Annotated in this window: 51 protein-coding genes and 1 tRNA gene (2 of these 52 cut by a window edge); 22 read left to right on the top strand and 30 right to left on the bottom strand. The window is 68.7% G+C overall.

Annotated elements, in window-relative coordinates:
* Positions 1-317, top strand: partial view of a WD40 repeat domain-containing protein gene (locus tag STRCI_RS20825; RefSeq protein ID WP_269660460.1) — the 3' end only. The gene continues 3,640 nt to the left of window position 1, outside the view; only the last 317 of its 3,957 coding nucleotides appear in the window; its start codon lies beyond the left edge, outside the window; it ends in the stop codon at positions 315-317.
* Between the two features lie 199 nt (positions 318-516).
* Here the strand turns inward: STRCI_RS20825 and STRCI_RS20820 are convergent.
* The 9 genes from STRCI_RS20820 to dnaA form a co-directional block, all read right to left on the bottom strand.
* Positions 517-590: transfer RNA gene (locus STRCI_RS20820), tRNA-Ile, on the bottom strand.
* Between the two features lie 88 nt (positions 591-678).
* Positions 679-1,413 (bottom strand): DUF3566 domain-containing protein, encoded by a 735-nt coding sequence (locus tag STRCI_RS20815; protein ID WP_269660459.1) that lies wholly within the window; start codon positions 1,411-1,413, stop codon positions 679-681.
* Between the two features lie 17 nt (positions 1,414-1,430).
* Positions 1,431-4,025 carry a DNA gyrase subunit A gene (gene gyrA / locus STRCI_RS20810; RefSeq protein ID WP_269660458.1) on the bottom strand — a complete coding sequence of 865 codons (2,595 nt, stop codon included), beginning with the start codon at positions 4,023-4,025 and terminating at the stop codon, positions 1,431-1,433.
* Between the two features lie 42 nt (positions 4,026-4,067).
* A complete protein-coding gene (gyrB, locus tag STRCI_RS20805; protein ID WP_269660457.1) occupies positions 4,068-6,113 on the bottom strand; it encodes a DNA topoisomerase (ATP-hydrolyzing) subunit B in 2,046 nt (681 codons plus the stop codon).
* Positions 6,114-6,500: 387 nt separating this feature from the next.
* Positions 6,501-7,031 carry a DciA family protein gene (locus STRCI_RS20800; protein ID WP_015659247.1) on the bottom strand — a complete coding sequence of 177 codons (531 nt, stop codon included), beginning with the start codon at positions 7,029-7,031 and terminating at the stop codon, positions 6,501-6,503.
* A complete protein-coding gene (gene recF, locus STRCI_RS20795; RefSeq protein WP_269660456.1) occupies positions 7,028-8,149 on the bottom strand; it encodes a DNA replication/repair protein RecF in 1,122 nt (373 codons plus the stop codon). The genes STRCI_RS20800 and recF overlap by 4 nt, the downstream gene beginning before the upstream one ends.
* 35 nt (positions 8,150-8,184) lie before the next feature.
* Positions 8,185-9,060: a phosphogluconate dehydrogenase (NAD(+)-dependent, decarboxylating) gene (gene gnd / locus STRCI_RS20790; protein ID WP_269660455.1), complete on the bottom strand. Its 876-nt coding sequence runs from the start codon at positions 9,058-9,060 to the stop codon at positions 8,185-8,187.
* 129 nt (positions 9,061-9,189) lie between these two features.
* Entirely contained in the window at positions 9,190-10,320 is a 1,131-nt protein-coding gene (dnaN, locus tag STRCI_RS20785; protein ID WP_269660454.1) for a DNA polymerase III subunit beta, read from the bottom strand.
* A gap of 892 nt (positions 10,321-11,212) precedes the next feature.
* A complete protein-coding gene (dnaA, locus tag STRCI_RS20780; RefSeq protein ID WP_269660453.1) occupies positions 11,213-13,141 on the bottom strand; it encodes a chromosomal replication initiator protein DnaA in 1,929 nt (642 codons plus the stop codon).
* 387 nt (positions 13,142-13,528) lie between these two features.
* Here dnaA and rpmH point away from each other — a divergent pair, with 387 nt between their 5' ends.
* The 9 genes from rpmH (at position 13,529) to STRCI_RS20735 (ending at position 20,439) form a co-directional block, all read left to right on the top strand.
* On the top strand, positions 13,529-13,666 hold the full coding sequence (gene rpmH, locus STRCI_RS20775; RefSeq protein WP_015659252.1) for a 50S ribosomal protein L34: 138 nt from the start codon (positions 13,529-13,531) through the stop codon (positions 13,664-13,666).
* 21 nt (positions 13,667-13,687) lie between these two features.
* Positions 13,688-14,059, top strand: a complete 372-nt coding sequence (gene rnpA / locus STRCI_RS20770; protein WP_269660452.1) for a ribonuclease P protein component — start codon at positions 13,688-13,690, stop codon at positions 14,057-14,059.
* Positions 14,056-14,409 (top strand): membrane protein insertion efficiency factor YidD, encoded by a 354-nt coding sequence (yidD, locus tag STRCI_RS20765; RefSeq protein WP_269660451.1) that lies wholly within the window; start codon positions 14,056-14,058, stop codon positions 14,407-14,409. The genes rnpA and yidD overlap by 4 nt, the downstream gene beginning before the upstream one ends.
* Before the next feature lie 3 nt (positions 14,410-14,412).
* Positions 14,413-15,693, top strand: a complete 1,281-nt coding sequence (yidC, locus tag STRCI_RS20760; RefSeq protein WP_269660450.1) for a membrane protein insertase YidC — start codon at positions 14,413-14,415, stop codon at positions 15,691-15,693.
* 15 nt (positions 15,694-15,708) lie between these two features.
* The gene (locus tag STRCI_RS20755; RefSeq protein WP_015659255.1) at positions 15,709-16,221 is read left to right on the top strand and encodes a Jag family protein; all 513 of its coding nucleotides are present in this window, start codon (positions 15,709-15,711) and stop codon (positions 16,219-16,221) included.
* A gap of 127 nt (positions 16,222-16,348) precedes the next feature.
* Positions 16,349-17,065, top strand: coding sequence for a 16S rRNA (guanine(527)-N(7))-methyltransferase RsmG (gene rsmG, locus STRCI_RS20750; RefSeq protein WP_269660449.1), 717 nt, complete (start codon positions 16,349-16,351; stop codon positions 17,063-17,065).
* Between the two features lie 265 nt (positions 17,066-17,330).
* Entirely contained in the window at positions 17,331-18,404 is a 1,074-nt protein-coding gene (locus tag STRCI_RS20745; protein ID WP_269660448.1) for a ParA family protein, read from the top strand.
* Positions 18,401-19,501, top strand: coding sequence for a ParB/RepB/Spo0J family partition protein (locus STRCI_RS20740; protein ID WP_269660447.1), 1,101 nt, complete (start codon positions 18,401-18,403; stop codon positions 19,499-19,501). Before STRCI_RS20745 ends, STRCI_RS20740 begins: the two co-directional genes overlap by 4 nt.
* Positions 19,502-19,821: 320 nt before the next feature.
* Positions 19,822-20,439 (top strand): GNAT family N-acetyltransferase, encoded by a 618-nt coding sequence (locus STRCI_RS20735; RefSeq protein ID WP_269660446.1) that lies wholly within the window; start codon positions 19,822-19,824, stop codon positions 20,437-20,439.
* A gap of 88 nt (positions 20,440-20,527) precedes the next feature.
* Here the strand turns inward: STRCI_RS20735 and trxA are convergent, their stop codons facing one another.
* The 7 genes from trxA to STRCI_RS20700 all read right to left on the bottom strand — a co-directional run bounded on the left by trxA (position 20,528) and on the right by STRCI_RS20700 (position 30,343).
* Positions 20,528-20,860 carry a thioredoxin gene (gene trxA, locus STRCI_RS20730; protein WP_062707865.1) on the bottom strand — a complete coding sequence of 111 codons (333 nt, stop codon included), beginning with the start codon at positions 20,858-20,860 and terminating at the stop codon, positions 20,528-20,530.
* 42 nt (positions 20,861-20,902) lie between these two features.
* Complete coding sequence (gene trxB / locus STRCI_RS20725) at positions 20,903-21,871, bottom strand: thioredoxin-disulfide reductase (RefSeq protein WP_269660445.1); 969 nt, start codon at positions 21,869-21,871, stop codon at positions 20,903-20,905.
* A 182-nt stretch (positions 21,872-22,053) separates the two neighbouring features.
* The gene (locus tag STRCI_RS20720) at positions 22,054-22,992 is read right to left on the bottom strand and encodes an anti-sigma factor (protein WP_269660444.1); all 939 of its coding nucleotides are present in this window, start codon (positions 22,990-22,992) and stop codon (positions 22,054-22,056) included.
* Positions 22,989-23,729, bottom strand: coding sequence for an RNA polymerase sigma factor SigM (gene sigM / locus STRCI_RS20715; protein WP_269660443.1), 741 nt, complete (start codon positions 23,727-23,729; stop codon positions 22,989-22,991). Before sigM ends, STRCI_RS20720 begins: the two co-directional genes overlap by 4 nt.
* 107 nt (positions 23,730-23,836) lie before the next feature.
* Positions 23,837-25,537 carry a protein kinase family protein gene (locus tag STRCI_RS20710; RefSeq protein WP_269660442.1) on the bottom strand — a complete coding sequence of 567 codons (1,701 nt, stop codon included), beginning with the start codon at positions 25,535-25,537 and terminating at the stop codon, positions 23,837-23,839.
* 118 nt (positions 25,538-25,655) lie between these two features.
* Positions 25,656-27,926 carry a murein biosynthesis integral membrane protein MurJ gene (murJ, locus tag STRCI_RS20705; RefSeq protein ID WP_269660441.1) on the bottom strand — a complete coding sequence of 757 codons (2,271 nt, stop codon included), beginning with the start codon at positions 27,924-27,926 and terminating at the stop codon, positions 25,656-25,658.
* A gap of 44 nt (positions 27,927-27,970) precedes the next feature.
* Positions 27,971-30,343 carry a DUF6049 family protein gene (locus STRCI_RS20700; RefSeq protein WP_269660440.1) on the bottom strand — a complete coding sequence of 791 codons (2,373 nt, stop codon included), beginning with the start codon at positions 30,341-30,343 and terminating at the stop codon, positions 27,971-27,973.
* Between the two features lie 212 nt (positions 30,344-30,555).
* On the opposite strand from STRCI_RS20700, the gene STRCI_RS20695 reads away from it, so the two are divergent.
* On the top strand, positions 30,556-32,001 hold the full coding sequence (locus STRCI_RS20695) for a CCA tRNA nucleotidyltransferase (protein WP_269660439.1): 1,446 nt from the start codon (positions 30,556-30,558) through the stop codon (positions 31,999-32,001).
* A 102-nt stretch (positions 32,002-32,103) separates the two neighbouring features.
* Here the strand turns inward: STRCI_RS20695 and STRCI_RS20690 are convergent, their stop codons facing one another.
* From STRCI_RS20690 to STRCI_RS20675, 4 genes are all read right to left on the bottom strand, one after another.
* A complete protein-coding gene (locus STRCI_RS20690; RefSeq protein ID WP_269660438.1) occupies positions 32,104-32,568 on the bottom strand; it encodes an LppU/SCO3897 family protein in 465 nt (154 codons plus the stop codon).
* Positions 32,569-32,695: 127 nt separating this feature from the next.
* Complete coding sequence (locus tag STRCI_RS20685) at positions 32,696-33,958, bottom strand: MFS transporter (RefSeq protein WP_269660437.1); 1,263 nt, start codon at positions 33,956-33,958, stop codon at positions 32,696-32,698.
* Between the two features lie 88 nt (positions 33,959-34,046).
* On the bottom strand, positions 34,047-35,129 hold the full coding sequence (locus STRCI_RS20680; RefSeq protein ID WP_269660436.1) for an inositol-3-phosphate synthase: 1,083 nt from the start codon (positions 35,127-35,129) through the stop codon (positions 34,047-34,049).
* Positions 35,130-35,173: 44 nt separating this feature from the next.
* Positions 35,174-35,857: a PadR family transcriptional regulator gene (locus tag STRCI_RS20675; RefSeq protein ID WP_269660435.1), complete on the bottom strand. Its 684-nt coding sequence runs from the start codon at positions 35,855-35,857 to the stop codon at positions 35,174-35,176.
* 355 nt (positions 35,858-36,212) lie between these two features.
* Between STRCI_RS20675 and STRCI_RS20670 the strand changes: the two genes are divergently transcribed.
* Both STRCI_RS20670 and STRCI_RS20665 read left to right on the top strand, forming a co-directional pair.
* Positions 36,213-38,909, top strand: coding sequence for a transglycosylase domain-containing protein (locus STRCI_RS20670; RefSeq protein ID WP_269660434.1), 2,697 nt, complete (start codon positions 36,213-36,215; stop codon positions 38,907-38,909).
* A 145-nt stretch (positions 38,910-39,054) separates the two neighbouring features.
* Positions 39,055-40,563, top strand: coding sequence for a glycosyltransferase family 87 protein (locus STRCI_RS20665; protein WP_269664602.1), 1,509 nt, complete (start codon positions 39,055-39,057; stop codon positions 40,561-40,563).
* Positions 40,564-40,665: 102 nt separating this feature from the next.
* Here STRCI_RS20665 and STRCI_RS20660 read toward each other — a convergent pair whose 3' ends face one another.
* The 3 genes from STRCI_RS20660 to STRCI_RS20650 form a co-directional block, all read right to left on the bottom strand.
* Complete coding sequence (locus STRCI_RS20660) at positions 40,666-41,697, bottom strand: alanine racemase (RefSeq protein WP_269660433.1); 1,032 nt, start codon at positions 41,695-41,697, stop codon at positions 40,666-40,668.
* A 74-nt stretch (positions 41,698-41,771) separates the two neighbouring features.
* On the bottom strand, positions 41,772-42,893 hold the full coding sequence (gene femX / locus STRCI_RS20655) for a peptidoglycan bridge formation glycyltransferase FemX (RefSeq protein ID WP_269660432.1): 1,122 nt from the start codon (positions 42,891-42,893) through the stop codon (positions 41,772-41,774).
* Positions 42,894-43,071: 178 nt separating this feature from the next.
* Positions 43,072-43,386, bottom strand: coding sequence for a hypothetical protein (locus tag STRCI_RS20650; protein ID WP_269660431.1), 315 nt, complete (start codon positions 43,384-43,386; stop codon positions 43,072-43,074).
* 265 nt (positions 43,387-43,651) lie between these two features.
* Between STRCI_RS20650 and rpsF the strand changes: the two genes are divergently transcribed.
* The 4 genes from rpsF (at position 43,652) to rplI (ending at position 45,375) form a co-directional block, all read left to right on the top strand.
* On the top strand, positions 43,652-43,942 hold the full coding sequence (rpsF, locus tag STRCI_RS20645) for a 30S ribosomal protein S6 (RefSeq protein WP_005482942.1): 291 nt from the start codon (positions 43,652-43,654) through the stop codon (positions 43,940-43,942).
* Between the two features lie 77 nt (positions 43,943-44,019).
* Positions 44,020-44,616: a single-stranded DNA-binding protein gene (locus STRCI_RS20640; protein WP_269660430.1), complete on the top strand. Its 597-nt coding sequence runs from the start codon at positions 44,020-44,022 to the stop codon at positions 44,614-44,616.
* A gap of 57 nt (positions 44,617-44,673) precedes the next feature.
* Positions 44,674-44,910 carry a 30S ribosomal protein S18 gene (rpsR, locus tag STRCI_RS20635; protein ID WP_003949403.1) on the top strand — a complete coding sequence of 79 codons (237 nt, stop codon included), beginning with the start codon at positions 44,674-44,676 and terminating at the stop codon, positions 44,908-44,910.
* Between the two features lie 18 nt (positions 44,911-44,928).
* Positions 44,929-45,375: a 50S ribosomal protein L9 gene (gene rplI, locus STRCI_RS20630; RefSeq protein ID WP_015659278.1), complete on the top strand. Its 447-nt coding sequence runs from the start codon at positions 44,929-44,931 to the stop codon at positions 45,373-45,375.
* 166 nt (positions 45,376-45,541) lie between these two features.
* On the opposite strand, the gene STRCI_RS20625 is transcribed toward rplI, so the two are convergent.
* The gene (locus STRCI_RS20625) at positions 45,542-46,879 is read right to left on the bottom strand and encodes an MATE family efflux transporter (protein WP_269660429.1); all 1,338 of its coding nucleotides are present in this window, start codon (positions 46,877-46,879) and stop codon (positions 45,542-45,544) included.
* A 459-nt stretch (positions 46,880-47,338) separates the two neighbouring features.
* Between STRCI_RS20625 and dnaB the strand changes: the two genes are divergently transcribed.
* Positions 47,339-48,817, top strand: a complete 1,479-nt coding sequence (dnaB, locus tag STRCI_RS20620; protein ID WP_269660428.1) for a replicative DNA helicase — start codon at positions 47,339-47,341, stop codon at positions 48,815-48,817.
* A 39-nt stretch (positions 48,818-48,856) separates the two neighbouring features.
* Here the strand turns inward: dnaB and STRCI_RS20615 are convergent, their stop codons facing one another.
* Positions 48,857-49,423: a dihydrofolate reductase family protein gene (locus STRCI_RS20615; protein ID WP_269660427.1), complete on the bottom strand. Its 567-nt coding sequence runs from the start codon at positions 49,421-49,423 to the stop codon at positions 48,857-48,859.
* A 219-nt stretch (positions 49,424-49,642) separates the two neighbouring features.
* Here STRCI_RS20615 and STRCI_RS20610 point away from each other — a divergent pair, with 219 nt between their 5' ends.
* Complete coding sequence (locus STRCI_RS20610; RefSeq protein WP_269660426.1) at positions 49,643-51,028, top strand: serine hydrolase domain-containing protein; 1,386 nt, start codon at positions 49,643-49,645, stop codon at positions 51,026-51,028.
* A gap of 74 nt (positions 51,029-51,102) precedes the next feature.
* Here the strand turns inward: STRCI_RS20610 and STRCI_RS20605 are convergent, their stop codons facing one another.
* Positions 51,103-51,555: a GNAT family N-acetyltransferase gene (locus STRCI_RS20605; RefSeq protein WP_269660425.1), complete on the bottom strand. Its 453-nt coding sequence runs from the start codon at positions 51,553-51,555 to the stop codon at positions 51,103-51,105.
* Positions 51,556-51,593: 38 nt separating this feature from the next.
* A complete protein-coding gene (locus STRCI_RS20600; RefSeq protein WP_269660424.1) occupies positions 51,594-52,067 on the bottom strand; it encodes a MarR family winged helix-turn-helix transcriptional regulator in 474 nt (157 codons plus the stop codon).
* Positions 52,068-52,206: 139 nt separating this feature from the next.
* On the opposite strand from STRCI_RS20600, the gene STRCI_RS20595 reads away from it, so the two are divergent.
* On the top strand, positions 52,207-53,415 hold the full coding sequence (locus STRCI_RS20595; protein WP_269660423.1) for an MFS transporter: 1,209 nt from the start codon (positions 52,207-52,209) through the stop codon (positions 53,413-53,415).
* 55 nt (positions 53,416-53,470) lie between these two features.
* Here STRCI_RS20595 and STRCI_RS20590 read toward each other — a convergent pair whose 3' ends face one another.
* Positions 53,471-54,337, bottom strand: a complete 867-nt coding sequence (locus STRCI_RS20590) for a GNAT family N-acetyltransferase (protein WP_269660422.1) — start codon at positions 54,335-54,337, stop codon at positions 53,471-53,473.
* Positions 54,338-54,531: 194 nt separating this feature from the next.
* Between STRCI_RS20590 and STRCI_RS20585 the strand changes: the two genes are divergently transcribed.
* Both STRCI_RS20585 and STRCI_RS20580 read left to right on the top strand, forming a co-directional pair.
* Positions 54,532-55,164, top strand: coding sequence for an HAD family hydrolase (locus STRCI_RS20585; RefSeq protein WP_269660421.1), 633 nt, complete (start codon positions 54,532-54,534; stop codon positions 55,162-55,164).
* Between the two features lie 365 nt (positions 55,165-55,529).
* Positions 55,530-56,732, top strand: coding sequence for a globin domain-containing protein (locus STRCI_RS20580; protein ID WP_269660420.1), 1,203 nt, complete (start codon positions 55,530-55,532; stop codon positions 56,730-56,732).
* Positions 56,733-56,734: 2 nt separating this feature from the next.
* Here STRCI_RS20580 and STRCI_RS20575 read toward each other — a convergent pair whose 3' ends face one another.
* Positions 56,735-57,217, bottom strand: a complete 483-nt coding sequence (locus tag STRCI_RS20575) for an NUDIX domain-containing protein (RefSeq protein ID WP_269660419.1) — start codon at positions 57,215-57,217, stop codon at positions 56,735-56,737.
* A 62-nt stretch (positions 57,218-57,279) separates the two neighbouring features.
* On the bottom strand, positions 57,280-57,671 hold the 3' end of the coding sequence (locus STRCI_RS20570; protein WP_269660418.1) for a LysR family transcriptional regulator. The gene runs 514 nt beyond the window's last position; only the last 392 of its 906 coding nucleotides appear in the window; the start codon falls outside the window, past its right edge; it ends in the stop codon at positions 57,280-57,282.

Raw genomic sequence — 57,671 nt, 5'->3', positions numbered from 1 at the left:
TCAGCCGGAACGGCCGCACCCTCGCCAGCGGCGGCAACGACAACACGGTCCGCCTGTGGGACGTCACCACGCCCGCCGACGCCGCCCCCATCGGCCAGTCGATGAGCCCCAACGCCAGGACGGGCAACTTCCTGGCCTTCAGCCCCCGGAGCCAGCTGCTGGGCGTCTCCAGCGGCACCGACACGGTCCGCCTGTGGGACCTCGACGTCGACCGCGCCGTCCGCCACATCTGCGCCACCACCCGGGGCGTCCTGACCGAGGAGAAGTGGGACGAGTACCTGCCCCGCCTCTCCTACGACCCCCCGTGCGAGGCCTGACGGGAACGTGATCCCGCTCACAACGCCCACCCGGTCCCGAACGGCCGCCTCCCGCCGTTCAACCAGCCTTGTTACTGTTGGCCACAGCCCGATCGCTGGTGCATCCCCCGTCGCCAGCGATCGGGCGCTTTCTTGTCCTCCATGTCATCCGGTCACACAAAAGACCCCCGGCCCATGTGGACCGGGGGTCTTATCGCTGTGGGGCTAACAGGATTTGAACCTGTGGCCTCATCCTTATCAGGGATGCGCTCTAACCAACTGAGCTATAGCCCCGCCGCGCTCTGCGGTGTATTTCCCGCGCGCTGACTCCTGAAGATTAGCGCACGTGGTGCGCAGTCCCAAAATCGGTTGTCGGGGACCCTCACTCGTCCTCGGCCAGTGTCAGTTCGACACCGCCCACGAAGCCCGCGGAGAGGTTGTAGATGAACGCGCCGAGGGTGGCGAGCGCCGTCGCGAGGACGACGTCGATGACCGCGATGATCGAGGTGAACATCAGGACGTTCGGCAGCGACAGGAAGGACTGGAGGTCGAAGCCGTTGGACTCGTTGGAGCCGGTGGCCTCGGAGATGGTGCCGCCGACCGTCGAGAAGACACCCATGGCGTCCATGACCATCCACAGCACCGCCGACGCGACGATCGTGCAGATGCCGAGCGCGATGGAGAGCAGGAAGCTGACCTTCATCACCGACCACGGGTCGGCCTTGGCCACCCGCAGCCGCGCCTTGCGGGTGCGCGGCGTCGTCCGGGCACCCGTGCGCGGCCGGCGGACCGCGCCGGTCGCGCCGGGGGCCTGAGCGGCCGCCGGGTAGGCCTGCGGCGGGTGGTAGGGCCCGGAGGAGGGCTGCGGCTGCCGCTCGCCGGGCAGCGGCGACGCCGTCGGCACCGCCTGCGCCGGCTGCTGCCGGTCCGCCGGGGCCGGGCCGGCCGCGTACTGCTGGGCCTGCGGGCCTCGGGTGTCCGTCACAGTTCCCCCCTGGGATCCATGCGTGTCGGGCGAAGACGAGTCACTGGTCTGCGCGGCGGAGCCACGGCCGCCGCCGTCCGTGTCCGTACCCCTGGAGGTACCGGCCGATCCGGCGCCCGTGGCTCCGCTCACGTGACTCACTCCTCGTGCTACTCGGCCGAGGGCGCCTCACCCTCGTCCGTGCCGCTGGCCGCGGCCATGTCGGCGGTCTCGTCGACGGCGTCGGTGCCGTCGACCTCCTCCGCCTCGCGCCCCGCCTCGGCGTTACGTGCGATGCCGACCACGGCATCGCGCTTGCCCAGGTTGATCAGTTGGACGCCCATGGTGTCACGGCCCGTCTCCCTGACCTCGTTGACGCGCGTGCGGATCACACCGCCGCCGAGCGTGATGGCGAGGATCTCATCGGTCTCCTCGACCACCAGCGCACCGACGAGCGATCCACGGTCCTCAACGATCTTGGCGGCCTTGATACCGAGGCCGCCGCGTCCCTGAACGCGGTACTCGTCGACAGGGGTCCGCTTCGCGTACCCACCGTCTGTAGCAGTGAACACGAACGTACCGGGTCGAACAACATTCATCGAGAGCAGCTCGTCGCCCTCGCGGAAACTCATGCCCTTCACACCCGAGGTGGCACGGCCCATCGGGCGCAGCGCGTCGTCCGTGGCCGTGAACCTGATCGACTGCGCCTTCCTGCTGATCAGCAGCAGATCGTCCTCGGCCGAGACCAGCTCGGCACCGATCAGTTCGTCGTCGGAGCCGTCCTCGCGCTCGCGCAGGTTGATCGCGATGACACCGCCGGAGCGCGGCGAATCGTAATCCTTCAACGACGTCTTCTTCACCAGACCGGCCTTCGTGGCCAGCACCAGGTAGGGCGCCGCGTCGTAGTCCCGGATGGCGAGGATCTCGGCGATCGCCTCGTCCGGCTGGAAGGCCAGCAGGTTGGCGACGTGCTGGCCGCGCGCGTCCCGGCCGACGTCGGGCAGCTCATAGGCCTTCGCGCGGTAGACCCGGCCCTTGTTGGTGAAGAACAGCAGCCAGTGGTGGGTGGTGGAGACGAAGAAGTGGTCGACGATGTCGTCTTCCTTCAGCTTCGTGCCGCGTACGCCCTTGCCGCCGCGCTTCTGGGAGCGGTAGTCGTCCGTCTTGGTGCGCTTGACGTAGCCGCCGCGCGTGATGGTGACGACGATGTCCTCTTCGGCGATCAGGTCCTCGATGGACATGTCGCCGTCGAAGGGCACCAGCATCGTCTTGCGGTCGTCGCCGTACTTCTCGACGATCGCGGCGAGTTCCTCGCTGACGATGCCGCGCTGGCGGACCGGGGAGGCGAGGATCTGGTTGTACTCGTTGATCTTCGCCTGGAGTTCGTCGTGCTCCTGGACGATCTTCTGGCGCTCCAGGGCCGCCAGTCGCCGCAGCTGCATCTCCAGGATGGCGTTGGCCTGGATCTCGTCGATCCGCAGGAGCTCCATCAGGCCCGTACGCGCGATCTCGACCGTGTCACTGGCCCGGATCAGCGCGATGACCTCGTCGATGGCGTCCAGGGCCTTGAGCAGACCGCGCAGGATGTGCGCCCGCTCCTCGGCCTTGCGCAGCCGGAAGCGCGTACGGCGGACGATGACCTCGATCTGGTGCGTCACCCAGTGCCGGATGAACGCGTCCAGCGAGAGCGTGCGCGGCACGCCGTCGACCAGGGCCAGCATGTTGGCGCCGAAGTTGGTCTGCAGGTCGGTGTGCTTGTAGAGGTTGTTCAGCACGACCTTGGCGACCGCGTCCCGCTTCAGGACGATCACCAGACGCTGGCCGGTACGGCTCGACGTCTCGTCCCGGACGTCCGCGATGCCGCCGACCTTGCCGTCCTTCACCAGGTCGGCGATCTTCTGCGCGAGGTTGTCCGGGTTGACCTGGTACGGCAGTTCGGTGACCACCAGGCACTGCCGGCCCTGGATCTCCTCGACCTCGACGACCGCCCGCATGGTGATCGAGCCGCGGCCCGTGCGGTACGCCTCCTCGATGCCCTTGCGGCCCACGACCAGCGCGCCGGTCGGGAAGTCCGGGCCCTTGATGCGCTCGATGAGGGCGTCCAGCAGCTCCTCGTGCGTGGCCTCCGGGTTCTCCAGGTACCACTGGGCGCCCGACGCGACCTCGCGCAGGTTGTGCGGCGGGATGTTGGTGGCCATGCCGACCGCGATACCGGCCGAGCCGTTGATCAGCAGGTTCGGGAAGCGGGCCGGCAGGACGGTCGGCTCCTGGGAGCGGCCGTCGTAGTTGTCCGTGAAGTCGACGGTCTCCTCGTCGATGTCACGGACCATCTCCATCGACAGCGGCGCCATCTTGCACTCGGTGTAGCGCATCGCGGCCGCCGGGTCGTTGCCCGGGGAGCCGAAGTTGCCGTTGGAGTCCACCAGCGGCATCCGCATCGACCACGGCTGCGCGAGGCGGACCAGCGCGTCGTAGATCGAGGAGTCGCCGTGCGGGTGGTAGTTGCCCATGACGTCGCCGACCACGCGGGCGCACTTGTAGAAGCCGCGCTCGGGGCGATAGCCGCCGTCGTACATCGCGTACAGCACACGGCGGTGGACGGGCTTGAGGCCGTCCCGGACGTCCGGCAGCGCACGCGAGACGATGACGGACATCGCGTAGTCGAGGTACGAGCGCTGCATCTCCGTCTCGAGCCCGACGGGCTCGATACGCATCACGATTTCGCCGCCCTCTTCAGGGGTGACAGAAGTGTTCTCGTCGGCCATTGCTGGTGAAGATCCTTCCTGGTGCGGTCAGCTGAGACCGACTCAGATGTCGAGGAAGCGGACGTCCTTGGCGTTGCGCTGGATGAACGCGCGGCGGGCCTCGACGTCCTCGCCCATCAGGACCGAGAACAGGTCGTCGGCCTGTGCGGCGTCGTCGAGGGTGACCTGGCCGAGAACGCGGTGCTCGACGTCCATGGTGGTCACGCGCAGCTCTTCGGCGTTCATCTCACCGAGACCCTTGAAGCGCTGGATGGAGTCCTCACGGACCCGCTTGCCGCGCTGGCGGCCCATCTCCAGCAGCGCGTCGCGCTCGCGGTCGGAGTACGCGTACTCCACATCGTCCCGGCCCCACTTGATCTTGTAGAGCGGAGGACGCGACAGGAACACGTGACCGGCCTCGACCAGCGGCCGCATGAAGCGGAACAGGAAGGTCAGCAGCAGGGTGTTGATGTGCTGGCCGTCGACGTCGGCGTCCGCCATCAGGATGATCTTGTGATAGCGGAGCTTCTCGATGTCGAAGTCCTCGTGCACACCCGTGCCGAACGCGGAGATCAGCGCCTGGATCTCCTGGTTCTGGAGGATCTTGTCGATCCGCGCCTTCTCGACGTTGAGGATCTTGCCTCGGATCGGGAGGATCGCCTGGTACTGCGGGTTGCGGCCGGACTTGGCCGAACCGCCGGCGGAGTCACCCTCGACGATGAAGATCTCGCACTTGGTCGGGTCGTTGGACTGGCAGTCGCTCAGCTTGCCCGGCAGCGACGCCGACTCCAGCAGGCCCTTGCGACGCGTCAGATCGCGGGCCTTGCGGGCCGCCACGCGCGCGGTGGCCGCCTGGATGCCCTTGCGGATGATGTCCGCGGCCTCGTTCGGGTTACGGTCCAGCCAGTCCGCGAGGTGCTCGTAGACGACCTTCTGCACGAAGGTCTTGACCTCGGTGTTGCCCAGCTTGGTCTTGGTCTGGCCCTCGAACTGCGGCTCGCTCAGCTTCACCGAGATGATCGCGGTCAGACCCTCGCGGATGTCGTCACCCGTGAGGTTGTCGTCCTTCTCGCGCAGCAGCTTCTTGTCGCGCGCGTACTTGTTGATCAGGCTCGTCAGAGCCGCGCGGAAACCCTCTTCGTGGGTGCCGCCCTCATGGGTGTGGATGATGTTGGCGAACGAGTAGACGCCCTCGTTGTAGCCGCTGTTCCACTGCATCGCGACCTCGAGGGACAGGAGCTTGTCCTTGTCCTCCGCCTCCAGGTCGATGACGGTGGGGTGCACCACGTCCCCCTTGCGGGAGTTGAGGTACTTCACGAAGTCGACGATGCCGCCCTCGTAGTGGTACGAGACCGTCTTGACGTCGTGCTTCTCGTCCTCGCCCGCCTCGTCCGCACCGGCCGTGGCCTTCGCCGACTCACGCTCGTCGGTGAGGTTGATGCGCAGGCCCTTGTTGAGGAACGCCATCTCCTGGAAGCGCCGCGAGAGCGTCTCGAAGGAGTAGTCGGTGGTCTCGAAGATGTCCGGGTCGGCCCAGAAGGAGACCGAGGTGCCGTGCTCCTCGGTGGCCTCGTGCTTGGCCAGCGGGGCGGTCGGGACGCCGAGCTTGTAGTCCTGCGTCCAGCGGTGGCCGTCGGTCCTGACCTCGACGGCGACCTTCGTCGACAGGGCGTTCACCACGGAGACGCCGACGCCGTGCAGACCGCCGGAGACCGCGTAGCCGCCGCCGCCGAACTTGCCGCCCGCGTGCAGCACGGTCAGCACGACCTCAAGGGCCGGCTTGCCCTCGGACGGCACGATGCCCACCGGGATGCCACGGCCGTTGTCGACGACCCGGACACCGCCGTCGGCGAGGATCGTCACGTCGATCGTGTCCGCGTGCCCCGCCAGCGCCTCGTCGACGGAGTTGTCGACGACCTCCTGCACGAGGTGGTGCAGGCCGCGCTCGCCGGTCGAACCGATGTACATACCGGGTCGCTTGCGAACCGCGTCCAGACCCTCGAGGACGGTGATGGCACTCGCGTCGTACGCCGTGGCACCTGCCTCGGGTACGCCTGCCACGGCGTCGGTGGACGGGATGTTCTCGTTGGGGTTGCCGGAATCGGCCACGAAGCGCCCTTTCTGGCACAGCACGAGCCAGGCTCGTCGGCAGGTTGCCGGAGCGGCTGCGGCATGTTGCGTTGGTAAGCCTTGATCAGCGTTGCTCAGCGTTTCCCGGGCGGTCCCCACGTTTGGGGCGGGATTGGCTTCCAGTCTACCGGTAGCGCCGACAGTGATGGGGGTTTGCCGGTACCTGAGTCCTCATGTGCCGCCCTCAACCGGTCTCTTCCGGGTCCCCATATACGGAGCGGGGCTCCAAGAGGCTCACAGCGGCACTCAGCGCTTCGGGGTGTCAACCCTTTGCTACTTGGGAGTCAGGTAGCCCGCGCGAGGGCACGCACAACCGCGCACAGGCGTGCGAACGGGACGCCTCCCGCCCAGCTCACGTGATGTACGTCACCCGTAGGTATCGCCGGGGCCGGTGCTGCCCGGGGCCCTCAAGGGGCCGTAGCGGCGCTCGGGGCCACCGGGACCCAGCACCTTGATCGCCCGGACCGTGCCGTGCCCGAGATCCTCGTTCAGCCGCGCCACCAGCTGCGGCGCGAGCAGCCGCAGATTGGTCGCCCAAGCCGTCGAGTCGCAGCGTACGACCAGCACCCGCTCGTCCTCGTCGTACGTCACCGGCACACAGTGCTTCGCCAGATCCGGGCCCACGATCTGCGGCCAGCGGCCCATCACACCGCCCACCGCGGCCGGCGTCTCCCAGCCGCGCTCGGTGATCAGCCGGTTGATGGCGGCGCCGAGCGCCATGGGGTCACGGCCGTCGGCGCGCGCACCGGAGCGCAGACCGCCACCGCGGCGCGCCTGCTTCTTCTGCTGCTGCGCGTCCCCACGCGCGCGTGCCTGCTCCTTGGCCGCCCTGAGCGCCACGCGCGCCAGGTCGACACCGGACGGCTCGGGGGACTTCTTCGGCTCCTCGGCGGTCATACGCGCTCCACCGTCCCCTCGGACACGGCGTACCGCGCCCCCGCCAGCACATGCGGCACATCGTCGTCGACCGCCGCCGTCACCAGCACCTGCTCCCCGGGCGCGACCAGCTCGGCCAGCCGCTCCCGGCGCCGGGTGTCCAGCTCGGCGAACACATCGTCGAGCACCAGCACCGGCTCATTGCCCTCGGCACGCAGCAGGTCGTACGAGGCGAGCCGCAGCGCCAGCGCGTACGACCAGGACTCGCCGTGTGAGGCGTACCCCTTGGCGGGCAACTGCCCGAGCTTGAGCAGCAGATCGTCCCGATGCGGCCCTACGAGGGTGACGCCCCGCTCGATCTCCTGCTTCCGGGCATCCTCCAGCGCGGCCGTCAGCTGCCCGTACAGATCCTCGCGCGTGTGCGCCTCACCGGGCGCGGACGGCTTGTACTCCAGCGCCAGCGGGCCGCCGCCGGGTGCGAGTTGCTCGTAGGCCTTGTCCGCCAGCGGCTGGAGCGTGGCGATCAGGTCCAGGCGCTGGGCGAGCAGTTCGGCGCCCGCGCGCGCGAGGTGCTGGTCCCAGACGTCGAGAGTGGACAGGTCCATCGAGCGGCCACCGTGCCTACGGGCCAGCGCGGCCGTCTTCAGCAGGGTGTTGCGCTGCTTGAGGACCCGGTCGTAGTCGGAGCGCACGCCCGCCATGCGCGGGGAGCGCGCGGTGATCAGCTCGTCCAGGAACCGGCGGCGCTCGCCGGGGTCGCCCTTGACCAGGGCCAGGTCCTCCGGCGCGAACAGCACCGTCCGCACGATCCCCAGGATGTCCCGCGGTCTGACCTGCGAGGACCTGTTGATCCGGGCGCGGTTGGACTTGCCCGGGTTCAGTTCCAGCTCCACCAGCTGCTGCCGCTCGCCCTGGCGGACCTGCGCCCGGATCACCGCGCGGTCGGCGCCCATGCGCACCAGCGGGGCGTCGGAGGCGACGCGATGGCTGCCAAGGGTGGCGAGATAGCCGACGGCCTCGACGAGATTGGTCTTGCCCTGGCCATTGGGGCCCACGAAGGCGGTGACGCCCGGGTCGAGCGGAACTTCGACCCGGGCGTACGAGCGGAAGTCGGCCAGCGACAGATGCGTGACGTGCATGGTTGTTTCGCCGACCTCCCCCAGTGTCCGGGTGCTTACTTCTTCTCGACCGCGTGACCGCCGAACTGGTTCCGCAGCGCCGCGATCATCTTCATCTGCGGAGAGTCGTCCTGACGGGACGCGAACCGCGCGAACAGCGACGCCGTGATCGCCGGGAGCGGTACGGCGTTGTCGATGGCGGCTTCCACAGTCCAGCGGCCCTCGCCGGAGTCCTGTGCATAACCGCGCAGCTTGTCCAGGTGCTCGTCCTCGTCGAGGGCGTTGACCGCCAGGTCCAGCAGCCAGGAACGGATGACCGTGCCCTCCTGCCAGGAGCGGAAGACCTCCCGGACGTCCGTCACCGAGTCGACCTTCTCCAGCAGCTCCCAGCCCTCGGCGTAGGCCTGCATCATGGCGTACTCGATGCCGTTGTGGACCATCTTCGCGAAGTGCCCCGCGCCGACCTTGCCCGCGTGCACCGAGCCGAAGTCGCCCTCGGGCTTGAGCGCGTCGAAGACCGGCTGCACCTTGGCGACGTTCTCCGCGTCGCCGCCGTACATCAGCGCGTAGCCGTTCTCCAGGCCCCAGACGCCGCCGGAGACACCGCAGTCCACGAAGCCGATGCCCTTGGCGGCCAGCTCCTCGGCGTGCTTCTCGTCGTCCGTCCAGCGCGAGTTCCCGCCGTCCACGACGACGTCACCGGGCTCCAGCAGCTCGGCGAGCTCGTCGACGGTCGACTGGGTGGCGGCACCGGCCGGGACCATCACCCAGACCACGCGCGGGCCCTTGAGCTTGCCCACAAGCTCTTCCAGGCTGTGGACATCCGCGAGGTCCGGGTTGCGGTCGTATCCGACGACGGTGTGGCCCGCGCGGCGGATCCGCTCGCGCATGTTGCCACCCATCTTGCCGAGGCCGACGAGACCGAGCTCCATCAGTTGTTCCTTAAGTTGCTGTGGCGTGAGTGGCACCGTGGTACCTACGTCCGAGCCTAAACCCGGACGGTCACGCACACCTGTGGGCATACGCGCTCAAACGTATGCCCCGACCTGCGGTGTTGCCGCTCAGCCGCTGAGGCGGACCGGCATGATCAGGTACTTGTAGGCTTCGTCCGCCTCGGCGTCCAGCGCGGGCTTGCCGCTCAGCAGCGCCGGCTTGGTGGACGTGGTGAACGACAGCTGGGCCACCGGGGAGTCGATCGCGCTCAGGCCGTCCAGCAGGAAGGTCGGGTTGAAGGCGATCGAGATGTCGTCGCCCTCCAGCTGCGCGTCCACACGCTCCACAGCCTGTGCGTCGTCGCTGGAACCGGCCTCCAGGATCAGCACACCCTGCTCGAAGCTCAGCCGCACCGGCGTGTTCCGCTCCGCCACCAGCGCCACACGCTTCACGGCCTCCACGAAGGGCGCCGTCTCGATCACCGCGACCGAGTTGAACTCGGTCGGGAAGAGCGTCCGGTACTTCGGCAGATCACCTTCGAGCAGCCGGGTCGTCGTACGCCGCCCCGCGCCCTCGAAACCGATCAGACCCTCACCGGCACCGGACCCGGACAGCGCCAGCGTCACGCTGTCACCGCTGGTCAGCGCCTTGGCGGTGTCCAGCAGCGTCTTCGCGGGCACCAGGGCCACCGCGGAGGCCTCCGGGTTCTCCGGCTTCCACAGGAACTCACGGACCGCGAAGCGGTACCGGTCGGTGGAGGCCAGGGTGACCCGGTCGCCCTCGATCTCGATGCGCACACCCGTGAGCACCGGCAGGGTGTCGTCCCGGCCCGCGGCGATCGCGACCTGGGAGGCGGCGGAGGCGAAGACCTCACCGGGAACCGTGCCGGTCGCCGAAGGCATCTGCGGCAGCGCCGGGTACTCCTCCACAGGCAGGGTGTGGAGTGTGAATCGCGAGGAACCGCAGACCACGCTCGCCCGTACACCGTCTGTGGAAATCTCCACCGGCCGGTTGGGCAGCGCGCGGCAGATGTCGGCGAGCAGCCGGCCGGAGACGAGGACCGTGCCCTCCTCCTCGACCTCGGCGTCCACCGAGACCCGCGCGGAGACCTCGTAGTCGAAGCCGGACAGGCTCAGCTGACCGTCCTCGGCCTTCAGCAGCAGGCCGGCGAGGACAGGCGCCGGCGGGCGGGCCGGGAGGCTGCGCGCCGCCCAGGCCACGGCCTCCGCGAGTACGTCGCGTTCCACCCGGATCTTCACTGTTGCCGCCTCCTGCTGTTGCCGGCGCTTCTCGCCCTGCCTGGCTTCGTCGTCTGTCTCGGTGTCGTCTGTCCCTGTGAGGGGAAGGCCACCGGGGAACAGTCTGACGCACGGCACTGACAGTAGGTGCCGCTCGGGGTCAAGTCGTGACGAGGGGCAGCCGGGAGCCGGACGGCGAGTTGTGCACAGGGCCCCCTTCGAAACGAAATCCCAGCTCTCTCTAGTTGGGAGTAGTAGTAGGGGCTGTGGAAACCGTGGATAACCTCGTTTGCCCAGCTCAGGGCGGGAATTTTATCCACCGGCCCTGTGGGCGGAGGCAGTGGACAACCTGGTGTTTCTGTGGAGAACAGAAAGTTCTGCACACTCCATGCACAGGCTGAGGTGAGTTGTCCCCAGCGGCGTCCCCAGCTTTACCCATGTTTCCCACAGCCCAAGCCGGCACCTTTGTGTGACGCCTTTCACTCGACTCGGTGAGAAGGCGCGTCACGTTGCCGAACAGTGGACAGTGATGTGGAGAAGCTGGGGATCGCTGGGGACAACTCCCCCCAGCCTGTGGGTTGTCGGTGGACAACTTTCTGCACAGCCTGTGGATCAGTTCGTTGTCCACAACCTGTGGAGATCCTTCGTCCACGAATCCACAGGCGGCTGAGCTGGGCTGATGGTCTTTCAACAGCACAGCCTGTGGACACTATCTGGACAACTCGGCAGTCCCCAGGATGTGGACGGAAGAAAGTCCCCGAATCTGTGGAGAGTGGCCGTAACCCGGCGAGTAATCGAACACCGGGCGGCGTCGGCCGGCGCCGCGGCGATGCCCCACAACCGCCCCCGCATGACGAAGGGCGCCCCCGGATCGACTCCGGAGGGCGCCCTGGACGCCGTGCAGAAGCGGCTGTCAGCCGTTCTTGATGCGGTTGGTGAGCTCGGTGACCTGGTTGTAGATGGAGCGCCGCTCGGCCATCAGATTGCGGATCTTGCGGTCGGCGTGCATGACCGTGGTGTGGTCGCGGCCGCCGAAGAGGGCGCCGATCTTCGGCAGGGAGAGGTCCGTCAGCTCACGGCAGAGGTACATGGCGATCTGGCGGGCCGTCACCAGCGCCCGCCCGCGCGAGGTGCCGCACAGGTCCTCGACGGTGAGGCCGAAGTAGTCGGCGGTGGCGCTCATGATGGCCGTGGAGGTGATCTCCGGGGCCGAGTCGTCGCCGCCCGGGATCAGGTCCTTGAGGACGATCTCCGTCAGGCCCAGGTCCACCGGCTGCCGGTTGAGCGAGGCGAACGCCGTCACCCGGATCAGCGCGCCCTCCAGCTCGCGGATGTTGCGCGAGATCCGGGAGGCGATGAACTCCAGCACCTCCGGCGGGGCGTTGAGCTGCTCCTGCACCGCCTTCTTGCGCAGGATCGCGATCCGCGTCTCCAGCTCGGGCGGCTGGACGTCGGTGATCAGTCCCCACTCGAACCGGTTGCGCAGCCGGTCCTCCAGCGTGACCAGCTGCTTGGGCGGCCGGTCGCTGGAGAGCACGATCTGCTTGTTGGCGTTGTGGAGGGTGTTGAAGGTGTGGAAGAACTCCTCCTGCGTCGACTCCTTGTCCGCGAGGAACTGGATGTCGTCGACGAGCAGGATGTCCATCTCGCGGTACCGCTTGCGGAAGCTGTCGCCCTTGCCGTCGCGGATGGAGTTGATGAACTCGTTGGTGAACTCCTCCGAGCTCACGTAGCGCACGCGCGTGCCGGGGTAGAGGCTCCGCGCGTAGTGCCCGATCGCGTGCAGCAGGTGCGTCTTGCCGAGTCCGGACTCCCCATAGATGAAGAGGGGGTTGTACGCCTTCGCGGGCGCCTCGGCGACGGCGACCGCGGCCGCGTGGGCGAAACGGTTCGACGCTCCGATCACGAAGGTGTCGAAGAGGTACTTCGGGTTCAGGCGCGCGGTCGGTTCGCCCGGTCCGGTGGCGGGCGCGGGCTGCGCGGCCAGGGGGCCGGGGGCGCCGCTGGAGGAGGGCAGCGAGGGGGCGGCCGGTCCGCCGCGGTGGGCGGGGCCGGGGCCGCCGGGGCCCGGGCCGGTGGCGGACTCGGGCAGCTCTCGGCGGGCGTCGCGCTGGTCGTAGTCGGAGCGGCCCTGGTCGTAGTCGCCGCGCGGCTTGTCGTAGTCCGGGCGCGGGCTGTCGTAGTCGCCGCGCTGGCCGTCGTAAGAGGGGCGGTCCATGGCTTGCGGGCGGTAGTCCTGCGGCGGCTGGCCGTAGGTGTCCTGGCCGTAGGTGTCCTGGGGGCTCGCGTAGGGGTCGCGCTCGGGGAAGCCGAGGCGCTGCTGCTGCCAGCTGTACTCGTCCTGCTGCGGGCGCGGCCAGGCGCCGGGTTCGGGGCGCTGGTACTCGCCGGGGTAGGCGGGCCGGGCGGTGGGGAGCTGGTCGCCCTGGTCGGGCCGGGAGGGGTAGGCGTCGCCGTCGGCGCCGCGGTGGCGGCCGTAGCTCTCGTACTGGCCGGAGGGGAGTTCGGGCTCCTCGTAGCGCGGCTGGGGGCGGGAGGCGGGTGCCGGCGGGGCCGGGGGCTCGCCGGCGGAGTCGTCGACGGTGATCGCGATCCGGATCGGGCGGCCGCATTCGCGGCTCAGGGTCTCGCTGACGATCGGGGCGAGCCGGCCTTCCAGTACGCCCTTCGCAAACTCGTTCGGTACGGCGAGCAGGGCGGTGTCCGCGACGAGCGCCAGCGGCTGGCAGCGGCGGATCCAGTGCTCGTCCTTCGCCTCGACACCCTGGCCGCGGCCCTCGCCGAGGAGCTGCTCGAGTACTCGTGGCCACACTGCGGCAAGATCGGCAGGTACGTCAGCCACAGGGCACGCTCTCTCACGGGTCCCACGAACGTGTGATGGTGGGACGGGTCGGGATTCAAATCGGGTGGGACGGGCGAATCGGAGTTCAGCCACGGTAGTCAGGGCGACGGGTGCGGTTCAAGTTGTTGTCCCCAGGCTGTGGATAGTGTCTCCCGGTGACCCCTGGTTTGACCGGATGGCGTAGCCCCGCGTACCGTAACCAGGTCGAGTTGTCGATGGCTGCTGCCGCCTGCCTCCGATGGGCACAAGATCACGTCCCCGCCACGGCGGGGGTGAACCGGTGATCGGGAAGCGGTGCACTCGGGCGTAACTGCGAGCTACTCGTGGGCGCACGGTGACAGCCAGGACGGCACCCGCCACCACCGATTTGATTTCTGGAGCCCCCGAGTGAGCAAGCGCACCTTCCAGCCGAACAACCGTCGTCGCGCGAAGACCCACGGCTTCCGCCTGCGGATGCGCACCCGTGCCGGCCGCGCGATTCTCGCGAACCGTCGTGCCAAGGGTCGCGCGAGCCTGTCCGCCTGATCCCGGTCAGGTCATGCCGTCGTGCTGCCCACCGAGAACCGGCTGAGGCGGCGCGAGGACTTCGCGACCGCGGTACGACGAGGACGCCGGGCCGGACGCCCGACTCTCGTCGTCCACCTTCGTAGCGGTGCCACGGACCCGCACGCGCCTGGGGAGAGCGCTCCCCCGACGCGTGCGGGTTTCGTTGTCAGCAAGGCTGTCGGTGGTGCGGTCGTGCGCAACAAGGTGAAGCGCAAGCTTCGCCATCTGGTGCGCGATCGAGTCGACGTCTTTCCCCCCGGTAGCCTGGTAGTCGTACGAGCGCTGCCCGGTGCGGGTGACGCCGACCATGCACAGCTGGCCCGAGACCTGGATGCCGCTCTGCAGCGGCTGCTGGGAGGGGGCGCGCGATGAAGTACCCGCTGCTGGCTCTGATCAAGATCTACCAGTGGACCATCAGCCCGTTGCTCGGGCCGGTGTGCAAGTACTACCCATCGTGTTCCCACTACGGCTACACAGCCATCGACCGGCACGGTGCGATCAAGGGCACGGCGCTCACGGCCTGGCGCATCCTGCGCTGCAATCCGTGGTCGCTGGGCGGTGTGGATCATGTCCCGCCGCGCAAGCGCCCGCGATGGCACGAGCTGCTGCGGGGCGCATGGCGCGCACGCAAGGGCGGGCCCTCCGCCGCCGAATCGGCCACCGAAGGCACTGTGTCTTCGAGCCCGGCCGCAGAGACCCCGTCCCATGCCCAAGGAGCATGATTAGTGGACACGATTGCCAGCCTCTTCAGCTTCATCACGACACCAGTCTCCTGGGTCATCGTCCAGTTCCACACGGTGTACGGCGCCATCTTCGGCGATGACACCGGGTGGGCCTGGGGCCTGTCCATCGTGTCCTTGGTGATCCTGATTCGTATCTGCCTGATCCCGCTCTTCGTGAAGCAGATCAAGGCGACCCGGGCCATGCAGACGCTCCAGCCCGAGATGAAGAAGATCCAGGAGCGCTACAAGAACGACAAGCAGCGTCAGTCCGAAGAGATGATGAAGCTGTACAAGGAGACGGGCACCAACCCGCTCTCCTCGTGCCTTCCCATCCTGGCGCAGTCGCCGTTCTTCTTCGCCCTGTACCACGTGCTCAACAGCATCGCGAACAACGAGAAGGTCGGCGTCATCAACGACCGGCTGCTGGAGAGCGCGCAGCAGGCGCACATCTTCGGCGCGCCGCTCGCGTCGAAGTTCACGGACAGCGCGGCCAAGGTCGAGGCGCTCGGTTCCACGATCACCGACGTCCGTGTCGTCACCGCGATCATGATCATCCTGATGTCGGCGTCGCAGTTCTACACGCAGCGCCAGCTGATGACGAAGAACGTCGACACCACGGTGAAGACGCCGTTCATGCAGCAGCAGAAGATGCTGATGTACATCTTCCCGGTCATGTTCGCCGTCTTCGGCATCAACTTCCCGGTCGGTGTCCTCGTCTACTGGCTGACCACCAACGTGTGGACCATGGGCCAGCAGATGTACGTCATCCGCAACAACCCGACCCCGGGGTCCAAGGCTCAGGCCGCCTACCTGGAGCGCCTGACCAAGCACGTCACGCACCAGGGCAAGGTCCGTCGGCGTGGTGAGCGCAACATCATCAAGGCGATCGTCGCCAAGGGCCGTGACCGCAACGAGTACGAGCGCAAGTTCATCAACGGCCTGAACAAGGCGGGTCTCGCCGCGCAGACGGACGGCACTGTGGTGAAGGGCGAGACGCCCGCCGCCGTCGCGACCGAGGACGGCACGCCCACGGCGGTTCCCAGGCGCCAGCAGCCCAAGCGGCAGAGCAAGTCCCAGCGGCAGTCCGGCGCTACGAAGGCGGCCGGTGAGCCGGAGGCGAAGTCCGATGCCACGTCCGACGCCAAGACGTCGCTGAGCAAGGACGACGCCCCGGTGGACGCCAAGCCCTCCGCCGCGAAGAAGTCCGGCGCCGGTACCCGCAGCAAGGCCCAGTCCGGACAGCGCAAGGGTCCGCAGCGGCCCAAGTCCCCGTCCAAGAAGTAAGAAGGAGTCCATCCCGTGACGGAAGGCACCACCTCCGCCGCTGCCGAGGGTGCAGACACCCTGACCCGCCTGGAGCAGGAGGGCGAGATCGCGGCGGACTACCTCGAAGGTCTGCTCGACATCGCCGATCTCGACGGCGACATCGACATGGACGTCGAGGCCGACCGCGCCGCTGTCTCGATCATCAGCGACTCGGGCGGCCGTGACCTCCAGAAGCTGGTCGGCCGTGACGGTGAGGTGCTGGAGGCGCTCCAGGAGCTCACGCGCCTGGCCGTGCACCGGGAGACCGGCGACCGCAGCCGGCTGATGCTGGACATCGCCGGTTACCGCGCCAAGAAGCGTGCCGAGCTCTCGGAGCTCGGCGCCAAGGCCGCGGCGGACGTGAAGAACACCGGTGAGCCGGTGAAGCTGAAGCCGATGACCCCGTTCGAGCGCAAGGTCGTGCACGACGCGGTCAAGGCCGCGGGTCTGCGCAGCGAGTCCGAGGGCGAGGAGCCGCAGCGCTTCGTCGTCGTGCTGCCCGCCTGATCGGTCCGTACGTTCCTCCGGCCCCGTCTGCCCGGCAGGCGGGGCCGAACTTTGTCAGCCTGATAGTTCTGGTGGTTCTGGTGTCGGCGCCCGGGTGTGCCGACACAGTACGGAAGGACGGTCCCCCGTGACGGAGGCAGCGGAGCTTCCCCCCGCGCCCGAACAGGCGCGTGAGGTGTTCGGTGATCGCTTCTCGGACGCGGTCCGATACGCGGAGCTGCTCGCGGAGGCGGGCGTCCAGCGCGGTCTGATCGGGCCGCGCGAGGTGCCCCGGCTGTGGGAGCGGCATCTGCTGAACTGTGCCGTGCTCTCGGAGGTCGTACCCGAGGGGGTGACGGTGTGCGATGTCGGCTCCGGTGCGGGGCTGCCCGGCATTCCGCTGGCCCTGGTCCGGGAGGACCTGAAGATCACGTTGCTGGAGCCGCTGCTGCGGCGGACGACCTTCCTGACCGAAGTCGTCGAGCTGCTGGGCCTGGACCATGTGACGGTCGTCCGTGGCCGTGCCGAGGAGGTCATGGGCAAGCTCCAGCCGGTCCATGTGGTGACGGCACGCGCCGTGGCCCCGCTGGACCGGCTCGCCACCTGGGGCATCCCGCTGCTGCGTCCCTACGGCGAGATGCTCGCGCTGAAGGGCGACACCGCCGAGGAGGAGCTGAAGAGCTCGGCCACGGCACTGAGCAAGCTCGGCGCGGTGGGGACGTCCATCCTGCATGTCGGTGAGGGCGTCGTGGATCCGCTGTCGACGGTTGTGCGCGTGGAGGTCGGGGAGAGCCCCGGCGGTGTGCGCTTCGCGGCGAAGCGTGCGAAGGCGGCCCGGACGGGGCGGGCGCGTCGGCGACGCTGATCTGTCCTGCGGACGAGACGTACTCCACACAAGCTGCCAAACCTATGCATCTCGGAGTGTCGCGCGGTGATGGCCGGTGCCACTCGGCATCGTGTTTCACGTGAAACGTCGCTCACTGCTGCACGGCATCATCAGCCGTGGCCGCGCCGCGGCCGAACCGCGTGACCGGAAGCCTCTCGGGTCTCTCGGAGAGGTAACGGAGTTGTCCACAGAGGTGGATTTCTCCACAGAACGACAGGGCTCACTGGTTCACGACCCCGAAGGCATGGGAGGCTCTGTTCATTGCGAGCCTGAAGTCGAGGAGAGTGAATCCTTGCGGTCCGACGCCAACATCGCGGGACCGATGACCGATCCGGTCCCCGGTCCCCGTACCGAGTCGATGGGGGAGGATGTTTCACGTGAAACACCGCCCCCGATGGACGACACTCCCATCGGTCGTGCCGCCCAACTGGCGGTAGAGGCTCTCGGCCGTGCCGGGGAGGGTCTCCCACGACCCGAACAGACCCGGGTCATGGTGGTCGCCAACCAGAAGGGTGGCGTGGGCAAGACGACCACGACCGTCAACCTTGCCGCGTCGCTGGCGTTGCACGGCGCCCGTGTCCTGGTGATCGACCTCGACCCCCAGGGCAACGCGTCCACCGCCCTGGGCATCGACCATCACGCCGAGGTCCCGTCGATCTACGACGTGCTGGTCGAGAGCAGGCCGCTCGCGGAAGTCGTCCAGCCCGTTCCCGATGTCGAGGGTCTCTTCTGCGCCCCCGCCACGATCGATCTCGCCGGTGCGGAGATCGAGCTGGTGTCCCTGGTGGCCCGTGAGAGCCGGCTTCAGCGGGCCATTCAGGCCTATGAGCAGCCCCTGGACTACATCCTCATCGACTGCCCGCCCTCGCTCGGCCTGCTGACGGTCAACGCGCTGGTGGCCGGTCAGGAGGTCCTGATCCCGATCCAGTGCGAGTACTACGCGCTGGAGGGCCTGGGGCAGCTGCTGCGCAATGTCGACCTGGTGCGGGGTCACCTCAACCCGACCCTGCATGTATCGACGATCCTGCTCACCATGTACGACGGCCGGACGCGTCTGGCGTCCCAGGTCGCGGACGAGGTGCGCAGCCACTTCGGTGAGGAGGTGCTGCGGACGAGCATCCCCCGCTCGGTCCGTATCTCCGAGGCGCCGAGCTATGGACAGACGGTGCTGACGTACGATCCCGGATCCAGCGGTGCGCTGTCCTATCTTGAGGCGGCACGAGAAATCGCGCTGAGGGGTGTCGGCGTCAGCTACGACGCGACGCACGCCCACATCGGCGCCCAGAGCGACCCGAGCATGGTGGAGGGGATCCAGTGAGCGAGCGACGGAGGATTGGTCTGGGCCGTGGCCTGGGCGCGCTGATCCCTGGTCCGGCGGACAGTACGGCGGCTCCGGCCGCGGCGGGAGGTGCCCCGGCCGCGTCGCCGGCGGCGGTGCCCGTGCTGACCACCGAGCGTGGCGTGGCCGCGGCGAAGGTGGCCGCCCTGCCGCCGGTTTCACATGAAACCGAGGAGCCGTCGCTGAACGGCGCGGCGGACGTGCCCCCGCCCCCCATGGGTGCTCACTTCGCCGAGATTCCCCTCGATTCCATCAGCCCCAACCCGCGCCAGCCGCGTGAGGTCTTCGACGAGGACGCGCTGCAGGAGCTCATCACCTCCATCCAGGAGGTCGGCCTCCTCCAGCCGGTCGTCGTACGTCAGTTGGGCCCCGGGCGCTACGAGCTCATCATGGGCGAGCGGCGCTGGCGGGCCTGCCGTGAGGCTGGCCTGGAAGCGATCCCGGCGATCGTGCGGGCCACGGACGACGAGAAGCTCCTCCTGGACGCGCTGCTGGAGAACCTGCACCGCGCCCAGCTGAACCCGCTGGAAGAGGCCGCCGCCTACGACCAGTTGCTGAAGGACTTCAACTGCACGCACGACCAGCTGGCGGACCGCATCGGCCGGTCCCGCCCGCAGGTCTCCAACACCCTGCGTCTGCTGAAGCTCTCGCCGAAGGTGCAGAACCGGGTGGCGGCAGGCGTCCTCTCCGCCGGGCACGCACGGGCGCTGCTCTCCGTGGAGGACCCCGAGGAGCAGGAGCGGCTGGCCTACCGGGTGGTGGCCGAGGGTCTCTCCGTCCGGTCCGTCGAGGAGATCGTCACCTTGATGGGCTCCCGGGCGCAGAAGGCGCCGAGGGCCAAGGGGCCGCGGGCCGGTGCCCGGGTCTCCCCGGCGCTGACCGACCTGGCGACCCGGCTCTCGGACCGCTTCGAGACACGGGTGAAGGTCGAGCTGGGCCAGAAGAAGGGCAAGATCACCGTCGAGTTCGCCTCGCCGGAGGATCTGGAGCGGATCCTGAACACCCTCGCCCCGGGCGAGCGGCTCGCTCTCCAGAAGAGCCTCATGGAGGACGGCGCGGAGGACTCTGAGGACTGACCTCGAGGGCCCTGTGCCGTTGGCCGACCGACAAAGGGCGGGCCGTGTCCGGTGAGTACCGGAACACGGCCCGCCCTTTGCTTTCTGGCGGTTCCGAGGCGATCGCATCGTGGATACGATGCGATCGGGTATGGCGCATCCACCTGGCGACACCTCTTAGGGGAGGCGGGGGCCATGCGAACGGTGAGCCGGACCGGACTGGTGAGCGCGGGCCTGGGTCTGGGCGCGGTCGGCGGATTCGTCGGCAGCCTGCTCAGGGAGAGGAACGCCCTGACAGCCGCCCGTGACGCAGCGGGCGAGGGAAGCGAGGATCAGCCTTCATGGGGCGTCGGCTCGTACCGCTCACGCTGGACAACCTTCAAGACCTTCCCCAGCGTTGCCGGACGTGTGTCTTCTGGGAACTGGATCCAGTCAGCGGCAAAGCCGCGGTAACCGCCGGCACTCCGGCGCTGGAGAAGGAATCCTGGATCTCCGCCGTCCTGCTGGACTGGGGGTCCTGCGGCCGGGTCGTCTACGTCGATGACGTCCCCGTGGGCTTCGTGCTGTACGCGCCTCCGGCCTACGTCCCCCGCTCGACCGCGTTTCCCACGAGCCCCGTCTCGCCCGATGCCGTGCAGCTGATGACGGCGTTCATCATGCCGGGGTACCAGGGGCAGGGGCTGGGGCGGGTGATGGTCCAGACGGTCGCCAAGGATCTGTTGCGGCGGGGCTTCAAGGCGATCGAGGCGTTCGGGGACGCGCGCTGGAAGGAGCCCGCGTGTGTGCTTCCCGCCGATCATCTGCTGGCGGTGGGCTTCAAGACGGTACGGCCCCATCCCACATACCCGAGGCTGAGGCTGGAGCTGCGCACGACGCTCTCCTGGAAGGAAGACGTGGAGATGGCGCTCGACCGGCTGCTGGGGGCCGTACAGAAGGAGCCAGTGCTGCGGCCTCTGTGATGCGCTCCCTCATGCGAATGGGCCAACCCCAAGGGGTTGGCCCATTCGTGTTTCACGTGAAACATCGCCTGCTCGGCGACGGAGTCCGCTACTCGGCGATGAAGTCCTCAAGGTCGCGGACGATCGCGGCCTTCGGCTTCGCGCCGACGATCGTCTTGGCGACCTCGCCGTTGTGGTAGACGTTCAGCGTCGGGATGGACATGACGCCGTACTTGGCGGCCGTACCCGGGTTCTCGTCGATGTTCAGCTTGACGATCTCGATCTTGTCGCCGTACTCGGCGGCAATGGCCTCAAGAGACGGCGCGATCTGGCGGCACGGACCGCACCAGGCGGCCCAGAAGTCCACCAGGACGGGCTTGTCGCTCTTGAGGACGTCCTGCTCGAAGGAGTCGTCGGTCACGTTCTTCAGGGTGCCGGCCACTGCGGGCTCCTTAACTGGTTGGTGCGTGGGGCGGGTGGGGTGTCAGACGGTCGTCTTCTCGGACGCGGCGTTCTCCTCGTCCGCGAGGGCGGCGAGGAAACGCTCGGCGTCGAGGGCGGCGGAGCAGCCGGTACCGGCCGCGGTGATCGCCTGGCGGTAGGTGTGGTCCACCACGTCGCCGGCGCCGAAGACACCGGTGAGGTTGGTGCGGGTGGACGGTGCTTCGACCTTGAGGTAGCCCTCCTCGTCCAGCTCCAGCTGGCCCTTGAAGAGTTCGGTGCGCGGGTCGTGGCCGATCGCGATGAACAGGCCGGTCACCGGAAGGTCGGAGAGCTCGCCGGTCTTGACGTTGCGCAGCTTCAGACCCGAGAGCTTCTGGTTGCCCTGGACCTCGGCGACCTCGCTGTCCCAGACGAACTTGATCTTCGGGTCGGCGAAGGCGCGGTCCTGCATGGCCTTGGAGGCGCGCAGGCTGTCGCGGCGGTGGACGATCGTCACGGACTTGGCGAAGCGCGAGAGGAAGGTGGCCTCCTCCATCGCGGTGTCGCCGCCGCCGATCACGGCGATGTCCTGGTCCTTGAAGAAGAACCCGTCACAGGTGGCGCACCAGGAGACACCGCGGCCGGACAGCGCGTCCTCGTTGGGGAGGCCGAGCTTGCGGTGCTGGGAGCCGGTGGTGACGATGACGGCCTTCGCGCGGTGGACGGTGCCCGCGGTGTCGGTGACGGTCTTGATCTCGCCGGAGAGGTCCACGGAGACGATGTCGTCCGGGATGAGCTCGGCGCCGAAGCGCTCGGCCTGGCCGCGCATGTTGTCCATGAGCTCGGGGCCCATGATGCCGTCCTGGAAGCCGGGGAAGTTCTCGACCTCGGTGGTGTTCATCAGCGCGCCACCGGCGGTGACGGCGCCCTCGAACACCAGCGGCTTCAGCGACGCGCGCGCGGTGTAGAGCGCCGCCGTGTAGCCGGCGGGCCCGGAGCCGATGATGATCACGTTACGGACGTCGCTCACGGCTTGATTCCTCGTCTCTGGACTGCGTCATAGGTCCGGCGGGAGCCCCTTTCAGAACTCTCACCCCACCCAACGGATCCTAAGGGGCGTGCATTCCCGCTGTGTCCGGGCACACGAAGGGGCGACACCGTAGCGCCTACCGAGCGGGACGGAGACGAAGCGTCCGCGGAGTGAGCAGGTGTTCAGGAGGTGCGGGTATAGGTGTGCTTCAGCAGCACCTCGGCCTTGCCCACGGACGGATCGCTCACGCAGGCGCTGTCCATGATGTAGGCGGTGACCCGGCTGGTGTCGTCGGCATCGGGCAGCACCACGAGCAGGGCATTGGTGCCCTGGTAGGTGCCCTCCTCGGTGGCGAGGGCGCCATCCTCGCGTCCGATGCCTTCCAGGACGCAGCCCGGAACCGTGGGCTGCTTGAAGACCTGAGGCTCCCGGGTTCCGGGAGCGGAGTTCATGCCCACGCTGCTCCGCGGACTGCGCTCCTCGCCCGTGGACTTCTGGGCGAGGAGATCGGAGACCTGCCGCTCCAGAGTGCTCGCGGCGAAGGTGTCCGAGGCATGGGCCTGGCCGCCGTCGCCCTCGGAGTCGGAGCTGTCGTTGAGGGAGGACAGCAGCACGGAACCGAGTCCCAGGGCGGCCACCGTGAAGACGGTGCCGAGGACGGCGACGCGTCGGCGCCCGCCGCGTCGGTGCTGCTTGCGGCCGGGGCCGGTGGTGGAAGAGCGGGCATGGCCCACGGGGCGGGCGGCGGTGCCCGATGTTTCACGTGAAACACGCGTGTGCGTGTCGTCGTCGGAGCGCTCGCCGGCGCTGACGCTCTTGACGGCCTCCGGCTCTGTTCCCTGCGGCTCTGTACCTGCGGGAGCCGTGGCGCTCAGCAGCGCCTCCGCGGCGAGGGCGGCGTCGATCCGTCCCGCGACATCGGCGGGCATCCTCGGTGGGCCCGGCAGGGTTCCGAGCAGTCCCTGGATCTCCTCCAGCGACGCGTAGACGTCCGCACACAGCTCGCACGCCTCCAGATGCCGACGTACGTCCGCGCCGCGGGACGCGGGCAGCAGGCCCTCGGTGAGGTCGGAGAGCTCGGTGACGTCCGGGTGCCCGGCCGTGTCTGTCGTCGACGTCACGCTCGCCCACCTCCGCCCTTCACAGCAGCTGAATCATTGGGCCCGGAGTCCCCGGGACCGGCTCCACGCGGACTCGCGCCCTGCGGACCCGCTGCCGGTGGGACGGATGTCCCCTCCGTGCGGTTCCGTCGCTCGCTCGCCTCCTTGCCGCCACCGGCGTTTTCCGGCCGCAGATGGGTGAGGAGCGGGAGCAGTCTGGCTCTGCCTCGCGCGCACCGGCTCTTCACCGTTCCGGTGGGCACATCGAGGAGCTGGGCCGCTTCGGCGACGGGGTACCCCTGCATGTCGACCAGGACGAGCGCGGCCCGCTGATCGGGCGGAAGCGTGCCGAGCGCCTCCAGCAACTGCCGGTGCAGATCATTGCGCTCGGCCGGAGCCGAAGCCGACTCATGCGGCTCCAGAAGCTGTTCCAGCCGCTCGGTGTCATCGACGGGGGACGTCTTCCGGGAGGCCGCCTTACGCGCCCGGTCGAGACAGGCGTTCACCGTGATCCGGTGCAGCCAGGTCGTGACGGCCGACTGGCCGCGGAAGGTATGGGCGGCCCGGTAAGCGGAGACCAGCGCGTCCTGAACGGCGTCAGCGGCCTCCTCGCGGTCGCCCAGCGTGCGCAGGGCGACGGCCCAGAGGCGGTCGCGGTGACGGCGCACGATCTCACCAAAGGCGTCCTTGTCACCCGAGACATGGCGCGCCAGAAGATCGGCGTCCGACAGATCGGCTCGGCTCGATCCGCTATCCACACATATCCCCCGACTCCCTAGGGGAGGCAACCGTGACGCTGTCAACCCGACTCGTAAGCCTGAGCGACAGAATGCCACACCGTGCCGGAACGGGTCGGCTCAGGACGTCAGCTGGTCACCTTGATGTCCATGACCCTGCCGCGCCACTTGCCGTCGTCCGCCTGTATGGGCAGCTCGGTCAGCCACACCAGCAGATACCGGGAGTTGAGGTCCTTGTCCGGCTTGAGCGTCACCGTCGTGCCCGAGCCCTCGGCGACCTTGCTGTAGCTCTCGAACGACGTCGGCATCACACCGTCGTCACCGGAAGCCGTGCGGAGCTCGACGGACGTACTGCCCATGAAGCTGACCGTCACGTTGCCGACCTGCTGGGACTTGCCGAGGTCGAGGATGAGGCCGACGCCGGACTTCAGATTTCCGAGGTTGGCGCCTTCGTAGTAGCTGGTCTGCCAGTACGACTTCGGGTCGCCGTCGTAGGCCTTGGGCACGTCGTCCGGGTACTCCGAACCGTCGCTGCCGTACGGGTCGAAGTCGTGGGCTTCCTGGATCGCGATGGGCTTGCCCGCCGCCGGCTTCTTCGGGCTGTTGTCGTCGCCGTCCGTCGTCTGCGTCTGGTTGGTCTCGTCGGACTTGTTGCCCTGGTCCATGAGCGCATCGGCCAGCTGCCAGCTGCCCAGCCCCAGGGCGGCGATGAGGAGGGCCGAGACGGCCCACTTCAGGGCTCGGCCGGTGCGGCTCTGGAGCGGGGGCGGCGGGGCGGCGATCGGCTGGGTGGCGTTGGGGTGCGGGGCCTGACGGCCGTACGTGCCCTGCTGGTACGTCGTGCGCTGGTACTCCGGGGGCGCGGTGAAGGCCGGCTCCGGCGGGCGGATGCGGGGCATCTCGCTGATCGCCTTCACCAGTTCCTCCGGCGTGGTGCACGCCGACTCATGGCGGGAGGCGGTCGCGCCGTCGTTGACCAGCGCGCGCATCGACAGCTCGGACAGGCCGCGATGGACACCGGCCCGCACCTGGTCGGGGGCGATCGGACCGATGTCCTTGGGCAGCCCGGACAGACCGTAGGCGTCGTTCTCGTACGGCCAGCGCTGGGTGAGCGCCGCGTACAGCAGCGCGCCGATCGACTCCGTGTCGGTGCGCTGGGGGGTGTCCGAACTGATGCCGCGCAGGGCGGCGTTGACGGCCAGTCCGCGGATCCGCCACTGCCCGGACGAGGTGCGCAGCACCGCGTTGGGGTTCAGCCGCAGGTGCGCGAGGCCCTCCCGGTGCGCGGCGGCCATGGCGGCGGCGATCTGGGAGACCATCTGGTAGCCGTCGTACGGCTCCAGCGGACCGGCGGACAGCAGGGTGGTCAGCTCGGTGGCGTCGGGCAGCCATTCGTGGACGACATAGACGACGTTGTCCTCCTCCACGGCGTCCAGCACCTGCACGAAGCGGGGGTCACCGAGAAGAGCGGAGGAACGGGCCGCGGCGAGGACGGAGCGAGCCCGTGAGTGGTCCGCGGGCAGGAGGTGGACGCCCACGGCGCGCCGCAGCTTCTCGTCCACCGCACGCCAACTGCTGAAGCCGTCCAGACGGGTGACGCACTCCTCCAGGCGGTACCGCCTGGCGAGCTTGTGACCGCTGTGCAGTTCGGGTGGTGAGGCCTTCTCGGAACCCTCGGTCCCGCCACTCCCCTGTGCCTCGTCGGTGTCCGTGTCCCGCTCCCGATTCGTGGCCACCCCGTCGGCCGTGGACTGGTCCGCCTGTGCGGTCAGCGGCTCATCGCCGCTGTTGTCTGCCACGTCGACGGCAGCCGTGCTCCGTTCCGCCACCGTCGCTCCTGCCTCCCCATTCGTTGCGCTCTTTGAGACGCCGAAACCAATTGTGCCCACAGTCCGCCGCTATGCACGACACACGATGGCGGACGATGGTTGTGCGCGTACCCCGGGCTCAGCGTCCCAGACGTCCACGGACCATCCCGACCAGCGAGTTCAGCTCCTGGATCCGCATCTTGCGGGCGGCCACGAAGAAGATCCCGAGCAGTACGGCACCACCGACGACAAGGGCCGCCAACGATCCGACGACGCCCTGGCCGATTGCGTTCCCGATGCCGTAGCAGGCCGCGCCGCTGAGCAGCGCCGCCGGGACCGAGGCGATGCAGAGCCTGGCGTACGTCCGCATCACGCGCGCGCCGTCCAGGTCGCCGCCCAGCCGCTTGCGCAGCCGGCTCCAGGCGACGCCCACGCCGATCGCGTAGGCGAGGCCGTAGGAGGCGGCCATGCCGACCACGGCCCAGCGGGACGGGAGCAGGAAGAAGCAGGCGGCGGAGGCGGCCGCGTTGACCGCGGCCACGATGACCGTGTTGTAGAAGGGCGTTCGGGTGTCCTCGTACGCGTAGAAGGCGCGCAGGACGACGTACTGCACGGAGTACGGGATCAGGCCGAGGCCGAAGGCCATCAGCATGAAGCCCATGTTGGTGGCTTCGCTGATGCCCGAGGAGCCGAAGATCAGGGTGCACATCGGGATGCCGAGGGCCACGAACCCGAAGGCGATCGGCACGATCGCGACGGCCGTCGTGCGCAGGCCCTGGGAGATGTCGTCGCGGACGGCCCCGCCGTCGTCCTCGGCGGCCGAGCGTGACAGCCGCGGCAGCAGCGCGGCCATCAGCGAGACGGTGATGATGGCCTGGGGCAGACCCCAGATCAGCTGGGCGTTGGCGTAGGCCGCGAAACCCGTGCCGTCGACGGGCGAGTCCTTGCCCGCCGCGGTGGACAGCTGGGAGACGACGATCGCACCGGCCTGGTTGGCGAGGACGAACAGCACGGTCCACTTGGCGAGCGTGACCGCCTTGCCGAGGCCGTGGCCCTTCCAGTCGAAGCGCAGCCGCAGCCGGAACCCGGTCTCGCGCAGGTACGGGATCATCGCCAGGGCCTGTACGACGAGGCCGAGCAGGACGCCGATCCCGAGGAGCCGCTGGCCCTCCGGCGGGATGTTCGTGACCTGCATGCCGGATTCCGCGGCGGTGCCGTAGACCCACATGAACATGCCGAGCGTCACGATGATGACGATGTTGTTCAGGACCGGGGTCCACATCATCGCGCCGAACTTCCCGCGCGCGTTGAGGATCTGACCCATCACCACGTGGATGCCCATGAAGAAGATCGAGGGCAGGAAGTACTGGACGAAGGTGACGCCCACCTCGTTGGCCGCCGGGTCGCCGGCGACCGAGCTGGAGAGCATCCGGATCAGCAGCGGCGCGGCGAGAACCGAGAGCACGGTGAGCGCGCCGAGGGCCACCATCACGAGGGTGAGCAGCCGGTTGGCGTACGCCTCGCCGCCGTCGTCGTCCTCCTTCATGGCGCGCACGAGCTGCGGTACGAAGACGGAGTTCAGACCGCCGCCGACGGTCAGGATGTAGATCATCGTCGGCAGCTGGTAGGCGACCTGGAAGGTGTCACCGAGCAGACCCACACCGAGGGCCGACACGATCAGCGCGGACCGGATGAAGCCGGTGAGCCGGGACACCATCGTGCCGGCCGCCATCACCGCGCTGGACTTCAGCAGGCCCGCTGCCTTCCCGCCCTTCTTCGCGGGGGCGGCCGAGGGAGCCGGCGAGGCGGGCGGAGGCACCGGGGCGGTGCCGAGGTTCATGGTCGCGTCGGCGGCGGGCTGAGCGGCCGGCTGGGGCTGCTGGTACTGCGCGGGCTCCCCTGCCGGGCCCGGCACCGAAGCGGACTCGTACGGCGGTCGGCCACCGCCCTGCTGCTGGTCCCTGAACAGGTGCGCGAAGGCGTCCGGCTCGTGGCGCTCCTCGGCGGAGTGGGTGACCAGGTCGTCGACGCCCACGTACTGCGTGGTGCGCGGGTCGTCGCCGTAGGGCAGGTACTGGGTCGCGCCGTCCGGCTCGGGCGCCGGGGTCTGGGCCCACACATGCGGGTCGGGGGCGTACGGCGACTGCTGGGGCTGGGCGTACAACGGCTGCTGAGGCGCGTAGCTGCCCGGAGGCGGCGGGGGGTGCGCGGAACGGTCGTAGAGCGCCTCGGCGACCGGGTCCTGGGCCGAGAGGTCCTGTGCCCGGTAGGGGTCCTGGTCGTAGGCGTCCTGGAGGTACATGTCCGCGGGGGGCTGCGGCGGTACCTGGCCGTGCTCGGGCGGCGGGCCGTCGGGGTAGCCCGGGCTGCCCGCGGCCTGGCCGCGGTCACCGTCGTACGGCGCGTTCATGGTTACCCACCCTCATCGTCCCGGGCCGACCGGCCACGACATCCTCAACGGTCCACTCTCTCACCCGTGCCGGACGGGTCGGCGTTTTCCGCTGGGGTGTCCGGTGTCGGGTCACTCGGCTGCTCCGGGGCGTCTGCCCCGGTACCGGGCCCGGACTCCTGCGCCGGACGCTCATCGGCGTCCTCGGGATTCTCGGGGTCGTCCGCGGCCTCGTCGGAGGCGTCGGGACCGTTCTCCTGGGCCTGCCGGGCGGCGCGCTTGCGCTGGGTGTACATCCGGAAGCCCGCGAGGACGAGGAGGAGGAAGCCGCCGCCGATGACCAGCATCACCGTGGCCGTGAACTCGGTGACCTTCACATCGAACCGCACCGGGTCGCCGTACTTCTGCCCGTCCTCCGTGTAGAGCTGGGCGATCACCTTGGCCTGGCCGTTGGCCTCGGCGGAGGTGGTGAACTTCACCGTCTGGCTGTGCCCGCCGGAGACCGCGACCGGCTGCTCCTCGTAGGCGTCGCCGCCGATCTTCAGGCGCCTCGGGCTCGTCGAGGTGAGCCGCAGCACCAGGTTGTCGACGCCCTGCACCAGGTTGTTCTGCACAGTCACGGGGATCGTGGCGCTGCGGCCGGAGAGCTTGGTCTCGGACTTCTCGATCAGGGAGACCTGGTCGGCCAGCGACTCCAGGTAGCTCTCGACGCCGTTGCGGTACGCGGCCGCCTCGGTGGCCTGGCCGCGCCAGGACGTGGACATCCCGCGGTTCATGGCCCGGCCGAAGGGGGTCACGACCCGGGACTCGTCGCTGAGGATGACCTTGAACTTGCCGAGCTTGGCCTGGGTGGCCGCGATCTGCTCGAAGGCGGACCGCTTCAGCTCCTGCTTGCGCAGCGCCGAGGGGTACGCGGACGCCGACGGGATCTTGGTGGTCGCGCCGGGGTCGGGCTTGGCCGTGGCGGTCGTCGTGAGGTCCTGGGACTGGGTCCAGCCGCCGTTCTGGAGGGCCGTGACCGCCTCCGCCAGCGTGCGGGCCTGCCCGGCCGTCGGCATGCGTTGCGGGGCGACGACGATGCTGCGCTGGTCGTCCGTCTGGAGGTTCAGCGCCAGGCTCTGCGCCAGGAACCGCTGGACGGCGAGCGTCGAGCTGGATGCCCTCGTCATGTCGCCCTGGAAGGCCGTGGACAGCCGTGCGTCCGCCACCACCGCCGTGGTGCCACCGCCGATGGGGCGGGCCGCGGAGGGCGTGTAGGTCAGACCGCCGGTCTCCTCCAGGCTGTCGCTGCGCGCGAGGACCTTGTCGGCGCCGGCGGAGGTGGCCACCTTGACGATCGACGGGTCCACGGCGCCCTCGACCGGCCAGGCGAAGTCGGTCGTCGGCTCCACGTGCAGGATCGACTCGACGGTGTCGGCGGCGACGTCGGTCGCCTCCTTGAGGTGGCCCAGCGAGCCGGTGACGGCCGTGCCGTTGTGGGCGAGGGAGGCCAGATCGGGGTCGGCGAAGGGCAGCGCGACGACCTCGTTGTCCGCCACCGCGTCCTGGAGCCGGGCGAGCCACGCTCGGGCGAGCTCCTGGTCGGCACGGGTACCGGCGGTGGTCGTGGTGCCGTCCTCGGACTGGACGCGGTAGTTGCGCGTCATCGCGTCGACGGAGGCCAGCAGGTCCGGGTCGACGACCCAGGTGATGTCGAGGTCCTTGCCGAGGGCCACCAGTTGCTCCAGGCGGCCGCCCGGCCTGATCTCCTCGATGAGGTCGTTGTCGCGGAAGACCGGTGTCTGCGACTCGTTGGATCCCGTCTGCGCCGTCATGTGGACGGTGGAGATCAGCGGCCACATGACGGTCGTCCGGGTCTTGGTGTCGGCCCCGTCGGGCTGGTACGGCAGGAAGGTCCGCTGGACGCCCAGCACCTGCGGCCACGACTGCGTGGACGTCTCGCCGGTCAGGGAGACCGCGAGCTGGTAGATGCCGTTCCCGCCCAGTTCCAGCTCGTCGATGGGGACGGAGATGCTGAAGGGTTGCGCGACGCCCGGGGTGAGCTTGGCGAACTTCTTGAGGTACTTCCCGCCGAGCGGGAGCCCGTCGGTGCCGGGCTGGTAGCCGGTGGCCTTGGCGGCGGTGTCGATGCCGGAGCGGGTGATCAGCTCCTGGCCCACGCGCAGGTCCACCTGGGCGTCGGTGACCGCCTGCTTGCCCTTGTTCGTCACCGTGCCGGACACGGTCAGGGTGTCGCCGTCCGTGGGGACGCTCGGGGTGAGGGAGTTCACGGAGACGGCGACCGTCTCGTCGGTGTCGGCGGCCTGGGCCGGGGACGCCGCGGGCAGCTGGAGCAGACCCGCCAGCAGGGGCGCACCGGCGAGCAGTGCCCCGGTGCGCCGCAGCCACCGGCGGGCAGGTGAGGGACTGGTCCCCTGGAAGTCTGCCGCCTCGGCCACGCGCTCGCCCGTCCCTCGTCGTCGTCAGTGGTCGTCGGAATGTGCGTCCACGCATGGTAACGATGCGCGCTGAGGGGAAGTGCCGCGGACTGCGCCACAAGATCGGCTCATGCTGCCGGGCTGTCCTGTATGTGCCCGTATAAAGGAGAGTGGATCTGTGCGCATTTAATGGAGGCGCTGGGGGCCGTTGTGGCCACGTACCCTCTTTTGTTGTGCCGAACGCCAACGAAGACAACCTCAGTGTCCTGAGCCAGGTGCAGCACCGCGCGGTGAGTGAACTGCTGCGGGTCGCGCCGGTCGCCGATGACCTCGCCCGCCGCTTCAAGGAGGCCGGGTTCTCACTCGCCCTGGTCGGCGGGTCGGTCCGGGACGCGTTGCTCGGCCGGCTCGGCAACGACCTGGACTTCACGACCGACGCCCGTCCCGAGGACGTGCTGAAGATCGTGCGCCCGTGGGCGGACGCCGTCTGGGAGGTCGGGATCGCCTTCGGCACGGTCGGTGCGCAGAAGGACGGCTACCAGATCGAGGTCACGACGTACCGGTCGGAGGCGTACGACCGGACCTCGCGCAAGCCGGAGGTGTCGTACGGCGACTCCATCGAGGAGGATCTGGTCCGCCGGGACTTCACGGTGAACGCGATGGCCGTCGCGCTGCCGGAGAAGGAGTTCATCGACCCGCACGGTGGCCTTGAGGACCTCGCGGAGCGGGTGCTGCGTACTCCGGGCACTCCCGAGGCGTCCTTCTCGGACGACCCCCTGCGGATGATGCGTGCGGCGCGGTTCGCGGCTCAGCTGGACTTCGAGGTGGCTCCCGAGGTGGTGGCTGCCATGACGGAGATGGCCGCGCGGATCGAGATCGTCTCGGCGGAGCGGGTTCAGGGCGAGCTGAACAAGTTGATCCTGTCCGCCCACCCCCGTAAGGGCCTGACGCTGCTCGTCGACACCGGTCTCGGGGAGCGGGTGCTGCCCGAGCTTCCGGCCCTGCGGCTGGAGAGTGACGAGCACCACCGGCACAAGGACGTCTACGAGCACACGCTGATCGTGCTGGAGCAGGCGATGGCGCTGGAGGAGCACGGGCCCGACCTGACCCTCCGGCTGGCCGCGCTGCTGCACGACATCGGCAAGCCGCGCACCCGGCGCTTCGAGAAGGACGGCCGGGTCTCGTTCCACCACCACGAGGTGGTCGGCGCGAAGATGACGAAGAAGCGCATGACGGCGCTGAAGTACTCCAACGAGCTCGTGAAGGACGTCTCACGCCTCGTCGAGCTCCACCTGCGCTTCCACGGCTACGGCACCGGCGAGTGGACGGACTCCGCGGTCCGCCGCTACGTCCGCGACGCGGGCCCGCTTCTCGACCGCCTCCACAAGCTCACCCGCTCCGACTGCACGACCCGCAACCGGCGCAAGGCGGCCGCCCTCTCCCGCGCCTACGACGGCCTGGAGCAGCGCATCGCCCAGCTCAAGGAGCAGGAGGAGCTGGACTCCATCCGCCCCGACCTCGACGGCAACGACATCATGCAGATCCTCGGCGTCGGCCCGGGCCCGGTCATCGGCCGCGCCTACAAGCACATGCTGGAACTCCGCCTGGAGCACGGCCCCATGGAACACGACGCAGCGGTGACGGCCCTCAAGGAGTGGTGGGCCACCCAGGAGGCCTGAGGACATGAAACGGGGTCATGTTTCACGTGAAACATGACCCCGTTTCATGCGAGAGGGGCGGTGTTTCACGTGAAACACCGCCCCTTCGGCTTGAGCTCAGACCTACTTCGGGGTGTAGTCCGCCAGGCAGAGCGTGAACTCGTCGCTGCCGCCGGTCTCGGTGTACTCCGAGTACTTGGTGCGGTCGCAGCCCTCGATGGTGCCGTCCTTCTTCTCCGCGACCTTGTACTTGGCCTTGGAGTCGCTGCAGTCCACGACCTCCAGGCCCGGGTCGGTCGTGCTGTCCGGGTCCGAGATGCTCATGCAGTCTCCGACCTTCGCCGTGTTGGCGTCGTCGCGGCTCGCTATGTAGCCACCGACGATCACGGAGACAACGGCGACGCCGATGACGATGTTCTTGATCGTCTTGAAGCTGAGCTTGCGGCGGGGCTGCTCCGGCGGGACCGGGGCGTACGGGGCCGCGCCCTGCTGCGGGAAGCCCGGCTGCTGCGGAGCCTGGCCCTGGGGCTGGGCGTACGGGTTCTGACCCTGAGCGAACGGGTTCTGGCCCTGGGGCGGAGTGGACACTTGGGGGTCCCCCTAGAAAGAACATGGGTGAGTGACGCGAGCGGAGCGCGCGTAAGACCCACGTAAGTTATCGGGCCCCACTGACACACCAGTAGTCAGGAGGGCCTCTGTGGCATTGATGTGACACTTATCGGCGCTCAAAGCGGGCCATAGCCACCGCAACCGCTCCGTAGATAACGGCGACTGTTACCACCAGCGGTGCCGAACGGCCGTCAGGAGGCAGTATCAGGGCGGCAACTCCGGCCGCGCCGACGAAAGCGACGTTGAACAGGACGTCGTACAGGGAGAAGACGCGGCCGCGGTAGCCGTCCTCCACCGAGGACTGGACGACGGTGTCCGTGGCGATTTTCGCGCCCTGGGTGGTGAGTCCGAGGACGAACGCCGCGGCGAGCATGGGCGCGGTGGCGAACGGCAGCCCCAGCGCGGGTTCCAGCACCGCCGCGGTCCCGGCGCACACGACGATCCAGCGGCCGGGCCCGAGCCGCTGTGCCGCCCACGGCGTCAGCACGGCCGCCGTGAAGAAGCCCGCGCCGGAGATGGCCAACGCCAGGCCCAGCAGCGCCAGTCCGTCGTCCGTGGTGGTGGAGAAGGTGTACCGGCACAGCATCAGCAGCATGACCAGCAGGGCGCCGTAGCAGAAGCGCATCAGGGTCATCGCGCCGAGCGCCCAGGCCGCCTCCCGGCGTGGCGGTGCGGCCAGATGGCGTACCCCCGCCACCAGATCGCGCGCGGTGCCGGCGAGGGCGGTGCGCAGTTCGGGCCGTACCAACTCCCGGTCGGGGCCCAGCAGATCCCGTGACATGCGCAGGGACGCGAGCGCCGCGCACAGATACAGGGCCGCGCCGACCAGCACGACGGCCGCGTCGGAGTCCGACACCAGCAGCCGTACGACGAAGGCGAGGCCGCCGCCCACGGTCGCGGCGAGCGTTCCGGCCGTCGGGGACAGGGAGTTGGCCATCACCAGGCGCTCTTCGTCGACGACGCGGGGAAGGGCGGCGGAGAGGCCGGAGAGGATGAAGCGGTTGACGGCGGTGACGCACAGGGCGGAGACGTAGAAGAGCCAGTCCGGGGTGGGGCTGAGGATCAGCACCGCTGTCACCGCCGCCAGCAGGGCGCGCAGGAGGCTGCCGTAGAGGAAGACCTGGCGGCGTTCCCAGCGGTCCAGGAGGACTCCGGCGAAGGGGCCGACGAGGGAGTACGGCAGGAGCAGGACCGCCATCGCGGAGGCGATCGCGGCGGCCGAGGTCTGTTTCTCGGGGGAGAAGACGACGTAGGTGGCGAGCGCGACCTGATAGACGCCGTCGGCGCCCTGGGAGAGCAGCCGGAGCGCGAGCAGACGCCTGAAGTTACCGAAGCGCAGCAGGACACGCAGGTCGCGGGCGACGGACATGGGGCTCAGCCTCACATACGGGAAGGCCCCCGGGCCGTACGACCCGGGGACCCTTCTCGGCTCTGGCAGGAGCAGACTGACGCGGCGCTTAGCGCTCGACCTCGCCCTTGATGAACTTCTCGACGTTGTCGAGGGCCTCGTCGTCGAAGTACTGCACCGGCGGGGACTTCATGAAGTACGAGGACGCCGACAGGATCGGGCCGCCGATGCCGCGGTCCTTGGCGATCTTCGCGGCGCGCAGGGCGTCGATGATGACACCCGCGGAGTTCGGGGAGTCCCAGACCTCGAGCTTGTACTCCAGGTTCAGCGGGACGTCGCCGAACGCGCGGCCCTCCAGGCGGACGTAGGCCCACTTGCGGTCGTCGAGCCACGCGACGTAGTCGGACGGGCCGATGTGGACGTTCTTCTCGCCCAGGTCCCGGTCGGGGATCTGCGAGGTGACGGCCTGCGTCTTGGAGATCTTCTTGGACTCGAGGCGGTCCCGCTCGAGCATGTTCTTGAAGTCCATGTTGCCGCCGACGTTCAGCTGCATGGTGCGCTCCAGGCGCACACCACGGTCCTCGAACAGCTTCGCCATGACGCGGTGCGTGATGGTGGCGCCGACCTGCGACTTGATGTCGTCACCGACGATCGGGACGCCCGCCTCGGTGAACTTGTCCGCCCACTCCTTGGTGCCGGCGATGAAGACCGGGAGGGCGTTGACGAAGGCGACCTTGGCGTCGATGGCGCACTGGGCGTAGAACTTCGCCGCGTCCTCGGAGCCGACGGGCAGGTAGCAGACGAGAACGTCGACCTGCTTGTCCTTGAGGATCTGGACGACGTCGACCGGCTCCTCGGCGGACTCCTCGATGGTCTGGCGGTAGTACTTGCCGAGACCGTCGAGGGTGTGGCCGCGCTGGACCGTCACGCCGGAGTTCGGCACGTCGCAGATCTTGATGGTGTTGTTCTCGGAGGCGCCGATGGCGTCCGCGAGGTCGAGGCCGACCTTCTTCGAGTCGACGTCGAAGGCCGCGACGAACTCCACGTCACCGACGTGGTACTCGCCGAACTGGACGTGCATCAGGCCCGGGACCTTGGACGCCGGGTCGGCGTCCTTGTAGTACTCGACGCCCTGCACCAGCGACGCGGCGCAGTTGCCCACGCCAACGATGGCTACGCGAACCGAACCCATTCCGGTTGCTCCCTGTGTGTACGAGTGAGGCCCTGAGTGGGCTCTCACGTGGCGGTGTCGTCGGGCGTATCCGTCCCGGGGTCGTCCCCGGGACGGGGCAGACCGCCCGTCGCTCCAAATGTGGTGTCCTGTTGAGCGGGCCCCCCGGTGGCGGACCCCTTGAGGTCCCTCCCGGCCCGCTCGCTCTCGATGAGCTCGTTCAGCCAGCGCACTTCGCGCTCCACGGACTCCATCCCGTGGCGCTGGAGCTCAAGCGTGTAGTCGTCGAGGCGCTCCCGGGTGCGCGCCAGCGAGGCGCGCATCTTCTCCAGCCGCTCCTCCAAGCGGCTGCGGCGGCCCTCCAGCACGCGCATGCGGACATCGCGCGAGGTCTGTCCGAAGAAGGCGAACCGGGCGGCGAAGTGCTCGTCCTCGTACGCGTCGGGCCCGGTCTGGGAGAGCAGGTCCTCGAAGTGCTCCTTACCTTCCGCCGTCAACCGGTAGACGATCTTGGCGCGGCGGCCGGCGAGGGACGCTGCGAGGGCGTCCTCGGGTGCGTTCCCCGGCTCTTCGATCAACCAGCCGTTGGCGACCAGCGTCTTGAGGCAGGGATAGAGGGTTCCGTAGCTGAACGCACGGAACACTCCCAGTGACGTATTGAGTCGTTTGCGCAGCTCGTAGCCGTGCATCGGAGATTCGCGGAGCAGGCCGAGTACGGCGAACTCAAGGATCCCGGAACGCCGGCTCATCCTCTCGCCTCCTCGCCTTATCTCGCGCTGATGTATCGACTCGATACATCTAGACGATAGAACGGCCTTCCGCATGCGACAAGAGGGAGGATGGTGAACGGGATCACATCACTGATTCATGGGATGCGAGTTGCCCGGTTTGGGGTGAACTTCGGGGCTCGGCAGGTTTTGACGGTGCGTAGTCTGTGCGCCATGCACACCACCGGGAACCAAGTGACGCTTGGGGGCGTCATCGTCCCCGGTGCAGTACGGGTGAATGCGGAAGCGACCACATCCGTACTTCGGGGGGACCGGAAACTTGCCGCCGTTTCCAGGCGCGTCACACGGGTGCGCCTGCCCGAGGAGTAGTCGTTCCATGAGCGAGCACCGTCGCAAACCGCCGCAGCCGCAGGGAGGCGGACGTGCCGCGGCCCGACGCGGCCAGTCCGGCCCGTCCTCCGGCCGCCGCGCGGCACCGCGAGGCGCCACCGGGTCACCCGCCGATGCCTACGGGACGAGCTCCCACGGGGCGGAGTCGTACGGCCGGGGTGGTGACGAGCGGCTGCCCGGCGGTCGCGCCGAAGCCCGCCGCGCGGCCCAGAGGGCGACCGGAGGCGGTCGCCGCAGAGCGCCCGAGCCGGGCCGACGGGGCCCGGGAGGACCGAGCGGTCCCGGCCGGGGCCGGGGCAGGGCCGCGGTTCCCGACAGGAAGCGGTTCATCGACTATCCGCGCGTGGGCAAGGACGGCTGGCGTCGCTGGGTGCCGTCCTGGAAGCTCATGTCCGGTCTGTGCCTCAGCTTCCTGGGCAGCCTGGTGGCCATCGCGGGCATCGGCTACGCGATGGTGGGCATCCCCGTCGTGGCCGACACCGCCGAGGCGCAGAACAACGTCTTCTACTGGTCCGACGGCACCGAGATGGTCGCCACGGGTGGCGAGATCAACCGCCAGATCGTGAACCTCGACCAGATCCCCGCGGACATGCGCAACGCGGTGATCTCGCAGGAGAACAAGACCTTCTACGAGGACAGCGGCATCGACCCCAAGGGCATCGCCCGAGCCGTGTTCAACATGGCCCGGGGCGGTGAGACGCAGGGTGGCTCCACGATCACGCAGCAGTACGTCAAGAACGCGATGCTGGACGACCAGTCCCAGACGATCTCCCGCAAGTTCCAGGAGATCTTCGTGTCGGTCAAGGTGGGCGCCAGCGTCTCCAAGGACGAGATCATGGCGGGCTATCTGAACTCCGCCTACTACGGCCGCGGCGCCTACGGCATCCAGGCCGCCTCACGGGCGTACTTCAACAAGGACTCGGTCGACCTGAGCACGGGGCAGTGCGCTTTCCTCGCCGCCATGCTCAAGGGCGCCACCTATTACGACCCGGCGGGCGCGACGTCCGTCGACCCGGCCGCGACCGCTGATGCCAACAGCCGCCGGGCCAAGATCCAGATGCAGGACACCCTGGACAAGATGGTCGAGTACGGCCACCTCAGCGCGACCGACCGGGCGAAGTTCCAGGAGCTGCCCGCGACCCAGAACCCCCGCGCCAACACCGCGCTGAGCGGGCAGGTCGGCTATCTCGTCGACCTCGCCAAGGCGAACGTCATCAACAACACGAACATCACCGCGGACGATCTCCAGCAGGGCGGCTACTCGATCTACACGACCTTCGACAAGAAGAAGGTCAAGGCGCTCGAAGCCGCCGTCAAGAAGGTCGAGAAGGCGAACATCGACCCCAAGAAGCGCCCGAAGACGGACAAGCACGTCCAGTTCGGCGGTGCTTCGGTGGACCCGGCGACGGGCGCCATCAGGGCGATCTACGGCGGTACGGACGCGACCACGCACTTCACCAACAACGCCGATGTCACCGGCGCCCAGGTGGGTTCGACGTTCAAGCCGTTCGTCCTCGCGGCCGCCATGAAGTGGGGCGTCCGGGATCCCGAGCTGGGCGAGACGCAGGCACAGGACGAGCGGACCAAGGTGTCCCCGAAGAGCCTGTACAGCGGTGAGAACGACCTCAAGATCGAGGAGTACGACGGCAACGTCTGGCAGGACGACAAGGGCAAGGAGTGGCTCCAGGCCAACGACGGTGACGAGTCGCTCGGTGATCCGCCGAACTACCAGGTCGACCTGCGCACCGCGATGCAGTTCTCGGCGAACTCCGCCTTCGTGCAGCTCGGCATGGACGTCGGTCTGGACAAAGTGAAGGAGGCAGCGGTCGACGCGGGCATCCTGGAGAGCAGCCTGACCGGAACCACGTTCCCGTCCTTCTCCATCGGCATCTCCGAGCCCAGTGCGATCCGCATGGCGGGCTCGTACGCCACCTTCGCGGCCAGCGGCAAGCAGCGTGATCCGTACTCCGTGACCGAGGTCAAGTCCAAGGACGGCACGATCTACAAGCACGAGGACGAGACGGAGCAGGCCTTCACCGCTCAGGTGGCCGACAACGTCACCGACGTGCTGAAGACCGTGGTCGAGAAGGGTACGGGTACGAACGCCCAGCTGAGCGGTCGTGAGGTGGCTGGCAAGACCGGTACGACCGACGGCAACAAGTCGGCCTGGTTCGTCGGGTACACCCCGCAGCTGTCGACCGCGATCAGCATGTTCCGGTACCCCGATGACGAGACCATCAAGAACCGTAAGTTCCTGGAGATGTACGGCACGGGTGACCAGACGTCGATCCACGGTGCCTCGTTCCCGTCCGAGATCTGGCACGACTACATGGAGCAGGCGCTGAAGGGGCAGCCGGCGAAGGGATTCCCGGTCCCGGAGCCCATCGGCGAGGTCATCAACGATGTCCCGTCCCCGACGCCGACTCCCACGGCCAGCGAGACGGAGGAGGCCAGCCCGACTCCGACCCCGACGCCGACCAGGACCAAGCCCAATCCGAAGCCTACGGAGTCCGAGCCGGAGTGTGACTTCTTCGGCTGCGAGGAGACCACCGGCGGGACCGACAACGGCGGTACGGACGGGGGCGTGACACCATCGCCCACGCCCACGGATACCTCGGGTACCACCAACGGCAACGGCAACGGCAACGGAGGCCTCTTCGGAGGCGGGGACTCGACCGGCTAGCCCTGGGTGACCCGACCGGCCGGGGATCCGGTGGGCGTCCGGTTGGACGCCATATCGTCCGGCGCGGGTGTTTCACGTGAAACATGGGCCGTCGCACCGACCAGGTGCGGCGGCCCTCGGCGTATTCCCAGGCTTGTACGGCAGGATGTGCCCCATGCCCAGTGCAGAGACGACGCAATCGAGCGTGCGCGAGCCGGACCCGGTGCGGCCGACCAAGGACGACGAGGTGGCCCGCAGCGGCAGTGAGCTGATCGGCGGTCCGCTCGGACAGCGGGCCCTGCTGGGGACGTCGTGGTGGACCCCGGTACGGGTCATCGCGCTCGTAACGATCGGCATGTTCGCCCTCGGCCTGGTCCAGAAGGCGCCCTGCTACAACGGCGACTGGTTCTTCGGCGCCAGCTCGCAGTACACGCACGCCTGCTACTCCGACATCCCGCACCTGTACCAGGGGCGCGGTTTCGCCGACGGGCTCGTGCCGTACTTCGACCGGCTCTCCGGCGATATGGAGTATCTGGAGTACCCGGTGCTCACCGGTGTCTTCATGGAGGTCGCCGCCTGGCTCACACCGGGCAGCGGCAGCATCCAGCACCAGGAGCAGTGGTACTGGATGGTCAACGCGGGGATGCTGATGGCCTGCGCGGCCGTCATCGCCGTCTGTGTGACCCGCACGCACGCCCGGCGCCCCTGGGACGGACTGCTGGTGGCGCTGGCACCGGCCTTCGCGCTCACCGCGACCATCAACTGGGACCTGCTGGCCGTCGCCCTGACGGCCGCCGCGATGCTGATGTGGTCGCGGGGCCGTCCGCTCGCCTTCGGCGTCCTCCTGGGGCTCGCCACGGCCGCCAAGCTCTACCCCGTCCTGCTGCTGGGCGCGCTGCTCGTGCTGTGCTGGCGCGCGGGCAAGTGGAAGGACTTCGGCAAGGCGCTGGGCGCTACGGCGGTCGCCTGGGTGGTGGTGAACGGCCCGGTGCTGCTGCTGGCCTTTGACGGCTGGTCGAAGTTCTACCGGTTCAGCCGGGAGCGCGGCGTCGACTTCGGGTCCTTCTGGCTGATCATGGCCCAGAACTCCAGCGACCCGATCAGCACCGACACCGTCAACACGCTGGCCACGCTCCTGATGCTGCTGTGCTGTGTCGGCGTCGCCGCGCTCACGCTGACGGCCCCGCGCCGGCCGCGCTTCGCCCAGCTCGCGTTCCTGATCGTCGCGGCGTTCATCCTCACCAACAAGGTCTATTCGCCGCAGTACGTGCTCTGGCTGGTCCCGCTGGCCGCGCTGGCCCGCCCGAAGTGGCGGGACTTCCTGATCTGGCAGGCCTGCGAGGTGGCGTACTTCCTGGGGATCTGGATGTACCTCGCGTACACGACCAGCGGAGACGCCCACAAGGGGCTGCCGACCGACGGCTACCACTGGGCCATCGGCGTGCATCTGCTGGGCACGCTCTACCTGTGCGCCATGATCGTCCGCGACATCCTCATGCCCGAGCGGGACCCGGTGCGACGGGCGGGCGACGACGATCCGTCGGGCGGTGTGCTCGACGGGGCACCGGACGTCTTCGTGCTCGGCGCCGCGGCCCATCCGCCCAAGCACGCGGCGCACTTCGACGGGCCGCAGGTGGAGTGGGGCGGTCCGGGGCCGGACGGGCGTTCGCTCTGAGCGAACACCCTCGGAGGCGTCCTCAGGAACGCCCTCGGAACGACAAAGGCCGTGCGCGGGAGAACCCGTGCACGGCCTTCGTGTTGTGCCGCTGAGGCGGGCTCAGCGGTCGACGATGCGGTCGAACTGCGTGGTGGTGTGGCGCAGATGGGCCACCAGTTCGTCGCCGACCTTCGGCTCCGGCGCGTCCGAGGGCACGAAGAGGATGGAGACCTGCATGTGCGGCGGCTCGGCGAACCAGCGCTGCTTGCCGCCCCAGACGAACGGCGAAAGGTTCCGGTTGACCGTGGCGAGACCGGCGCGGGCGACTCCCTTGGCGCGCGGCATGACGCCGTGCAGGGCCTTCGGGGCCTCCAGGCCCACGCCGTGCGAGGTTCCGCCCGCCACGACGACCAGGAAGCCGTCGGAGGCGGCCTTCTGCTGCCGGTAGCCGAAGCGGTCGCCCTTGGCGACGCGAGTGACGTCCAGGACCGCGCCGCTGTACTGCGTGGCGTCGTGGTCGCCCAGCCACAGCCGGGTGCCGATGCGGGCGCGGAAGCGGGTCTGCGGGAACTGCTGCTGAAGGCGGGCGAGTTCCTCGGCCTTGAGGTGGCTGACGAACATGGTGTGCAGCGGCAGCCGCGCCGCGCGCAGCCGGTCCATCCAGCCGATGACCTCCTCGACGGCGTCCGAGCCGTCGGTGCGGTCCAGCGGCAGGTGGATGGCGAAGCCCTCCAGCCGGACGTTCTCTATGGCGGCGTGCAACTGCGACAGTTCCTGCTCGCTGACGCCGTGCCGCTTCATCGAGGACATCACCTCGATCACCACCCGGGCGCCCACGAGGCCGTACACGCCATCGATGGAGGACACCGAGCGGATGACCCGGTCGGGCAGCGGCACCGGCTCCTCGCCGCGCCGGTACGGCGTCAGGACCAGCAGGTCGCCGCCGAACCAGTCCTTGATGCGCGCGGCCTCGTACGTCGTGCCCACGGCGAGGACGTCCGAGCCGAGCCGCGTGGCTTCCTCCGCCAGCCGCTCGTGCCCGAAGCCGTAGCCGTTGCCCTTGCAGACCGGGACCAGGCCCGGGAACTGCTCCTGCACGTGCTTGTGGTGCGCCCGCCAGCGCGCGGTGTCGACGTAGAGCGTGAGCGCCATGGCCGGACCTGGAACCTTTCTGGTGGCTGCGGTGTATCAGAGGTATGGAAGCTATCGAAGCAAATGCCCGAGGATCAGCGGCGCGACATGTAGATGTCGAGCGCCTTGTGGAGCAGCTTGTTCAGCGGGAAGTCCCACTCGCCGAGGTACTCGGCGGCCTGGCCGCCCGTGCCCACCTTGAACTGGATCAGGCCGAAGAGGTGGTCGGACTCGTCCAGCGAGTCGGAGATGCCGCGCAGGTCGTAGACGGTCGCGCCGAGCGCGTAGGCGTCGCGCAGCATCCGCCACTGCATCGCGTTCGAGGGCCGGACCTCACGGCCGATGTTGTCGGAGGCGCCGTAGGAGTACCAGACGTGTCCGCCGACCACCAGCATCGTCGCGGCGGCCAGGTTCACGCCGTTGTGCCGGGCGAAGTAGAGCCGCATGCGGTTGGGGTCCTCGGTGTTGAGGGCCGTCCACATGCGCTGGAAGTAGCCCAGCGGGCGGGGCCGGAAGTGGTCGCGCACCGCTGTGATCTCGTACAGCCGCTGCCACTCCTCCAGGTCGTGGTAGCCGCCCTGGACGACCTCGACGCCGGCCTTCTCGGCCTTCTTGATGTTGCGGCGCCACAGCTGGTTGAAGTTCTTGTGGACCTCTTCCAGGGAGCGGTTCGCCAGCGGCACCTGGTAGACGTAGCGCGGCTGGACATCGCCGAAGCCGGCGCCGCCGTCCTCGCCCTGCTGCCAGCCCATACGGCGCAGCTTGTCGGCGACCTCGAAGGCGCGGGGCTCGATGAAGTCGGCCTCGATGTCACGCAGCCGCTTCACATCGGGGTTCTGGATGCCCTGCTTGATGGAGGGCGCCTCCCAGCGCCGGATGATCACCGGCGGGCCCATCTTCACGGAGAAGGCGCCCTGCTGCTTCAGGTGCGCGAGCATCGGTTCCAGCCAGTCCGTCAGATTTGGCGCGAACCAGTTGATCACCGGGCCCTCGGGCAGATAGGCGAGGTAGCGCTTGATCTTCGGCAGCTGCCGGTAGAGGACCAGGCCCGCGCCGACCATCTCGCCGGTCCGGTCGTCGAACCACCCGAGGTTCTCGGAGCGCCACTCCGCCTTGACGTCAGCCCAGGCCGGAACCTGCATGTGGCTAGCCGCAGGCAGGCTCTGGATGTAGGCCAGATGCTGCTCGCGACTGATCGTCCTCAGGGTCAGGCTCATTCGGGGCGCTCCTCGGGCTGGTGTGTCCCCATGGGTTCAGGGGCTCCGGCTCTCGCGCCGAAGCCTACTGCGCCCCGCGAGCGACCCGACCGGGCGTACGGAAGCTTCGCCCCGGCCTGTGGGCCGCCGGGGCGTTGCGCGGTGCTGTCAGAGGCGTCCGAGGACGGTGTCTATGGCGTCAGCCGACGACCCCGCCGAAGAGACCGCCGTGCGCCATGCCCAGGAAGAATCCGACGGCTGACGCACCCAGGCCCAGGATCAGGCCGAAGCGCTCTCGCGTCGTCTCCGAGATCCACTGGCCGTAGGCACCGGTGGCGATCCCCACCAGGCCGGTCCAGGAGCTGAGCAGATGCAGGTCGTGGAACATCGCCGAGACGAAAGACGTGATGCCCAGCACCAGGGTCACCCCGAGCAGGGTGTCCTGGATGGGGTGGGGCTTTCCGTCCGTGGCGAAGAGGCCTCCGACGGTGTTGGGTCGCATTGTCTGTGCCATGTGGCACCTCCTGCGGAAGGCGGCGCATCGTAGCGCCATACACACCCGATGTGTACAGATTGTCTGCGCTCACGGGCGGATTTCAACCGGAAGCGGGTGTGCAGGTAGTCTGTACCCTCTGCAGCGGTGTCTGCCTACGTCACGACCAGGGGTTTCCGAGAGGGGACCCCGATTGTCAGTGGTGGCCGATACCGTTGCGTACGCATCACAACCCTCCTGCCACGGAACGACCGTGGCCGCTGAGTCCAAAGGAGGTGGGTTCCACATGCGTCACTACGAGGTGATGGTCATCCTCGACCCCGATCTGGAGGAGCGCGCTGTCGCCCCCCTGATCGAGAACTTCCTCTCCGTCGTCCGTGAGGGCAACGGCAAGGTGGAGAAGGTCGACACCTGGGGCCGTCGTCGTCTCTCGTACGAGATCAAGAAGAAGCCTGAGGGCATCTACTCGGTCATCGACCTGCAGGCCGAGCCTGCGGTCGTCAAGGAGCTCGACCGCCAGATGAACCTGAACGAGTCGGTCCTCCGGACCAAGGTCCTCCGCCCCGAGACCCACTGAGCTCTCCCGCTCAGTTGATCTCGGGATTCGAGTAGCAGCACAAGCAGCCAGCAGCAAACCCGCCGAGAGGTTCCCCCATGGCAGGCGAGACCGTCATCACGGTCGTCGGCAATCTTGTCGACGACCCCGAGCTGCGCTTCACCCCCTCCGGTGCGGCGGTCGCGAAGTTCCGTGTCGCGTCCACTCCCCGCACCTTCGACCGTCAGACCAATGAGTGGAAGGACGGCGAAAGCCTCTTCCTGACCTGCTCGGTCTGGCGTCAGGCGGCGGAGAACGTCGCGGAGTCGCTCCAGCGAGGCATGCGCGTCATCGTGCAGGGCCGGCTGAAGCAGCGGTCCTACGAGGACCGTGAGGGCGTCAAGCGCACGGTCTACGAGCTGGACGTCGAAGAAGTCGGCGCGAGCCTGCGCAGTGCCACGGCCAAGGTCACCAAGACCGCCGGCCGCGGTGGCCAGGGCGGTGGCTTCGGCGGCGGTGGCGGTGGCGGCCAGGGTGGCGGCGGCTGGGGCGGTGGCTCCGGTGGCGGTCAGCAGGGCGGCGGCGCTCCGGCCGACGACCCGTGGGCGACCGGCGCTCCCGCCGGTGGCCAGCAGGGCGGCGGCGGTGGCTGGGGTGGAAACTCCGGCGGCAGCGGTGGCGGCGGTGGCGGCTACTCGGACGAACCCCCCTTCTAGACCTTCGGGTCGAAGGCGGGTCGTATCCCAACTTCTTGATCACACAGGAGAAACATCATGGCGAAGCCGCCTGTGCGCAAGCCGAAGAAGAAGGTCTGCGCTTTCTGCAAGGACAAGGTCACGTACGTGGACTACAAGGACACGAACATGCTGCGGAAGTTCATTTCCGACCGCGGCAAGATCCGTGCCCGCCGCGTGACCGGCAACTGCACCCAGCACCAGCGTGACGTCGCCACGGCCGTGAAGAACAGCCGTGAGATGGCGCTGCTGCCCTACACCTCCACCGCGCGATAAGGGAAGGGTGACCGACACATGAAGATCATCCTCACCCACGAGGTCTCCGGCCTCGGTGCCGCGGGCGACGTCGTCGACGTCAAGGACGGCTACGCTCGCAACTACCTGATCCCGCGGAACTTCGCGATCCGTTGGACCAAGGGTGGCGAGAAGGACGTCGAGCAGATCCGTCGTGCTCGCAAGATCCACGAGATCCAGACCATCGAGCAGGCCAACGCTGTGAAGGCCCAGCTCGAGGGCGTCAAGGTCCGTCTGGCCGTCCGCTCCGGCGACTCCGGTCGTCTCTTCGGTTCCGTCACCCCGGCCGACATCGCTTCGGCGATCAAGGCTTCCGGTGGCCCCGAGGTCGACAAGCGTCGTATCGAGCTGACCGCTCCGATCAAGACCCTGGGCGGCCACGAGACGTCCGTGCGTCTGCACCCCGAGGTTGCCGCCAAGGTCAACATCGAGGTCGTCGCGGCCTGATCGCTGCGCCCGGCTTGAAGAGCTGAGAAGGGGCCGTACCCATCGGGTACGGCCCCTTCTGCTGTTTCACGTCCGCTGTTTCACGTGAAACAGCGGCTTCCGCTGAAGCGTCTGCTTGTCACTGAAGAGTCGGCTTCCGGCTCCTCGCGCGTTTCACGTGAAACGGTCAGCGGGTCGCGCCCGTCACCAGCCAGCGGCCCGAGCGGGCGCGCAGCCACAGAGTCAGCAACCGTACGGTCATCATCAGCGTCAAGGCGGCCCAGAGGGCGGTCAGTCCACCGCCCAGCGTCGGGATGAGCAGGGCGACCGGAGCGAAGACCGCCAAGGTGAGGATCATCGCCCACGCCAGATAGGGGCCGTCGCCGGCGCCCATGAGGACTCCGTCCAGGGTGAAGACGACACCTGAGATCGGCTGGGAGAGAGCCACGATCACCAGGGCGGGCAGGGCGGCGTCCGTGACACTGGCGTCGCTGGTGAACAGGGGCAGGAACAGCGGCCTGGAGAGCACGACCAGGACGCCGAGCACGACTCCTACAGCGACGCCCCACTCGACCATGCGGCGGCAGGCCTGGCGGGCACCTTCGGTGTCGTTGGCGCCCAGATAGCGGCCGATGATGGCCTGTCCCGCGATGGCGATGGCGTCCAACGCGAAGGCCAGCAGACTCCACAGGGAGAGGATGATCTGGTGGGCGGCGATATCGGCGTCGCCCAGACGGGCCGCGACGGCCGTGGCGATCATCAGGATCGCCCTCAGCGAGAGCGTACGGACGAGCAGCGGTACGCCCGCCTGGGCCGAGGCCCTGATTCCCGCGGCGTCGGGACGCAGTGAGGCACCGTGTCGGTGGGCTCCCCGGACGACGACCACGAGATAGGCCGCCGCCATGCCGCACTGGGCCAGGACGGTGCCCCAGGCGGAGCCCGCGATGCCGAGATCGGCGCCGTAGACGAGGGCGGCGTTGAGGACGGCGTTGGCTATGAAGCCCGCGATGGCGACATAGAGCGGGGTCCGGGTGTCCTGGAGGCCGCGCAGGACTCCGGTGGCGGCGAGGACGACGAGCATGGCCGGTATGCCGAGGGCGGAGATCCGTAGATAGGTGGTCGCGTACGGGGCCGCGGTGTCGGAGGCGCCGAAGAGGTCCACGAGGAACGGTGCCGTGGGCAGGACGGCCGCGATGACGGCGGCGCCGAGGATGAGGGCCAGCCAGATTCCGTCCATGCCCTGGCGGATGGCGGCGGGGAGGTCGTCCGCGCCGACCCTGCGGGCGACGGCCGCGGTGGTGGCGTACGCGAGAAAGACGAAGATGCTCACGGCGGTCATGAGGAGTGCGGAGGCGACGCCGAGCCCGGCGAGCTGGGCGGTGCCGAGATGGCCGATGATCGCGCTGTCGACGATGACGAACAGGGGCTCGGCGACCAGTGCGCCGAAGGCCGGGACGGCCAGCGCGATGATCTCTCGATCGTGTCGGCGGCGGATGGCCTTGGGGGTCGCGGGGGCCTGTGTCATGAGCACTAATCTAATCGTCCACAGGTAAGAGATGCAATTGATGAGTGACCCTTACTTCTTCACACGGGGTGTGCGCTTTCGTGCATCGTTCGAAGTGATCTTGAGCCGACTGGGCAACTTTTTCTTCTGCACAGCCGGTGGATGGGAAACCTGCAGGTCAGAGATGGTCTCTTGGAAATCGAGTCGGCTTGTTCACAGGGCTGTCCACCGGGTCGTGCACAGGTTTTGCGGAGTTCTCCACAGCATCCGGGCCGTCGTCCACATGGCCTGTGGATAACCAGATTGGCTGACGGTGCCCGCGGGCCTACCGTAGTCCGGCGCCCGCTCCGTCCGTCGGTCGAGAAAACGACACAAAACCGACGGGTCAGAACCGGAGTTGGGCCTCTTATTTGTCAGTGGCGTGCCGTAGAACTTAGGGGCACGGCGAGGTCCGCTCGGCGGACGGGAGGAGGTGGCTCGGTGAGCATTTCCGAGCCCTTGGACGACCCGTGGGCCGACAGCGGGCCCAGTGATCGTCTGCCCGCCTCCCGCCGCCGCGGTGACGGCGGCCGGGGCCGCGACGAACAGCACGACCGCGGCCGGGAGAACGGCGAATGGGACGGCGGCGGTTCCGCCTTCGAGCGGGTGCCGCCCCAGGACCTCGACGCCGAGCAGTCCGTCCTCGGCGGCATGCTGCTGTCCAAGGACGCCATCGCGGACGTGGTCGAGGTCCTCAAGGGCCATGACTTCTACAAGCCCGCGCACGAGACGATCTTCCAGGCGATCCTCGACATCTACGCCAAGGGCGAGCCGGCCGACCCGATCACCATTGCCGCCGAGCTCACCAAGCGCGGTGAGATCAACAAGGTCGGCGGCGCATCGTATCTGCACACCCTCGTCCAGACGGTCCCGACGGCGGCGAACGCCGAGTACTACGCGGAGATCGTCCATGAGCGGGCGGTCCTGCGCCGACTGGTCGAGGCGGGTACGCGGATCACGCAGATGGGATACGCGGCCGACGACGACGTCGACGAGATCGTCAACCGGGCCCAGGCCGAGATCTACGCGGTCACCGAGCAGCGCACCAGCGAGGACTATCTGCCGCTCGGCGACATCATGGAGGGCGCGCTCGACGAGATCGAGGCGATCGGCTCCCGTACGGGTGAGATGACTGGTGTGCCCACCGGGTTCACGGACCTCGACTCGCTCACCAACGGCCTGCACCCGGGCCAGATGATCGTGATCGCGGCCCGTCCCGCCATGGGTAAGTCCACGCTCGCGCTGGACTTCGCACGGGCGGCATCGATCAAGCACAACCTGGCCAGCGTCATCTTCTCCCTCGAAATGGGGCGCAACGAGATCGCGATGCGTCTGCTGTCCGCCGAGGCGCGGGTGGCGCTGCACCACATGCGTTCCGGCACCATGACGGACGAGGACTGGACCCGGCTGGCGCGCCGGATGCCCGAGGTCTCCGCCGCGCCGCTCTACATCGACGACTCCCCGAACCTGTCGATGATGGAGATCCGTGCGAAGTGCCGTCGGCTGAAGCAGCGCAACGACATCAAGCTGGTGATCATCGACTATCTCCAGCTGATGCAGTCCGGTGGTTCCAAGCGGTCCGAGAGCCGTCAGCAGGAGGTGTCGGACATGTCCCGTAACCTCAAGCTGCTCGCCAAGGAGCTGGAGGTCCCGGTGATCGCGCTCTCGCAGCTGAACCGTGGTCCCGAGCAGCGCACGGACAAGAAGCCGATGGTGTCCGACCTGCGTGAGTCCGGCTCCATCGAGCAGGACGCCGACATGGTGATCCTGCTGCACCGCGAGGACGCCTACGAGAAGGAGTCACCGCGAGCGGGTGAGGCGGACATCATCGTGGGCAAGCACCGTAACGGCCCGACGGCGACGATCACGGTCGCCTTTCAGGGCCACTACTCGCGCTTCGTCGACATGGCGCAGACCTGACCCACCGCAGGTGTCGGGGACCGGTCGGTGTGCTGCTGCTCAGCGCCTCGTCTCGTACCTGGTCACGAGCACGCCGCCGGGAAGCGTCCGCGTCTCCACCAGGTTCAGGTTCACCCAGCTGTCCAGCGCGGTGAAGAACGGTGTGCCGCCGCCCACCAGGACCGGATGGGTGGCGATCACGTACTCGTCGATCAGCCCGGCGTGCATGGCCGCCCCGGCGAGCGTCGCGCCGCCGATGGTCATCGGGCCGCCGTCCTCGGCCTTGAGCCGGGTGATCTCGGCGATCGCGTCGCCGGTGACCAGGCGGGTGTTCCAGTCGACCTTGTCGATCGTCGAGGAGAACACCACCTTCGGCGTGTCCCGCCAGTTCCGCGCGAACTCGATCTGTGCCGGGGTGGCGTTGGGCTGCTGGTCGCCGGTCGGCCAGTAGGAGCTCATCGCCTCCCACAGCTTGCGTCCGTACAGGGACAGGCCACTCGCCAGCTCGTGGTCGAGCCAGAACTGGAACAGCTCGTCGCTCGGCGTTCCGCCCCAGCCGATGTCGTCGCCGGCCGCGGCGATGTAGCCGTCCAGGGTCAGGTTCATGCCGTAGATCAATTTCCGCATGGCTGAGCCTTCCGTCCGTGGGTGTCCGGTGTATGGACCAGCGCGGCGCGGGAAACTCATCGGTGCGCGATCCGGGCTCGCCGGTAGTCCTCGTGCTCGGGATCAGCGTGGTGCACTCGGCCGACACGGGCAAGCCGCCTCACGAGCGGCGAGCTCCTGCAACCCGCCTCGTGGGTTATGCGCTCGACTCCCACCGGCCCTACGGGGTGGACTGGGGGAATGACGACACCTCAGGAAGAGTTGCTGCCCGGCACCCGGCGGGCCTTGCTGCACCGGATCGCCGTGGCCCAGTCCGAGGGGCGCGCGCCCTCACTGGTCGCGGCGGTCGTACGGGACGGGCAGGCGGTGTGGCACGGGGCCCGGAGCTGTGTGGACGGGGAGGTGCCGAACGAGAACGTGCAGTACCGGATCGGCTCGATCACCAAGACCTTCACGGCCGTTCTGGTGCTGCGGCTGCGGGACGAGGGGCTGCTCGACCTCGGGGACCCGTTGGAGAAGCATCTGCCCGGGACCGGCGCGGGGGAGGCCACCGTCGCCGAACTCCTCGCCCACACCGGGGGGCTGGCCGCCGAGTCGCCGGGGCCCTGGTGGGAGCGGACGCCCGGATCCTTGCGGCCCGGACTCTCCGATGTGCTGGGCGAGCAGCCCTTGCTGCATCCTGTCGGCCGCCGTCACCACTACTCCAACCCCGGCTACACCCTGCTGGGCGCGCTCGTGGAGAAGCTGCGCGGGGAGCCCTGGGAGGACGTGCTGCGACGGGAAGTGCTTGAACCGCTGGGCCTGAGCCGTACCAGCGGGGGACCGCGGGCACCGCATGCGGGGGGCTGGGCGGTGCATCCATGGGCCGACGCGATGCTGCCGGAGCCCGCCGAGGATCTCGGGCGAATGGCTCCTGCCGGTCAACTGTGGTCCACCACGGCCGACTTGGCGCGGTTCGCGGCCTTCCTGATCCAGGGGGACGACCGGGTGCTGAGCGCGGAGAGCGTCCGGGAGATGCGGACGCCGGCCGCGCCGGGCGAGGCCGCGGACGTCGCCGACGGTGCCGCGTACGGGCTCGGGATGCAGATCCAGCACCGGGACGGCCGACTGCTCGCGGGGCACTCGGGCTCGTTGCCGGGCTTTCTGGCGAGCCTCTTCTTCAGCGAGAGCGACGACGTCGCCGCGGTGGTGCTCGCCAACTGCACCTCGGGGCCGCTGCTCTCGCTGGTCGCTGCCGATCTGGTGCGCATCGTGGCCGAGGCGGAGCCGCGGATCCCGGAACCCTGGCGGCCGATGGCCGAAGTCGATCCGGGCGTACTGGAGTTGGCGGGGCAGTGGTACTGGGGGACGCATGCCTTCGCGCTGAGGGTGACGGCCGACGGGCTCGTCTCGCTGGAGCCGCTGTCCGGCAAGGGGCGTCGCTCACGGTTCCGGGCCAATGGCGACGGCACCTGGACCGGCCTGGAGGGCTACTACGCCGGAGAGCCGCTGCGGGCCGTACGGCGCTCTGACGGGAGCGTGAGTCATCTGGACCTCGGGTCGTTCGTGTTCACGCGTCAGCCGTACGACGAGGGGGCTCCGGTGCCGGGTGGAGTGGATCCGGAGGGCTGGCGGGGCATCGGGTAGCGGTCAGAGCGAGGCGGGGTCCTGTTTCACGTGAAACAGGACCCCGCCTCGCCACTCAACAGGACGTCGCCTTCTCACAGCGCGAGCTTGAAGCCCACATGCGAGGCCGTGAACCCGAGTCGCTCGTAGAAGCGGTGGGCGTCGGTGCGGGAGGCGTCCGAGGTCAACTGGACCAGAGAACAGCCCTGGCGGCGGGACTCCTCGACCGCCCACTCGATGAACTGCGTTCCCAGGCCGCTGCCCCGCTCGTCGGCGTGGATCCGGACGGCCTCGATGATCGAGCGGGTCGCACCCTTGCGGGAGAGGCCGGGGATGATCGTGAGCTGGAGGGTTCCGACGACCTGCCCGTCCCGGTCGGCCACCACCAGGAACTGGTGGGGATCGCGGCTCAGGCGCTCCAGGGCCGACAGATAGGGGGTCAGGTCGTCCGGTGACTCGCGCTGGGCGCCCAGCGGGTCGTCGGCGAGCATCGCGACGATCGCCGGGATGTCGTCCGCGGTGGCGGGGCGTATCTCAAGATCTCCCATGGCGCCCACCCTATGCGGGGCTGCCGGACCAGGCCGGTTCATGCCTGCGCGGGGACGACGGGAACGCGCAGGGACTCCACGACCCGTACCAGCGGCTCCAGTTCGGGGTTCCTGGCGGCCGCATCCAGTGCCTCCCGCAGGGCGCCGTCATTGGTCGGCCGGGCCTCCTCCAGGAGTTGCAGGCCCGACTCGGTGACGTCGGTGTAGATCCCGCGCCGGTCCGTGCGGCACAGGTAGCGGGTCAGCAGTCCGCGGTCCTCCAGGCGGGTCACCAGACGGGTGGTGGCGCTCTGGCTGAGCACGACCGCGTCGGCGACCTGCTTCATCTGGAGGTGGCCGCCCTCGCCGTCGTGCTGGCGGCTCAGGACGTCGAGCAGGGAGTACTCCCGTGCGCTGAGGTCGTGCCCGGACTGGAGGGCGCGTTCGATGTGGGGCTCGATCCGCCCGTGCAGCAGGGACAGGGCGCACCAGCCCTGGGCGAGGGCGGTGAGCGCGGGATCCGTCGCTGTCATGGGGTCTCCTTCGTCCCTGAGCGGCCGCAGCCAGGGTAGACCAGGACCGCAATTGCCATCGCTTGCAAATATAGCGCGTGCGCAAGTATTGTGTTGGCACGTAAAGCTCTCCTGCAATCTTCTGGGAAGGTGGCATCCCATGCCGCTCGCGCTCCTGGCCCTGGCGATCGGGGCCTTCGGAATCGGAACCACCGAGTTCGTGATCATGGGCTTGCTGCCTGAGGTCGCGAGCGACTTCGGGGTCTCGATCCCCACCGCGGGTCTGCTCGTGACCGGCTACGCCCTCGGTGTGGTGGTCGGAGCGCCGCTGATGACCGTGCTCGGCACCAAGGTCTCCCGCAAGCGGATGCTGATGCTGCTGATGGCCCTGTTCATCGCAGGGAACCTGCTGTCCGCACTCGCCCCCGCCTTCGCCGTCGTGCTGATCGGCCGGGTGGTCGCCTCACTCGCCCACGGTGCCTTCTTCGGCATCGGATCGGTCGTCGCCGCCGAGCTGGTCGCCCCGGACAAGAAGGCGGGCGCCATCGCGATGATGTTCACCGGACTGACCGTCGCCAATGTGGTCGGCGTGCCGCTCGGCACCTTCGTCGGACAGACCGTCGGCTGGCGGGTCACCTTCGGCATCGTCGCCGCACTCGGTGTGGTCGGCCTCGTCGGTATCGCCCGGCTGGTCCCCGACCTGCCCCGGCCGGAAGGCGTACGGCTGCGCCATGAGCTGGCCGCCTTCAAGAACGCCCAGGTCCTGCTGGCGATGGCGATGACCGTGCTCGGCTTCGGCGGGGTCTTCGCGGCCATCACCTACATCGCGCCGATGATGACCCACGCCGCCGGATTCGCCGAGGGCTCGGTCACCTGGTTGCTGGTCCTCTTCGGGCTCGGCATGGTCGTCGGCAACCTCGTCGGCGGCAAGCTCGCCGACCGCGCGCTGATGCCGCTGCTGTACGTCTCGCTGGGCGCCCTCGCCGTGGTGCTGGCTCTGTTCACCCTCACCGCCCACAACAAGGTCCTCGCGGCCGTCACCATCGCGCTCATTGGCGCCCTCGGCTTCGCCACGGTGCCGCCGCTGCAGAAGCGCGTCCTGGACCAGGCGCACGGCGCTCCGACGCTGGCCTCCGCCGTGAACATCGGCGCCTTCAACCTCGGCAACGCGCTCTCCGCCTGGCTCGGCGGTCTGGTCATCGCGGCCGGCCTCGGCTACACCTCCCCCAACTGGGTCGGCGCCGCCCTCGCCGCGGCCGCGCTGCTGCTGGCCTTCCTCTCGGCGGCCCTGGAGCGCCGGGACCGCAGGCCCAGTGCCGCGGTGGCCGCGAGCGCGCACGCCGAGGAACAGACGCTCGCCCAGGTCTGACCGACCGACAACGCCGGTTCCTTACGGGAACCGGCGTTCATCGTGTTCGCGGGGTTCAGCCCGCCGCCACCGTGAGCGGGGCGAACCGGCGCTGCCAGTCCCCGGGCAGCTCGTCCATGCCGTAGGTCATCACCGCGTTGAAGGCGACGGAGGCCAGGCCCCGCTCCTTGGCCCAGGCCAGCAGTTCCTCGTGCCGTACGTCGATGTCGGTGCGCAGCGGGCGGTCGGTGTGGGCGGCGAGGGAGGAGATCAGGGCCTGTGCGGTCCGGGTGTCCTGGGCGATCAGCGGGCCCACGACATGGGTGTCCATGTTGGGCCAGGCCGCCGCGTACCCGGTGATCCGGCTGTCCTCCTCGGCGACCCGCAGCTGGTCGGCGAAGGCGGGCAGCCGGGTGATGAGCGGGGTGCGGTCCGAGCCGAAGACCTCCTCGTCGAGCCGGAGGATCGCGGCGAGGTCCTCGGCGGTGGCCGCGCGCGTGGCGACCCGCGGTTCCGCTCCTCGGGGCGTGAAACGGCCGTGCAGCATCTCCGCCCGGCCGGTGGCCTTGAAGCCGAGCTCCTCGTACAGGGGCCGGCCGTTCGGCGTCGCGTGCAGAGTCAGCGGAACGGTGTCCATGGCCGAGACGACGTGCCGCATCAGATGGCGTCCGATGCCCCGACGAGCGTGCCGTTCGGCGACCAGCACCATGCCGATGGCCGCCAGATCGGGGCGTTCGTGCGGGCCGTACCGGGTGACCACGCAGGCGCTGACGAGCCCGCCCTCGGGGTCGTCGATGCCGTAGCCCTTCCCGGCGGTGAGGAGGAAGCCCCACTTGTGTTCCTCCCGGGGCCATCCCCGGTTCTCGGACAGGTCGGCGCAGGCGGTGAGATCGCGGAGCGTCAGACGGCGGATGGGCAGAGCGGCGGCGGAAGGAGTCGGCACGCAGGTCAGGCTGTCTGACCGGTGCCCTCGGCGTCCAGCCGTTTCCGGTGAGACGTAGGAGCTTTTGGCCACGTCATGGCCAAGGTCACAGGACGGCGGTCTGCGCAGGCTGTTTCACGTGAAACATGGACGAACAGTGCACCAGTCTCAAGCGATGAACCCGGGTGTCGACCGGCGCACTAGCCTCATCGGTCATGGCGAGACTGCATCTCTTCGACCTCGACGGCACCTTGCTGCACGGGAGCACCGCCCCCGTGGAGATCTCACGGCAACTCGGCCTGGAGGCCGAGGCGGTGGCGCTGGACCGGGCGATCTCCGAGGGCAGGATCGACCCGCCGGAGTACGCGGTGCGGGCCCACGCGCTCTGGGCGGAACTCACCGACGCGCATGTCACGGCCGCTTTCGAGGGGGCTCCCTGGCTGGCGCGGATCCGTGAGGTCTGGGCGGAGATCCGACGGCAGGGGGACTACTGCGCCGTCGTCTCCCTCTCGCCCTCCTTCTTCGTCGAGCGGCTCATCGGCTGGGGCGCGCACGCGGCCCATGGGTCCCGCTTCCCCGCCGTGCCGTTCACCGAGCCGGTCGATCCGGCCGGAGTTCTCAGTGCCGCCGCCAAAGTGCGCATAGCCGACCGCTTGTGCACGGAGTTCGGAGTCACCCGGACCGACTGCATCGCCTATGGCGACTCCATGTCGGACACCGAACTGTTCGCTGTCGTACCGATCTCGGTGGCGGTCAACGCGGATCGTCATCTGACCGGGCTGGCGACCCACGCCTACATGGGGAGGGATCTGTGGGAAGCCTATGAATTGGTGCAGCCCGCCGGGTAGTTGAACGAAATCGGAGCGTCGCCCCTGGTCGACAAGTGACAGGGAAAGGAGGGGCTTGTGCGGGCGCCGTCGGCCGGTAGGGTCGACTCCGGTTCGGCGTCCCGTTCGCATCCGGGACGGCCTCCGGAAGGAGCGCACCGGGACCCGTGCGCACCGAGAACAGGGCGATAGAGCCTAACGGGACGGAGTGATCGAAGACCCGCATTTGCGCTTATGCGGCAGCACCCCGTGTTGATCCGGGTTGACTGTGGCCGCATCGGCCGTGGCACCGAACGGGACAGCAAGCCGTCTGCGGGGGAAGCAGGCATCTTCCGACACGGAAGTGCGCAGACCGACCGAAAGATGTTCGAGGCGAGGCACACACCATGGACGCTCCGACCACCACGCCGGCCGACAACGGCACTTCCGGCGGCGGGGGCGACTGGTTCGCGCCCCGCCCCGAACTCGCTCAGCAGGATTCACCGGACGCCGTTCTGATCCGCCGGACGATGGCCGAAGTCGGCCCGGTGGCCGACAAGGTGACGTCCTACTTCTACGCCCTGCTCTTCGTACGCCACCCCGAGCTGCGCTCCCTGTTCCCGGCCGCGATGGACACCCAGCGGGACCGGCTGCTCAAGGCGCTGCTCACGGCCGCCGAGCACATCGACAACACCGAGGTGCTGGTCGCGTATCTCCAGAACCTGGGCCGGGGCCACGGCAAGTACGGCACCCGCGCCGAGCACTACCCGGCCGTGGGCGAGTGCCTGATCGGGGCGCTGAGCAGGTACGCCTCCGTCTGGGACGCGGAGACGGAGGCGGCCTGGGTGCGGACGTACACGACGATCTCGCAGGTGATGATCGACGCTGCGGCCTCGGACGAGCTGCGCGCTCCGGCCTGGTGGTACGCGGAGGTCGTCTCGCACGAACTGCGGACCCGGGACATCGCCGTCGTCACCGTCCGCCCCGACCAGCCCTATCCCTTCCTCGCGGGCCAGTACACCAGCCTGGAGACGCCCTGGTGGCCGCGGATCTGGCGGCACTACTCCTTCGCCTCCGCGCCGCGCTCCGACGGTCTGCTGTCGTTCCATGTGAAGGCCGTGCCCGCCGGGTGGGTGTCGAACGCGCTTGTGCACCGGGCCCGCCCGGGCGACATCCTCCGGCTGGGGCCGCCGGCCGGCTCGATGACCGTCGACCACAGCACCGACAGCGGACTGCTGTGCCTGGGTGGCGGCACCGGCATAGCCCCCATCAAGGCCCTGGTCGAGGATGTCGCCGAGCGCGGCGAGCGGCGCCCGGTCGAGGTGTTCTACGGTGCCCGCAGCGATCACGACCTCTACGACATCGACACCATGCTCCGGCTCCAGCAGTCCCACCCCTGGCTGGAGGTCCGTCCCGTCGTCGACCGGAACGGACTGATCCAGCTGCCCGATGCCATCCGGTCGTTCGGCCCCTGGTACGAGTACGACGCCTATGTCTCGGGCCCGCCGGGCATGATCCGCAGCGGTGTGGACGTCCTCAGGGCCAGCGGGATCCCCTCGGCGCGCATCCGCCATGACGCGCTGGAGGAACTCGTCACCGCGGGCGGCTGAGCTCAGCCCAGGTCCGGCGCGTGCATCGCCCGTACGCCCTCGATGTTGCCGTCGAGATAGTGCCGCAGCGACAGCGGAACGAGGTGGACGGAGGCGATGCCGACACGGGTGAACGGCACCCGCACGATCTCGTACTCGCCGATCGGTTCGTCGATCTCCGGCCCGTGTCTGAGGGACGTGTCCATCGACTCCAGACGGCAGACGAAGAAGTGCTGCACCTTCACGCCGGTTGCGCCGCCGTCCTCGCCGATGTGCTCGACGGTGTCGACGAAGCAGGGCACGACATCGACGATCTTGGCGCCGAGCTCCTCGTACACCTCACGATGGAGGGCGTCCACGACGGTCGTGTCCGTCGGCTCGACCCCGCCGCCGGGAGTCAGCCAGTAGGGATCCACGCCCGGCTTGGTGCGCTTGATCAGGATCAGGTCGTCACCGTCCAGCAGAACGGCGCGGGCGGTGCGCTTGACCACGGGTCGGACGGTCATGGGAGAAATGTGGCCCGGCTGGTTCCACGTGAAACATCGAGCTCAGCACCATTCGATCGAGCTCAGCACCATTCGGACGCCGAGTGCAGTAGCCACTCATGGGCGCGCGCGACATGCGGCATCGCCAGCGTGCCCGTGCGCACGACCAGGAAGTACGTCCGCAGGGGTGGTACGGCGGGTTCGTGCAGGGAGACGACCTCGCCGCGGTCCAGCGCGGGGGCGCAGAGATAGCGGGGCAGCACCGCGAGACCGGCGCCCGCGATGGCGCAGGCAAGGGCGGCTCGTAGATCGGGGACGATGACGGTGCCGGGGACGGCCGGGCGGGAGTCGAAGACGGAGGCCCAGTAGCGGGAGACGAAGGGCAGCGACTCATGCACCTCGATCACCGGAACCTCGTCCAGTGCCGGAGCCCCCTTGTGGCGCGGCGACCCGGGACCGATCTTCTCGGCCCAGC

The organism is Streptomyces cinnabarinus (assembly GCF_027270315.1).
Classification (GTDB): Bacteria; Actinomycetota; Actinomycetes; order Streptomycetales; family Streptomycetaceae; genus Streptomyces; species Streptomyces cinnabarinus.
This window is presented reverse-complemented; position numbering and strand designations above follow the sequence as displayed.

Excerpts from the sequence above, each read along its gene's own strand:
- STRCI_RS20735 (WP_269660446.1), top strand. The coding sequence starts at position 19,822 with ATGGGGCGTCGGCTCGTACCGCTCACGCTGGACAACCTTCAAGACCTT.
- STRCI_RS20680 (WP_269660436.1), bottom strand. The coding sequence starts at position 35,129 with ATGGGTTCGGTTCGCGTAGCCATCGTTGGCGTGGGCAACTGCGCCGCG.
- STRCI_RS20610 (WP_269660426.1), top strand. The coding sequence starts at position 49,643 with ATGACGACACCTCAGGAAGAGTTGCTGCCCGGCACCCGGCGGGCCTTG.
- STRCI_RS20670 (WP_269660434.1), top strand. The coding sequence starts at position 36,213 with ATGAGCGAGCACCGTCGCAAACCGCCGCAGCCGCAGGGAGGCGGACGT.
- STRCI_RS20595 (WP_269660423.1), top strand. The coding sequence starts at position 52,207 with ATGCCGCTCGCGCTCCTGGCCCTGGCGATCGGGGCCTTCGGAATCGGA.
- recF (WP_269660456.1), bottom strand. The coding sequence starts at position 8,149 with ATGCACGTCACGCATCTGTCGCTGGCCGACTTCCGCTCGTACGCCCGG.
- STRCI_RS20615 (WP_269660427.1), bottom strand. The coding sequence starts at position 49,423 with ATGCGGAAATTGATCTACGGCATGAACCTGACCCTGGACGGCTACATC.
- STRCI_RS20575 (WP_269660419.1), bottom strand. The coding sequence starts at position 57,217 with ATGACCGTCCGACCCGTGGTCAAGCGCACCGCCCGCGCCGTTCTGCTG.
- murJ (WP_269660441.1), bottom strand. The coding sequence starts at position 27,926 with ATGAACGCGCCGTACGACGGTGACCGCGGCCAGGCCGCGGGCAGCCCG.
- STRCI_RS20745 (WP_269660448.1), top strand. The coding sequence starts at position 17,331 with ATGGGAGGCTCTGTTCATTGCGAGCCTGAAGTCGAGGAGAGTGAATCC.
- femX (WP_269660432.1), bottom strand. The coding sequence starts at position 42,893 with ATGAGCCTGACCCTGAGGACGATCAGTCGCGAGCAGCATCTGGCCTAC.
- STRCI_RS20660 (WP_269660433.1), bottom strand. The coding sequence starts at position 41,697 with ATGGCGCTCACGCTCTACGTCGACACCGCGCGCTGGCGGGCGCACCAC.
- STRCI_RS20625 (WP_269660429.1), bottom strand. The coding sequence starts at position 46,879 with ATGACACAGGCCCCCGCGACCCCCAAGGCCATCCGCCGCCGACACGAT.
- STRCI_RS20640 (WP_269660430.1), top strand. The coding sequence starts at position 44,020 with ATGGCAGGCGAGACCGTCATCACGGTCGTCGGCAATCTTGTCGACGAC.
- STRCI_RS20800 (WP_015659247.1), bottom strand. The coding sequence starts at position 7,031 with ATGACCGCCGAGGAGCCGAAGAAGTCCCCCGAGCCGTCCGGTGTCGAC.
- STRCI_RS20600 (WP_269660424.1), bottom strand. The coding sequence starts at position 52,067 with ATGACAGCGACGGATCCCGCGCTCACCGCCCTCGCCCAGGGCTGGTGC.
- rplI (WP_015659278.1), top strand. The coding sequence starts at position 44,929 with ATGAAGATCATCCTCACCCACGAGGTCTCCGGCCTCGGTGCCGCGGGC.
- gnd (WP_269660455.1), bottom strand. The coding sequence starts at position 9,060 with ATGGAGCTCGGTCTCGTCGGCCTCGGCAAGATGGGTGGCAACATGCGC.
- gyrA (WP_269660458.1), bottom strand. The coding sequence starts at position 4,025 with ATGGCCGACGAGAACACTTCTGTCACCCCTGAAGAGGGCGGCGAAATC.
- rpsF (WP_005482942.1), top strand. The coding sequence starts at position 43,652 with ATGCGTCACTACGAGGTGATGGTCATCCTCGACCCCGATCTGGAGGAG.
- yidD (WP_269660451.1), top strand. The coding sequence starts at position 14,056 with ATGAAGTACCCGCTGCTGGCTCTGATCAAGATCTACCAGTGGACCATC.
- STRCI_RS20665 (WP_269664602.1), top strand. The coding sequence starts at position 39,055 with ATGTGCCCCATGCCCAGTGCAGAGACGACGCAATCGAGCGTGCGCGAG.
- STRCI_RS20675 (WP_269660435.1), bottom strand. The coding sequence starts at position 35,857 with ATGAGCCGGCGTTCCGGGATCCTTGAGTTCGCCGTACTCGGCCTGCTC.
- STRCI_RS20580 (WP_269660420.1), top strand. The coding sequence starts at position 55,530 with ATGGACGCTCCGACCACCACGCCGGCCGACAACGGCACTTCCGGCGGC.
- rpsR (WP_003949403.1), top strand. The coding sequence starts at position 44,674 with ATGGCGAAGCCGCCTGTGCGCAAGCCGAAGAAGAAGGTCTGCGCTTTC.
- STRCI_RS20605 (WP_269660425.1), bottom strand. The coding sequence starts at position 51,555 with ATGGGAGATCTTGAGATACGCCCCGCCACCGCGGACGACATCCCGGCG.
- STRCI_RS20685 (WP_269660437.1), bottom strand. The coding sequence starts at position 33,958 with ATGTCCGTCGCCCGCGACCTGCGTGTCCTGCTGCGCTTCGGTAACTTC.
- STRCI_RS20585 (WP_269660421.1), top strand. The coding sequence starts at position 54,532 with ATGGCGAGACTGCATCTCTTCGACCTCGACGGCACCTTGCTGCACGGG.
- STRCI_RS20650 (WP_269660431.1), bottom strand. The coding sequence starts at position 43,386 with ATGGCACAGACAATGCGACCCAACACCGTCGGAGGCCTCTTCGCCACG.